Below are 44,207 nucleotides of genomic sequence, written 5' to 3'. Positions count from 1 at the left end.
GGCGGGGGCGGCGCCCCCCGCGGCGGGGGGCGCCGGGCCCCCCCCCCCCCCCCCCCCGCGGGCCCGCCCGCGGGGGGGGGGGGCCCCCCGGGGGCCCCCGGGGGCCCCCGCACCTCCCGGTCGTGGGAAGCGGCGTCATTCACCGACGCGGCGCTGGTCCTCCTCGCTCCAGGCACGGGTGTCCCGGGGCGGGACGTAGGGCTCCTCGCGGTCCGGCAGTCCGCCCGCGATGGCGCGCTGCCGGGCCATCTCGGAGTCGAACTCCAGACCCAGCAGGATCGCGATGTTGCTGATCCACAGCCAGATCAGAAAGATGATGACACCGGCGAGCGTGCCGTAGGTCTTGTTGTACGAGCCGAAATTCGCCACGTAGAACGCGAACCCGGCGGATGCGACCAGCCAGATCAGCAGCGCCAGCACGCTGCCGGGCGTGATCCACTTGAAGCCGCGGCCCTTCACATTCGGTGTCGCCCAGTAGAGCAGCGCGATCATGATGGTGACCAGGACGACCAGCACCGGCCACTTCGCGATCGACCACACCGTCAGGGCCGAGTCGCCGATGCCCAGCGCGCCACCGGCCTGCTCGGCCAGGCCGCCGGTGAACACCACGATCAGCGAGCTGATGACCGCCAGGACGAGGAGGACGACCGTCACGCCCACCCGGATGGGCAGCACCTTCCAGACGGGGCGCCCCTCGGGCATGTCGTAGACGGCGTTGGCGGACCGGATGAAGGCCGCCACGTAACCCGACGCCGACCACACGGCGAGGACGATACTGACCACGGCCATGATCGACCCGATGCCGCCCCGGCCCTGGAGCTGGGTCACCGCGTCACTGATGATGTCCCGGGCCGAACCGGGCGTCAGCTTCTGGAGGTTGTCCAGGACCTCCTGGGTCGCGGACTTCCCGGCGATGCCCAGGAGCGACACGAGGAGCAGCAGCGCCGGAAACAGCGAGAGGACCCCGTAGTACGTGAGGGCCGCGGCGCGGTCGGCGAGTTCGTCGTCCTGGAACTCCTTGACCGTGCCTTTCAGCACGGCCAGCCAGGACTTCTTCGGCAACTGGACAGGAGTGTCCGGCGCCTGCTCGTCGACCTGCTCTGTCGTGACCGGGGTCTGCTGCCGCCCGGTCCCCGACGTCGTGTCGTCGTCGTGATCGGATTTCGATGTCCTTGCCATGGCGGCCGGGTATCCCGACCCGTCCCGCCCATGCGCGGCCGGTCTTTCCGGCCCGAGGTGTGCAAGGCAGTTGTAGTCGGGCGCTGATCGGGTACCCGCCGTGACGAGACAAGATCCACGGGGCGGAAGCAGCGTCACCGTCCGTCCCGTGGCCACTCGGTAGAGAGGAGCAACTCTGATGAGCACGGTCAAGGAATCGGTCGAGGTCGAGGTCCCCGTCAGCATCGCCTACAACCAGTGGACCCAGTTCGAGGAGTTCCCGAACTTCATGGAGGGGGTCGAGGAGATCAGGCAGATCGACGACCGCCACAACCACTGGACCACCAAGATCGGTGGAGTGAAGCGGGAGTTCGACACCGAGATCGTCGACCAGTTCCCGGACGAGCGGATCACCTGGCGCACCACCAGCGGTGACACCCGGCAGAAGGGCACCGTCAGCTTCCAGCGCCTGGACGAGACGCACACCCGGGTCCAGCTCGTGATGGACGTCGAGCCGACCGGGGCCGCGGAGAAGGTCGCCGACCTGACGGGCACGATCGACCGCCGGGTCAAGGGCGACATGCGGCGCTTCAAGGAGTACATCGAGCAGCACGGCGGCGCGTCCGGCTCCTGGCGCGGCCGCATCACGCCCGGCTGACCCGGCCGGGCTGCCCGGGCGGCGCACGGCGCGCCCGGGCCCGCCGGCCAGAGGCGCCCTGAGGGGCGGCCTCCGTCGGACCGCACACGACCGGCGCGACAGGACGAGGACGAGAGGGCGGAGCGATGTTCGAGGGTTTCGCGTGCGAGACGGTCCAGCTCCGGGAGTCGTCCGCCTTCGTCCGCCACGGTGGCGAGGGTCCGCCGGTCGTGTTGCTGCACGGCCACCCCAGGACCTCCGCGACCTGGCACCTGGTCGCTCCCGTGCTGGCCGAGCGGGGCTTCACCGTCGTCTGCCCCGACCTGCGGGGCTACGGCCGCTCCCGCGGCCCGGCGCCCACGGCCGATCACGCGGCCCATTCCAAGCGGGCGGTCGCCGAGGACGTGCTGTCGGTGATGGGCGCCCTCGGCCATGACCGGTTCATGCTCGCCGGACACGACCGCGGGGGCGCCGTCGCGCTGCGGCTGGTTCTCGACCACCCCGAGCGGGTCTCGCGGGTGGCGCTGCTCGACTGTCTGCCCGTCAGTGAGCACCTGTCCCGCATCACCCCGGAGTTCGCCACCCAGTGGTGGCACTGGTTCTTCTTCGCCCAGCCGGACATCCCGGAGCGCGTCATCAACGCCGACCCGGACGGCTGGTACCACGGTGACCCGCACGTCATGGGCCAGGAGAACCACGACGAGTGGCGCGAAGCCGTGCGGAACCCGGACGTCGTGCGGGCGATGCTGGAGGACTACCGGGCGGGTCTGACGATCGACAGGCGTCACGAGGAGGCGGACCGCGCCGCCGGGACACGGATCACGTGTCCCGCGCTGGCGCTGTGGTCACTCCGCGACGACCTGGAGGACCTCTACGGCGACCCGCTGAAGATCTGGTCCGACTGGGCCCCCGGCATACGGGGCCACGGCATCGACTCCGGCCACCACATGGCGGAACAGGCCCCCGGACCCCTGGCCGACGCACTGACCGACTTCTTCGGGTGACCCGCCCGGTCCCGCCCCGATGTGCCGGTTCCGGGGCCGGCCGCCCTTTCGAGGGGGCGCGGGGAACTGCGCGCCCGGCCGCGGACGACCCGCGGTCTCAGAACCGCGGTCCCGACGGCCCGCGCCCGCTCGGACGTCCACGTGGCATCAGACGTCCACGTAACAGCGGATGACCGTCCCGTCGGGCCCGGTGTGCACACGCACCAGATCGGTGAGGAAGTTCACCAGCAGCAGCCCCCGGCCCCCCACCTGCGCGGGCGGAGACGGCCGCCGCCCGGCGAGCGGATCCTTGAGGTACCCCCGGTCGCGGACCTCGCACACCACCTGACCGTCCTCGGCCCACACATGCACCGTGCCCGAACCCCCGCCGTGCACCACGCTGTTGGTGGTCAGCTCGGCCGCGACCAGCGCCAGGTCCTCCAGCCGCACACCGGCCAGACCGAACCCCGCGGCCCGCTCGACCACGAAGTGCCGCGCCATCGGCAGCTCGCCCGCGCCGAAGACGTAACCTTCCGCCGCCTCCGCGGCCGTCAACGGTTCGTTGTACCGCTCGACCACCCGCTCGGGCGCGTAGGACGGACTGCTCTGCTGCCGCCCCCCGGAGATCACCAGGGGATGCGTCGCGTACGCGTCGGTCAGCACCTGCTCGCTGAGCCCCTCGGCGTCGTACGGACACAGGATCGTCGCGTCCCGGCCCTCGAACGCCGAGTTGATCAGCGCCTCGTGCTGGGCGCAGGCCGGGTACTCCACGCCGGAGCGGTCGGGCCAGATGGGCTCGCCGATGATCCGTACCCGCGTCGTCGGGTGGGCGTCGGCGAAGACGCGCAGCACCCTGGGGATGATCCGCCCGGGATTGCGTCCCGCCTGCGTCATGTCGATGAAGCGCACGTCCGCCGCCGCCCCGCCGAGGGCCTCCTGCAGGACGCCCAGCTTCGGGCCGGGCACGGCGACCGCCACCGGCTCGCCGGCCTCCAGGCCGTCACGGATGAACGGCACGGTGCCGTCCACGTACTCGTCCTCGCCCCGGTAGAACAGCGCGGGGTGGACGAAGGGCTCCACGATCGGGGTGGTCATCGCGACACCACCTCGACTCCGCGCAGGCCGGGCCAGAACATGTCCAGCACCCGTCCCAGAGCGGCAGGCGGCTGTTCGAGCATGATGCGATGTCCTTCGGGAAGACCCTGGGCCGCCACCGCGAGGGCGGAGACACCGGCGACGTCGACGAAGGTGACCGCCGAGAGCTCCAAGTGGCACACCTCCGCTTCCTGCTGGGCCAGGCACCCCAGTGCCCGTTCCCAGGCGGGGCGTGTGGTCAGACTGACCTCGCCCACGGCCTGCCAGCCCGTACGGTCCGCCAGCGGGCGCACCTGAAGGGTGCCCCCGGACTGTTCCGGCCACACGTCCGGCGGATCCGCCTCCGACGCTCTGTCCACGCTGACCACCCCTGGAGTGCCGCCTGTTCCCGTCCATTATTGCCCCTCCGGGAACCGCCCACGGAACCAGGGCCGTCGCGGGGCCGCGGCGGCGTGCGGCGCGGGCGGGACCGGAGGGGTCTGCCGAGCTGTCGTGGGCCCCGTGCGGTCCCGGTCAGCCCTGGTAGGGCTGCTGCTGGGGCTGACCGTGCGACTGCCCGCCCGCGGCCTGCACCTGCAACTGCTCTGCCTGCTCCTTGGTGATCTTCTGCTGGGCACCGCAGAACGTGCACTGCGTCACGTACTTCGTCGAGACGGGGAACAGCGGGACGAAGAACAGGGTGAACTTCGTGACGCGCCTGCTGAGTGTGTGGGCGGCGGGATTGCCGCACTGGCCGCACAGCAGCGTCAGTATGGCGATCTGGTAGAGGTAGCCCTTGGTGCCGAAGATGATCATGCGGTTGGTTCCTTTCGGTGCCGGCTGTGCCCGGGGCGCGGTGCCGGAGTGCGGGGGAGTGCGCTCACGGGACACAGTCTCGTGCACGACGGGGTGCCCGGCCTACGGGCCTCCTATGTCACGGACGCCGGTCCTGTGCGGAACGCGCTCCAGGATGCCGCCCGCGAACACGTCGTACAGCGGAAGTGTCTCCAGGTGGACGTACCCGATGTGGCAGTCGCACAGTGCCCGGGGGCAGGCCCGGGGGCGGAGCGCGGCGCGGTACGAGCCGTCGTAGAGGTTGCCCAGCGCGGTGGGCACGAAGTGGCAGCGCCGGACCGTGCCCTCGCCGTCGACCGAGACCACCGACTCACCCGTGCGGCACGGCATGCCCGCGGAGCGGTGCGGGTCCCGGCTGAACGGGAAGAGCGCGTCCAGCGCGGTCCACTCGGCGGCCTGCTCGTCCGTGTAGGTGTGTCCCTCGGCGGCGTTCACCCACAGATAGACGTGCGGCGGCAGCTCCGCGCGCAGCCGCCGCGCATGCTCCAGATGACCGGGAACCCCGACGATCCCGACGCTGAACCGGACACCCAGGCCGGACAGGGCGTGCGTCTTCGCCAGGAAGCGCTCGTACGGTGTCTGCCCCGGGTGGTACGTGCACCACAGCGCGACGGTGTCGAGGTCCGCGTCCCGCAGCCAGTCGGTGCGGCAGCTCAGATTCGTCTGGATGGCGACCCGCCGTACGTGCGGCCGGTGCGAGAGCTCCACGAGGGCGCGCCGGTACCAGGAGCGCACCAGCCCTTCCCCCCACGGGGTGAAGAGCACCGAGAGCCGGTCGTCCCGCTGCTCGTGCGCCCAGCGGGTGAAACGCTCCAACGCCGCACGGTCCGCGCGCAGTTGGGCCGTGGTGTCCCGGCGCTTCGCGAACGGGCAGTAGGGGCAGTCGTAGTCGCAGGAGGCGAGCGGGCCGCGGTACAGCAGCGTCAGGTCCACCGGCCCTCACTTCGTCTCGTAGGCGGCCATGGCGGCGCGCACGGCCGGCGAGAAGAACTCCGGGCCGATCGCGTCCGAGTGGGCGAGCCCTTCGGGGGAGAGACGGAGCAGCCCCGGCCGGGTGCCGTCGAGCCAGCCGCGCGCGGCGAGGGTGTCCAGTTCCGCCGGGAAGTCGTCGTACGGCTCCGCACCGAACCGCAGGCGGTAGTCGGTGACGGGCAGGCCCGCCGCCTGGAGCAGGGACTGCAGCAGGTGCCGGCGCCGGGCCTCGTCCTCGTCGACCCACCTCCCGTGCAGGGCGCGCGAGAAGTCCTCCGTGGCGGTGTAGTCGTCGATGATGCCGCGGATCTCCCGCATCGACACGGCGTAGTCGAAGGAGTAGTGAAGTCGCGAGGTGTACGAGCGGGCACCGCAGCCGAGGCCGATCATGCCGTCGGTCTGGCAGGCGTAGTCGTCCGGGCCCTGCGGCGGCGCGTCCGTCCGCCGGAACATGCGCATCGAAACCTGCTCGTAGCCGTTCGACAGGAGGTGGTCGCGGCCCTCCCGGTAGCGGCGCAGGCGCAGCTCGTCCCACTCCCGGTCGGCGGCGCGCGCGTCGGTGTGGCGGCCGAGACCGGTGAGCGGACGGATGTAGAGGGGATAGAGGTAGATCTCCTCGGGGCGCCAGGCCAGGGCCGCGTCGAGGGAGTACCGCCAGCTGACCGCTGTCTGCCCGTCGATGCCGTAGATCAGGTCGATGTTCAGGACCGGGACGGCGGCCTCGCGGATGCGCGCCAGTGCCGACTCGACCTCGGCCCTGCGCTGCGGGCGTACGGCGGCGCGGGACTCCTCCTCGACGAAGCTCTGCACGCCGAGGCTGAGGCGCGTGGTGCCCCGCTCGGCCAGCACGGCCAGCCGGTCCGCCGTGGCCGTCGACGGTGAAGCCTCCACGGACAGCGGGACGGCGCGCAGGTCCACCCCCGTCTCCCGCTCCGCGATGTCGCACAGCCGCGCCAGCTCCGCGGCCTCCAGATAGGTCGGGGTGCCGCCGCCGAACGCGGCGTTGGCGAAACGCGGCGGCTCCGCGTCACCCAGGGCCTCCCGGACGGCCGCGGCCTGCCGCTGCACGGCGTCCAGGTAGCGGCCCGTGAGACCGTCCGGCGCGCCGATCCGGGTGAAGAGGTTGCAGAACCCGCAGCGGATCTCGCAGAACGGGATGTGCAGGTACAGCGAGAGCGCCTGCCGGGACTCACCGGCCCACAGGTCCGCGAGCCGGGGCTGCGGGGCGAGCGGCCGGTAGGCGGTCTTGTGCGGATACGCGTACGTATAGCTCTGGTACGGGCGCGGCGGAGCGACGGAGGCGTCCGCGCCGGTGCCCGCGGTCGCGGAGGCGCCCGTGGGGGCGCCGGCAGAGGTGACGGTCATGCGGGCGGCTCCAGGAAGAAGTGGCCGTAGGGCACGGTCCACACGGATTCGTGGCCGAGGCGGTGGCCGGTGTGACCGTCGTCACCGTAGGCGGTGCCGTGGTCGGAGCAGACGATCGCGAAGCAGCGGCGGCGCGAGCTCATCGCGTCGAACAGGCGCCCGACGTGCCGGTCGATGTACTCCAGCGCCGCCGCGTGGGTGTGGCGGCTGTCGCCCGCCTCACGGGTCGCGCCGGGCAGGTGGAACCAGTTCGGCTGGTGCAGTGCGGACGCGTTCAGGAAGAGGAACAGCCGCTGCTCGGCGGGCAGTTCGGCGACCGTCCGCTCGGCGTGCGCCACCTGCGCCTCGAAGGAGGTGGGGGAGGCCACGGAGAACTCGGGCTCCCAGTGACTCTCCTGGAAGTAGCCGGGCAGCACACCACCCAGGGCGCCCTGCTTGTTGAAGAAGCCGACACCCCCGATGCACACCGTGCGGTAGCCGCGCGCCGCCAGGGCGGACACGAGGTCGGGCGTCTCGAAGACGAACGTGCCGTCCGCCGTCGTCTCGCTGCCCGCGAACCGGGCCGCGAACAGGCGCGGATGCGGGCCGGGTGCGGCGGGTGTGGGAAGGAAGCCCGCGAACATCGCCTGATGGGAGGCGTAGGTGAAGTTCCCGGGGGCGTGCCGCTTCTCCCAGACGCCGCCGGGGAGACGCGCGGTGAGGTTGGGCAGCCGGCCGGCGGCCGCGAGCTCGACCGCCACGTCGTGGCGGAGCGTGTCCAGGGTGAGGAACAGCAGGTCGTCCCGGCCCACCACCTCGTTCATGTCCGGGGCGTCCGGCGGGACCGGGGCGGCCGGGGGCGGTACGGGGCCGGGGTCAGACTGTGGCATGGGCTGTCCTTGGCAGGTCGTGCGGCGATGCGGGCGGGACGGTCGTGCCGGGCGGCCCGGAGGGCGTGGACCGGCCGGGGCGGTGGTCGCCGTGGCCGCACCGGCCGCCGCGGTCGGGGCAGCCGTGGTCGGGACGGCCGCCGTGGTCGGGCGGGCGGAAGGAGGTGGCCGCGGCGACCTGCGCCGCGTACGTGTCCCGGCGCTCCGCCCCGCTGCCCGGCAGCCCGGTCAGGCGGGGGAGCAGGTCGCCGAACGCGTTGACCTCCCCGACGGCGAAACGGCGCCAGCCGATGGCCGGCAGCAGGTCCACGCCGACGCACAGCGTGCCGGGGAAGCAGGCGGCGGCTCGCTCGGCGGTCTCGACCGCCGTGGCCCACCGGTCACCGGCCAGCGCCCGAACGGCCGCCAGATCACCACGCGTCCCGCCGAGATGGAGATTGGTCAGGGGCGAGCGGCTGGTGCGGACCACGGCATGCGTGGCCCGGCCGCCCACGACCACGACGCGCAGGTCGGCGGAGCGGCCGCCGAGCGATGCCTTCGGCAGCCAGCGCTCGACATGCAGCCCGTCGGGAGCCAGGGTGTCGACGATCGCGGCGATCTCCTCCTCCCGCGTGTAGCGGCGCACCCGCAGCGAGTTGTGCAGCCGGCCGTCCTCGGTGAGCTCCACCGACGTCGTCGCACGGATCCGGCCAGGACCGCCGGTCTCCACGGCCAGGACACCGGAGGCGGACGAACCGTGGGCGAGTTTGACGAAGACGCGCCGCATGCCCGCCTCCGCCATGAGGCCCCGCACGTCCGCCCATCCCGCGACCGGCGTACGAGCGCCGGACGTGGGGGACGGCGGCACCGGCACGTCCGCGCCGGCGAGCCGGCCGTGGCACCGCCGTTTGTCGAAGAGCACGGCCAGGTCCGCCGGATCGTCGAGGCGCCGGCCCCCGCGCAACGAGGCCACGCAGTCGAGGAACCGCGCGTACCAGCGCGCGGAACCCTCCACCCGCGTCGGATCGGCCACATCCCGCAGCAGAGCGTCCACGCCGGCGTTCTCGCCGGGGGAGTCGAGGCGGACGAACTCGTCGTCGGCGAAGTCGTGTCCGCCGTCGCGCAGTACGTCGAGCCACTCGACGACCCGGGGCGTGCCGTGACCGGCGGCCTCGGCCGCGGCGGCGAACAGACCGACCCTGCGGTTGTCCCCGTTGGCGACCACCACCCACTTCGGCGGTGCGTCCGCCGGTCCGTCACGGCGCATGCCGCTCCCCTCCCCTTGTCCGGTCCCCGCCGCGCGCTACTCGCCCACCGCGACGAAACGCCACACCTCGCCGTCGTCGTCCTCGTCGGCCTCGGCGTCGTCCTGGTCGGTGTCGACCTGCACGCCCGCGGGCTCCAACATCTCCAGCAGCCGGGTGCGCAGGGCCGCGCTGAGGTAGTTGTGGTGCAGGTCGAGCTTCTTGAGGTGGGTCAGGGGCTGGCCGGTCAGCAGGGCTGTCGCACCGTCGTCGGTGAGCACGCCCATGGAGACGTCGAGTTCCTCCAGGCGTGCCACCACGGGGGCGGACGCGAGCGCCGCGCAGATGCCGTCCTGGATCTCGCTGTTGCGCAGGGCCAGCCGCTTGAGGGCGGGCAGCCTGGTGCCCGCGAAGAACGGCTCGAGGTCGGCGATGTCGGCGTCACCGCCGTACTCGGACGTGCCCAGCCACAGGTCGAGGTCGACGAGGGCGGGCAGGTCGCAGCCGGCGATGCCGCGCACCACCGCGGCGGGCATGCCGCCGGTCTCGACGGTGAGCCTGCGCAGCCGCTCGTGGCGGACGGCGGGGAAGACCAGTCCGTTGCCGCCGCGGACCGCGAACTCCTCCAGACCGGGGAAGGCTTCGAGGAGCGGGCCCATGTCGCCCTGGGTGATCCAGGAGATCTCGGCCTCCTCCATCACGATGTCGCCGACGAACAGGCCGCGCAGGGCCGGCAGCCGGTCACGGGCCGCCACCAGTGCCCCGATCACCTCGTCCGGAGCGCTCTCGTACACATCGCTCCACGCTCCCACGATCAGCGCCCGCACCTGCGTGGTGTCGACGGCCTCCAGGAACCGGGCGAACGCCTCCTCCCACTGCTCCTCGGCGTCGTAGGAGTCCACCGCGACGCGCCAGGCCACGGAGTCGGGTGCGGGCAGCGAGGACGCGTCGGGCGTCGCGTCGTCGACGCCCGGAAAGTCGAAGGCCGGCAGGCCGTGGAACTCCTTGAGGTGGCTACCGATGGTCATGCGCGCCCGCTCCTTCGTACTGAGGTCGAGGTCCGTGGATCGGCCGTCCGGTCCTGCCCCCCGGCGCGCGCCGACCGCATCCGGGTAACGGAGTTCTACCAAGCCTCACTGACAACGCCGTGAACAGGGGTCGCCCCGCGCCGCCCGACCGCGGCCCGGCGCCCGGACGCGGGTGGTGCCACTCCGTCCGACGAAGGCCGGACGACCTGCGGACGAGGGCGATTGTCAGTGCCCGCCCCTACGGTTTTCCCATGGCACAGGGTGTGCCGCACCGGGAGGAGACCCATGTACCGGCAAGGAGACGTCCTGATCGTGGGACTGGCGGAGAGCGCGGTTCCCGAGCACGCGGTGGGCGCGTCGTCCGAACCGCGCGACGGCCGCGGCAGGCTCGTCCTGGCACTGGGTGAGGTCACCGGCCACGCCCACGCGGTGGTCGGTCCGGGACGGCTGATCCGGGAGGGCGGCCTGTTCGGGCCGATGCTGCTGCACGTGCCCGACGGAGCCCGCGTCGTGCACGAGGAGCACGCGGCGATCTCGCTCCCCAAGGGCTGGTACCGGGTGATCAGGCAGCGGGAGTACGTGCCGGGCTCGGTGCGCGTCGTCGCCGACTGACGAGACCGGGGGCGCCGGGGCACACCGCCTCGGCGGACAGGGACAAGCGCGGTACCGGGCGGCACGGGGGTGCGGCCCGGCATTCAGTGGGGAGAGGAACGACCGTGATGGACCAGGGCAGTTGGCGGGCGGCGGCAGCGGCGACGGGACCGGGGGACCGGGCGGCGGCCGAGGAGGGCGTACGGCTGGCCTACCGGCTGGCCGGCCTCGACGAACCCGACCGCATCGTGTGGACGCACTCACCCCGTGAGGCGGTACGGATGCTCATGGCGGCGGCGCGGCCGGACAGTGCGGAGCCGGCCGGTACGGAGCCGGCCCTCACAGAGGCGGCAGTCACAGAGGCGGACAGTTCGCGATCCGGTGCGTCCGACGCGTCCGACGCGTCCGACGTCTTCGGCGCGAGTGTGCGTGAGGCCGTGCTCGGGGCGCCCTGGGCCGCCGAGCGGGCCCTGCTGCACGGGCGACTGGGCCCGGAGGGGTGGAGCGGCCACTGGCGTGCCACGGGAGCGGGCCTGTGGGAGTCGACCCGTACCCTCGTCGACCGGGTGCGGGCGGGGATCGTCGACGAACTCGCCGCCGACCGGCGGGAGGAGACACAGGTCCGCCTGCTCCTGCTGGACGCGGCACTGGGACAGCACGACGCGGCCTGGCTCTGCGCGTTCGACTCCGGCGCCGCCGGGCCGCTGGCCGGCCTGGCCGCGGTGGCGCGCGAAGCGGGCTGGTGGTGGCCCTACGAGAAGGTCGCGATCGTCAGCGAGCGCCCCCTGACCCTGCACCGCGACGAGGCCGGACGCCTGGACCGCGGCGACGGCCCGGCGCTCGGTTACGCGGACGGGTTCGAGCTGTACGCCTGGCGGGGCATGCCCGTGCCGCGCGACTTCCTCGACGAACTGACCCGGCTGACTCCCGAGCGGATCCGGGGCGAGGAGAACGCCGAACTGCGCCGCGTGATGCTGGAGTACTACGGGTACGACCGGTACCTGGACGAGTCCGGCGCCGTCCCCGTCCACCGGGACGAGACGGGGGTGCTGTGGCGGGTCCAGTTGGTCGGGGACGAGGACGTGGTGATGGTCGAGGTCGTCAACTCCACACCGGAACCTGACGGCACGAGCCGCACGTACTGGCTGAGGGTGCCTCCGTCGACCCGTACCGCCCGCGAGGGCGTGGCCTGGACGTTCGGCGTCAGCGAGGAGGCGTACGAGCCGTTGCGGCAGACCTGACGGTGCCCTGCCCGACGTCAGCGGGCCGCCGGTGAGCCGCCGGGGGCGCGGTCGGCCCTGATGCCGACGGCGAGGTGAGCCGCCGCCCGTCCTGGGCGCGATCTGCCCGTGACGACGCACGACGCGGTGACCGGGTTCCGCACTCCACGACGGCCGGACACCGAAAGGCCCCCGGAGCGGATAGCTCCGGGGGCCTTTCGGCAGGTGCCCTACGGCGTCCTGCCTCAGAGACGGCCGCCGCTGAGACGGGAGAGCGGGCCGCGCTGACGCAGACCGGCACGGCGTCCCACCGCGTAGGAGCAGAGGACCACGGTCGCGGTCCCCGCACCGGCGGCGGCTGCCACGATCTTCCTGGCCTTCAGGAGGGTCCAGACCAGACCGGCCTTGCCGGCCGTCTGCTGGGCAGCAGTGGAAACGGTGCCCTGCACGGTTTTGGCCGTCTCCTTGGCCTTCTGCGACGCGGTACCGCCGAGGTTCACCAGGGCTTCCCTGCTGCCACGGCCTACGGCCCCGGCGGCGTCCCCGGCGTTCTTCACCGCCTCGGTGGCGGCCTTCTGTGACTCCTTAGCCGGCGCTGCGGCACCTTCGGTCACGGTGGTCTTGGCCGCCCGCGCATGCGCGGCAGGCGACTGTCCGTTCGTCGTTTTGTTGTTCGCTCCAGCCATGAACTCCGGGTATCCGGCTCAGCGTTCGGCAAACAGGAATTGTTCGCCTCGTCTTCACACGGGCCTCGGAATGCGCGGTTTGCGTGCAAGTCGGCGGCGCCGTGCGGCGGTTGGGCGGTGTGTCATCGGCGGTCTCCGGAGCTGGTAGGCTTGATCTTGAGAGCGCGGCGGAGAGCTGCTTCTCCTCGCGTCGGTGGTCCAAGTCAAGACGCCCCGCTTCCTGCGGGGAAATGCAGGTGCAAGACCTGCCCGGCGCTCGACAAAGACCCCACCCGGATATTTCTCCGGGTGGGGTCTTCGCGTTGGTTCCTGGTGCCGGTCCTTCGTGTCAGGTCTTCGCGGTGGCAGAAGGCCGACGCGCACGAGGCGGGCCGGCTGGAATCAGCGTCGGCCGCCGCGCAACTTGCCGAACAGGCGCTGCGCCTGGGCGCGGCGCCGCGGATCGGCCGAGGCGCGGCGGGCCTGGTCGATCGTGCGCCGGCCCTGCGGGCTGCCGGCGAACTGCTTGATCTTGTTCAGGATGCCTGCCATGGCTCTTCTCCTTCGATCCTGTGCTGTGGACGGACGCGGTACCGCGGTCCCTGCACAGCTCCGTGTACCCCGCTGCGGCGGGACCACAACGGCGGAACCGGCTTTCGCCACCGTTCGGGCCCCGATTGCCGCCCCGCCCCGGTTCAGGGGGTGAAGGTGTCGGTCAGGTGCACGATGTAGCCGTCGTCCTCCATCAGGAGGACGGTGACACCGAAGGGGGAGGGGTGGTCGAGCTCCAGCGGGGTGAAGGAGTACGTGAGGGCCGCCTGGACCGGCGGGGTGACTTCGCCGCCCGGCCGCGGGCCCGGAGCGGGCAGCCACAGGGGTTCGGCCGTGCCCTCACCGCCGGAGGAGGCGTCCAGCGGCTCGCGGGTGAAGGGGAACTGGTGCAGCACGTGGCCGTCCCGGGTGGCGTGCACCAGGTTCAGGCAGGGCGTCGGGCCGATGGCCGCAAGCCCGCACGCCGTGGCCACCTCGCCGGTCTCCCAGGCGAGGACGACCTCGTCGGCACCCGCCGCGGCGGCGACGTTCGAGAGCTCGACGATCGCGGTCAGGGCGTCTTCGCCGCCCTTGGTGGGGCGCAGCCAGACGAGTCCGACCAGTTCGCCGCGTACCAGCGGCATGATGACGGGGCGGGGTGCCGTTCCCTGCGCCAGATCCGCGGTGTACGCGTTCTTCATCGATGCGACCAGCGCGTCCCACGTCTGCGTGTCCACGGTTTTCCCCTCAGCAACAGCCTGTGCACGAGCGACGCAGAGCCTGTCACGGCGGCCCGGTCCCGCGCCAGCGGCCGAGGGCCGGGGCGCGAGGGACCCCGCACACGGGAAAGCCCCGACTGGACGGGGGAGACCAGCCGGGGCGGTACGAGGTGGGCTGCGGAGGGCGGTCGCCTCTCGGCGGGGGGCTCCATGGGGCTTCAGCCGAACGATCTTCCCCATGGGCTGTAGGTAGGGCCCGGGGACACTGTCCCCTCCGCAGCCACACTCATATGAACGGTCAACCATCCATGCTTGTTCCGCCCGTCGCGCCGTACCAGGTGTGAACTGGGGCACTCCTCGCCCGCGCCCCACCGGGCGCGTCCGGGGCGTACCGGCGGCGTCAGCGGACGACGTCGAAGACATTCTTCTGCAGGCCGTTGGCGTACACCTCGTGCTCGACGAGCCGGAGCTTCTGGGTGTCCTTGTCCGTGTCACTGAACAGCCGCTTGCCCGCGCCCAGCAGGAGCGGGAAGACGAGCAGGTGGTAGCGGTCGATCAGACCCGCGTCCGACAGGCCGTGGTTGAGGGTGGCGCTGCCGTGGACGATGATCGGCCCGCCCTCGGTCTCCTTGAGCGCGGCGATCTCGTCGAGCGACCGCAGGATCGTGGTCGGTCCCCAGTTCGACACCAGGTCGTCCTCGGTGAGGGTGGTGGAGACGACGTACTTCGGCATCGACCTGTAGTCGGTGAACTCCTCCATGTCCGGCCAGACCGGACTGAACGCCTCGTAGCTGGTCCGGCCCAGCAGCAGGGCGGCGGCTTCCTCCTGCTCCCGGCCCTTGATCTCGTATGCCTCCGGGAGGAACTCCACGTCCTTGAAGGTCCAGCCCGAGTTCCGGTAACCGGGCTCGCCGCCCGGTGCCTCCACCACGCCGTCGAGCGAGACGAAGGCGGTGCTGATGAGGGTGCGCATCACAATCTCCATGGTGTCGTGCGAGCCGGCTCCCGGTGGTTCCGGACCGGCGGGTCTTCCCTGACTGACCGCCGGTCCCGGTGAAACTCATCGGTCGGGCGGACCTACGGAGCCGGTCAGGCGAGGTAGTCCGCGACGAGCGCGGCGAACTCGTCGGGTCCGGCCAGGCGGATGCCGAGGGTCTCGGCCTTGGCGCGCTTGGAGCCGGCGCCCTCGCCGGCCACCACCAGCGCGGTCTTCTTGCTGACGCTGGAGGAGGAGCGGCCTCCGGCACGTTCGACGAGTTCGTTCATCTCGTTGCGGCTGAGCTTCTCCAGCGCACCGGTCATCGCGCCCGTCACGACCACCGTCATCCCGGTCAACGGCCCGCCCGCCGGTCGTGGGGAATCCGCCCGGCCCTGCGAGCCCTCTGTGTCCGCCGAGCCTTCGGAGAGGCCCTCAGGGGCGTCGGTGGCCGTCGGGTCCGGCGGGGTGGCGCCGGGCTCGGTCATGTTCACCCCGGCCGCGACGAGTTTGTCGATGAGCGGAGCCAACTCGGCGAGTTCGGCGACGATGGAGGGGGCCTTCTCGGTGCCGATGCCCTCGACACACTGCATCGACGCGGTGTCGGCCGCGCGGACGTGCTCCATCGTGGCGAAGTGACGGGCGATACGGCGGGACATCGAACGGCCCGTGCCCTGGACACCCAGCGCGCACAGGACCCGCGACAGCGGCCGTCCCTTGGCCGTGGCCAGTGCCGCGAGGAGGTTGTCGGTGCTGGTCCCGCCCATCCGGTCCAGGGACAGGAGCTGGTCGCGGGTGAGGGTGAACAGATCCGCCAGATCGGTCACCAGACCCGCCTCGACGAGCTGGACGACGCGGGTGTGGCCGAGGCCCTCGATGTCGAGCTGGTCGCGGCCGGCGGCGTACGACAGGGAGGCGACCAGATGGCAGTTGCGGCCGTTCTCGCAGCGCCAGCGCTGCTCGCCGGTGTCGATGCCGCTCCCGCACCGTGGGCACACCTCGGGGAAGGCGATCGGCTGCTCGGTGCCGGTGCGCAGGTGGGCGACGGGGGCCTCGACACGGGGGATGACGTCGCCGGCGCGGTGCACCATGACATGGTCGCCCAGCCGCAGGTCGCGCCGGGTGATGTCGGCCGGGTTGTGGAGGGTCGCGTAGGTGATGGTGGCCCCGTCGATGACGACCGGTTCGAGTACGGCACGGGGGGCGATGATGCCGGTACGGCCCACGTTCCACTCCACCTCCAGCAGCCGCGTGATCTTCTCCACCGCGGGCAGCTTGTAGGCGATGGCCCAGCGCGGGGCGCGCGAACCGGATCCGGCGGCCTGCTGGTCGGCGGCGAGGTCCGCCTTGACGACGATCCCGTCGATCCCGAACGGCAGCGTGGCGCGCAGCGCGGCGATCTCCCGCACCCGTGCCAGGACCTGCTCGGCCGTGCCGGCGGTGGTGCCGGGGACGGCGGTGCCCGCGGTGGTGTTCACCCCGAGCCCGGCGGTGCGGGCCATCAGCTCGCTGTGGGACAGTTCGCGCAGCCGTGCGGCGAGCTCGGCGTCCGTGTCCGGCAGGGGCAGCAGGCCGTAGCCGAAGAACGTCATCGGCACGGTGTAGGCGCGCTCCCTGGCTCTCAGGGTGCCGGCCGAGGCGCCGCGCGGATTCGCGAACGGCTGGCCGCCGTGCGCGGTGCGCACCTCGTTGGCGTGCTCGAACTGGGCCGTGGTCATCAGGACTTCACCGCGCACCTCCACCGTGACGGGCTCGGTCAGCCTGGCGGGCAGGCCCTCGACGGTACCGATCGCGTGCGAGACGTCCTCCCCGGCCGTCCCGTCGCCGCGGGTGATCAGACGGTCCAGGCGCCCCTCGGTGTAACGGGCGGCGATCGCCAGGCCGTCGAGCTTCGGCTCGACGCTGAACCGCTCCACCTCGTGGCCGACGCGCCGGGTCAGCGACGCCGTCCAGGCGGTGAACTCGTCGGGCGAGAACACGTTGTCCAGGCTGAGCATGGCCACCGTGTGCGGCACATCGCCCTCCACGGCGCCGCCCGCGACCTTCCCGGTCGGCGAGTCGGGCAGCACCTGGTCGGGATGGTCCGTCTCCCACGCGGCGACGGCGCGCACCAGCCGGTCGTAGGTGTCGTCGTCCATCGACGAGGTGCCGCCCGTGTAGTAGGCGGCCGATGCCTTCACGGCGTCCTCGACCGCCTGTGCGTAGGCGGCGGCGTCGGCGATCACTGCAACTGGTGTCGTCATGCCGTCATCCTGCCTGCCACCACTGACAACGGCCCCCGTGGCGGCGGTCCGCGCACCGCCGTCCGACCGATGAGTTCCCGCGCCCGCGGGAGTCCCTCCACGGAGCGCGTCGGCGCTCACGAACGTCACCTACCGTGGGAGCGGCTCAGATGCAGGTCAGCGAATCACCGGCCGGGACCGTGCGCGGCATCATCGACACGAACAGGTACATGGTGCTGGCCACCGCCGACCGCACGGGTCTGCCGTGGAGTTCACCGGTGTACTTCGCCCATCGGGAGTACCGCGAGTTGTTCTGGCTCTCCTCGCCGCGGGCCACCCACTCGCGCAACATCGAGGTGCGTCCGCAGGTGGGCATCGCGGTCTTCGACTCGTCGGTACGGATCGGCACCGGCCAGGGGGTGTACATGTCCGCCGTCGCACGGGCGGTGGCCGGCCCGGACGTGGAGGACACGATCGAGGTCTTCTCCCGTCGCTCCCTGTGGCACGGCGGCATGGCGTGGACGGCCGACGACGTGGGAGACACAGCCGGCCTGCGCCTGTACCGGGCGGTGGCCCACGAACACTGGATCCTCGCCAAGGACGGCAGCCCCGACCACCGCATTCCCGTCCACCTCACCTGAACATGAAAGGGCGCCGCAGGGAACATGTGTCCGTCGGCGTGCCGGTGGCCCGGGGCGGTGGCGCCGCGGGGCCGGTCAGGCGGTCGCCGCGGGCTCGGGCTCGGCGGCGGATCCGGTGGTGGCCGTGTAGAAGACCGAGGTGCCCTGCTTGTTGCGGTGCGCGCTGCTCCTGGCGACCAGGTTCTCCAACGTGGTACGCACCACGGTCGTCTTGATGGTGCGGTCGGGGTGGGCCGCGGTGAGCGCGGTGGTGATCTCGGCGGCCGAACGCGGTTCCTTCTGCTGTTCCAGGTGCGTGCGGATCAGGTCGACGAGGCTCGGCTGAGCGGTCGTATTGGGTGCCTTCGCCGCGGGCTTCCTGGCAGCGGGCTTCTTGGTGACCGGCTTCTTGGCGACCGTCTTCTTCGCCGTCGCGGCGGGGGCCTTCTTGGTGGCCTCCTTGGTCTCCTTGGCCTGCTGCCTGGCCTGCTTGGGCTGCTTGGGCTGCTTCGCCGGGGCGGAAGCCTGACCCGGGACGGAGGGCGCGGTCTTGGTGGTCCCGGCGGCGGGGCGCGCGCCACCGAGCGCGTCCTGCATGGTCACCAGGACGGTGTGGTCGTGCTGCAGGGCGAGCAACTGCTCCTGCAGGGCCGTGATGTCCGCGGCGATACGGTCCTGTTCCTTGGTGTTGCGCTCGAGGTCGCTGGTCACCTGCGCGATGTACTGCGAGGTGAGTTCCGTGGTGGAGGTCTGGTTCTCAGGCATGTCTGGAGCCTTTCTCGATCCGCCGGCACATGTGCGGGAAGGAGGGACATGTCCCTGCACGCGTGGTGAGCGGGATGGTGTCTGTCAGGGCTGGTCCGTCCGAAGGACACAACTGCGCGGTTTGCGCCAGTGTAGAGATAGTACGCACGGGGGGAAGGGGGTGTTGCCTGTGCATGCCCCATCGACTCCGATCACCACCCGCACAAGCCCTCTCCACCCCTCGAACAGCTGTTGCCCCTGCAATCACGCGCAGACGTGCCGGCCGCCACGACATGGGTCATGGCTGCGCTTCCGGTGTACCGCCGCCGGCCTCGGACCAGAGGTTCGTGTGCCACTCCAGGTGTCGGACGAGGGTGTCGTCACCGCGGCGGCCGGGAGCCCCGGGTGACCCCCGGCCGGGGCGGGAGGGTGGTGTGCCGCGGGAGATGTTTCCGCTGACGGTGACGTTCTCCTCCACGCGCGGGCGCCGTAGTGACTCGTAGAGGCGGAGGGCGGTGTCGGTGTCCGGTGCGTCGCGCAGGGACTTCGCGAGGACGACGGCGTCCTCCAGTGCCATCGACGCCCCCTGCCCGGTCGCGGGTGAGGCCGCGTGGGCCGCGTCACCGATGGTCAGGGCGCGGCCCGAACGCCATGGTGTGCCGGTGGGTATCTCGGTGGCGTCGGTGACCAGGATCCGGCCGGCGGTGGCCGCGACGATGTCCGCGGCCGGGGTGGTGTCCTCGCGCAGCAGTGACAGGAGTCGCGCGCGCCACTGGGCCGGTGTGCCCCGGGCGATGTCGTCAGGGGTCAGGGGTTCACCCGGCACACGCGCGAACCAGTACGTCTCCCCGTCCGGAGACACCGTGTAGCCGAAGGCCGCCGCGCTGCCCCGCACCATCGTGATGCGCTCGCTCCCGCCGGTGCCCGCCCCGGCCGGGCTCGCGTCACGGGTGTAGCCGTAGAAGACGCGCTGTCCCGCGTGGCGGGGTGTCACGGCGGGCGCGATCCCCCGCCGTACGACGGAGTTGAGGCCGTCGGCCCCGACGAGCAGGTCACCCGTCGCGGTGCTGCCGTCGGTGAAGTGCGCGGTGACACCGTCCGCCGTGTCCCGGACGGACGCGAGGCGGGCTCCGTGCCGGATGCCGATGCCCCGGCGGGCGGCCTCCGCCTGCAGAGCGGCGGCGAGTTCGCCGCGATGCAGGCAGCGGTACCGCAGGAGCGGGTCGCCGGCCTCGCCGAGCGGCACGTCGGCCACCGCCGCGCCCGTGTCGTCGAGGACCCGCATCGAACGCAGCGGGAAGCCGACCGCCGTGACCGCCGCGGAGGCGTCGATCTGGGCGAGGGCCCGCATGCCGTTGCTCGCGAGGGTGAGGAACGCGCCGATGTCCTCGGCGGAGTCGGGGTGCGCCTCGTACACGGCGACGTCCGACCCTGCCTTGTGCAGGGCCAGCGCGGCCGCCGTACCGGCGATCCCGCCGCCGATGACAAGTATGTGCGCCACGTCGTGTCTCCCCACTCGTGCCGGGTGCTGACAGGCCCCCACGGTCGCACACGTATCCGGGGAACGTCCGGACGGCGGCGGCCGAGGTGCCATGGCAGTGCGCCTCCGGCGGGAAAACGCTTGGACTCCCCGGCCGTCGGCGCGGGACAATCGACGTTCCGGCCCACCCGGACCGGAACTCCGCCGGGGCACCGAGCCAACGGCATCCCCGCGGAAGCGGGCGACGGGCCGCCGTACGACGACGCGGGGTGGGGATGGGATCGCCCGGATCGCGCAGGGCCCAGCCGAGGAAGGGCGCGGTCGTCCTCGCTCTTCGGTACTACGCACGGGAGTTGGCCCGGTTCCGGTGGTTCTCGGTGCCCGCCATGTCGCTTCCGGCGCTGGGCAACATCGGCATCAACTACATCGCGCCGCTGATCGTCGCCAAACTCGTCGGACGGATCGCCGCCGAAGGCGGTGTCACCGTCGCCGCGGCACTGCCCTACGTGCTCGCCTTCACCGGAGTCCTGCTGCTCGCGGAGACGCTGTGGCGCCTGGGCCTGCACTGTCTGAACCGGCTGGACGCCCGGGGCATCGAGAGCCTGTACGTGATCGGCATGGACGAGTTGTTCGCCAAGGACGCCGCCTTCTTCCACGACAACTTCGCCGGATCGCTGACCAAGCGGGTGCTGAGCTTCGCCTCCCGGTTCGAGGAGTTCGTCGACACACTGACGTTCCAGGTACTGGGCCGCCTGGTGCCGCTGGTGTTCGGGTCGGTGGTGCTGTGGCGCTACGAACCGCTGCTCGTGGCCGGCCTGTTGACGATGATCGCGCTGACCGCGTCGTGCGTGGTGCCCCTCATCCGCCGCCGTCAGGTACTGGTCGACGCACGCGAGGAGGCGATCGCCCGGGTGTCGGGCCATGTCGCCGACAGCCTGATGAACATGGACACGGTCCGGGCGTTCGCGGCGGAGGAACGCGAGGCCGCGGAGCACCGCTCCCGCGTCGCCGAGTCGCGGCATCTCATGCTGCGGGCCTGGGACTACGGCAACCTGCGCATCGACACACTCGTCGCACCCATGTCCGTCCTCACCAACGCGCTGGGTCTGCTGCTGGCCGTCGCGCTCGGTGGCGGCGGGAACGGTGTGGAGGCGGTCGTGGTGGCGTTCACCTACTACACGAACGCCACCCGGATCATGTTCGAGTTCAACCAGACCTACCGGCGCCTGGAGAGCTCGATGACGGAGGCCGCGCAGTTCACCGAACTGCTGCTGACACCGCCCACCGTCCTCGACCCGGTGCCGCCGGAGCCCCTGTGTCCCCGGCGGGCCGACATCCGCTTCGAGAAGGTGACCTTCGCCCACGCGGGGGCCGGCCCTCTCTTCGAAGGACTCGACCTGGTGGTGCCCGACGGCACGAAGATCGGTCTCGTCGGCCGGTCCGGCGGAGGCAAGACCACGCTCAGCCGGCTGCTGCTGCGGATGACGGACCTCGACGCCGGCCGCATCCTGATCGGGGGACAGGACATCAGCAGGCTGCGCCAGGCGGACCTGCGCAGCCTCATCGCCTATGTGCCGCAGGACCCGGCGATGTTCCACCGCACGCTGCGGGAGAACATCGCGTTCGCCCGGCCCGACGCCACCGAGGGTGAGATCCGCCGTGCGGCCGGGATCGCGCATGTCACGGAGTTCGCCGACACGTTGCCGGACGGCTTCGACACCATGGTGGGGGAGCGCGGTGTGAAGCTGTCCGGCGGGCAGCGCCAGCGGGTCGCCCTCGCCAGGGCGATCCTGCGCGACGCGCCGATCCTGCTGCTCGACGAGGCCACCAGCGCCCTGGACTCGGAGAGCGAGGTCCTCGTCCAGGAAGCGCTGTGGCGGCTCATGGAGGGGCGGACCGCGCTCGTCGTGGCGCACCGGCTGAGCACGGTCGCCACCATGGACCGGCTCGTCGTCCTGGACCGCGGACGGATCGTCGAGCAGGGCACGCACCAGGAGTTGCTGGCCTCGGCGGGCGCCTACGCGAAGCTCTGGCAGCACCAGTCGGGAGGCTTCCTCGACGACGACCCCGCAGGAGCCGACGTGCGCTGAGGAGGCGGGAGGAGCGGAGCGGCCGGAGGTGACCCGTCGGCGCTCACGACTGGGTGCGGCGTACGCACTCCAGGACCACGTCGCCCAGGCTTCCGGTCTCCTCCAGGATCTCCCGCTGGATCCGGGCGCCGTTGCCGTGGCGCAGCAGTTCCGCGGTGGTCCGGTGCACGAAGTCGGTGTCCTTGCTGTCGTCCAGAGCGGGACCGACGTGCTCCAGGAGCGCGCGAACCACGTCCTCGGCGGGCGCCGGCGTCATGGACACGGGGTGCAGGAGGTCCTCCTCCAGCCCCGACCGGGCGGCCCGCCAGGCGGCCAGCCGCAGCAGGTCCACGGTGTGCGCCGCCGGGGGCAGGCCCGCCCGCCACTCGCGCGCCGCCGTCTCGACGAGTCCACGGGTGAGGGTGGCGAGCAGGGTGGCGGTGCTCGCCTCCAGGCAGACGTCCGAGACGCGGATCTCGACCGTGGGGTACCGCTCGGCGATGCGCGCGTCGAAGTAGACCATGCCCCTGTCCCGCAGCACCCCGGTGGCCACCATGTCGTCGACCCGCCGGTGGTACGCGTCGGCGGAACCGAAGAGTTCGGTGGGTCCGGCCATCGGCCAGCGCACCCACACCCGGCTGCGGTAGCTGCTGTAGAGGCTGTCCTTGCCCTGCCAGAACGGGGAGTTCGCGCCGAGCGCCGTCAGTACGGACAGCCAGGGGCGGATCCGGTCGAGCACCGCGGCGCCCTCTTCGTCGGATTCGACCGACACATGGATGTGGCAGCCGCACACGAGTTGCTCCAGGGCCGGCAGACCGAACTCCTGGGCCATCCACTGGTACCGGGAGTTCATGCTGACCGACGGCCTGACCGGCAGGGGCGAGGTGGCGAGCGCCACGACGGTGGTCCCGATGTCCCCGGCGATGCGCGCCGCCTCCTTGCGGCAGCGGACGATCTCCGCGCCGAGGTCGGCCATGTCCGCCTGCGGATGGGTGGCGAACTCGAGCTGCTGGTTGTGCAGCTCCTTCTCGAACGTCTCCTCCGTCGGCTCGTCCCTGGCGGCACGCGCCAGTACCGCAGCGGACAGGGCCTGGGGCTCCCCGGTCTCGGGATCGACCAGGAGAAGTTCTTCTTCCACTCCCACGGTACGCACGTGATAAAGCCTCTCATACGGGTTCATATGGGAGACGTCGCCCGACGTTCCTGCGCCGCGGCTGTCCTCCCGGAAGTCCGAATGCCCTGGAACGGTGCTCGGACACCCGGTCGACACCACGGGAAAGACCGGGTGTCATCCCCAGGTGGGCGCGTCGAGGTGCAGACAGGACCGCTGCCGGTCCCGGTCCAGGTCTCCCGGGGCCGTCATCCCGCCCGCGCGACCGGGAGCGGTGTCCGGCACCACCTGGTGGTGCGCCGGCCCGCGACAACTGCTTGCGATGTGGGGCGCACGGCGCATGGAGGCGAGCGCGAGGCGGCGCGGCGCGCGCCCCGCCGACTTCTGTGTACGTTACTCCGGTGCACGTGACTCCTGCGCACGCGTCGCGGGGCCGTGGTCCGCGCCGGGGGGCACGGGGCCGCCCGGGTGGCGTCGGCGCCACCCGGGGCGGATCCGGGGGACCTTCTACAACACCCGTCGTCTGCGCCCCAGCCAGGTCTGCGCCACCACCACGACGGCGAGGAAGGCGCCGCTGACGACCTGCTGGTAGGCGGAGTCCAGGGAGCCGATCTGGTTGATGACGTTCTGGATCACCTTCAGCAGCAGCACGCCGACCAGCGCGCCGCTGACGAAGCCGAAGCCGCCGGAGAGCAGCGTGCCGCCGATGACGACCGCCGAGATGGCCTCCAGCTCCATGCCCGACCCGAGGATCGTCACGCCGGACACCAGCCAGGCCGCGTTGAGCGCGCCCGCGAGGCCGGCGCACAGTCCGGACAGGGTGTACACGGCGATCTTCGTCCGTGCCACGGGGGCGCCCATGAGCGCCGCCGCGTCCTCGTTGCCGCCGACCGCGTACACGTACTGCCCGAACCGGGTGCGCCGCAGGACGACGGCACCGGCCACGAACAGCACCACCGTGATCCAGATCGGCACGCCGATGCCGAGCAGCGAACCCTGCCCGAGCGTCGCGAAGAACGAGTCCTTGTCGACCAGGTACGTGCGCGAGCCCTCGTCGGTGACCGCCAGCAGGATGCCGCGGGCACCGAGCATGGCGGCGAGGGTGACGATGAACGGAGCCAGCCCCGACCGTGCGATGAGCAGTCCGTTGACCAGGCCGATCAGCCCGCACACCGCGAGCGGCAGCAGCAGGGCCACCACGGTGCCGTACTGCGAGCCCCAGGCGGCCAGTACGCCGCCGAGGGCGAAGAGCGAACCGACCGACAGGTCGATCCCGCCGGTGACGATGACGAACGTCATGCCGAGCGCGACCACCGCGAGGAAGGCGGAGGACAGCGCCATGTTCTCCAGGTTGTCGCCGGTCAGGAAGGTGTCGAAGCTCAGCGACGCCGCGACCATGGCCACCAGGAGGGTGACGAGGGCGCCGTGCTGCTGGGCCAGGGCGCTGAAGCGCTCGCTCCGCGCCGGTGCGTCCTTCCCGGCGTCCTGCTGGACGGCGGCCGTCTTCATCGCGGCCTCCGTGGTGTCGGTGGTCATCGCTTCCCCCGTTCCCGGGCCGCGTAGACGGCGGCGATGATCACCACGGCCTGGGCCATCTGCGTCCACGACGGCTGCAGGTCGTGCTTGATGAGCGTGGTGGTCAGCAACTGGATCAGGACGGCTCCGGCGACGGTGCCGCCGATGCGTATCCGGCCGCCCGACAGGGGAGTGCCGCCGACGACCACGGCTGTGATCGCCGACAGTTCCATCAGGGTGCCCAGTGAGGTGGGGTCGCTGGCCGTCAGCCGGGCGGTGGCCAGGACGCCCGCGATCGCGGCCAGGGCGCCGGAGGCCGCGTACACGATGACGAGGACCCGGCGGACCGGCAGACCGGCCAGCCGGGCGGCGGGCCGGCTGTCGCCGATGGCGAGCAGCTGCCGTCCGAAGGTGGTACGGCGCACCACGAAGGCCACCAGCAGCGCCAGGCCCGCGGCGATGAGGACGAGGTACGGCACGCCCAGCACGTCGCCGGAGCCGAGCGCCGCCATGCCGGGGTCGCGTACGTCCTCGAGCTGGGGGAGCAGCACCAGGGCGAGCCCGCGTGCGGCGACCATGAGGGCGAGCGTGGCGACGATGGGCTGGACGCCCAGGAAGGCGATCAGCGACCCGTTCGCGAGCCCGACCGCGATGCCGCCCGCCACCGCCATGAGGATGGCCGGCCAGATGCCGTAGCCCAGGTAGAGGGAGAGCAGCGAGGTGGACAGGGCCATCACCGAGCCCACCGCCAGGTCCACGCCCTCGGTGCCGATCGCCAGCGCCATGCCCAGGGCGACGATGAGCACCGGCGCGACCTGGACGGCCTGGGTGCGGAAGTTCTCCGCCGAGACGAAGTGGTCGGTGAAGGCGAAGTTGAAGAGCAGGAGTACGACGACGCCCGCGTAGACGCCGTACTCCTGCAGCAGGCGCAGCAGCCGTTCTCGGTCCACCTGGCCGCGGGTGAGCGTCAGGCTAGTCATGGGTGCTCCCAGCGGATCTCGCGGGTTCTGCGGAGGGTTCGGGTTCGGCGGCGATGGCGCGCATCAGGGCGTCCTCGGTGACGGCGTCACCGGTCAGCTCGTCGACGACCGCGCCGTCCTTGAGGACGACGATCCGGTCGCTGCCCTCGATCAGCTCCTCGGTGTCGGAGGAGATCAGCAGCACGGCGAGCCCGTCCTCGGCGAGTTCGTCGATGAGGGCCTGGACCTCCGCCTTGGCGCCGACGTCGATGCCCCGGGTGGGCTCGTCGAGCAGCAGCACCTTCGGATGCAGGGCGAGCCAGCGGGCCAGCAGCACCTTCTGCTGGTTGCCGCCGGAGAGCTCGCCGACCTTCTGGTGCGGTCCCGCGGACTTGATGCGCAGCCGCTTCACGAAGGTGTCGACGATCCGGTCGACGCGGGCGTTGTCCACCAGACCGAACCGGGACAGTCCCGGAAGGGCGGCGAGCGCGATGTTCTCGCGCACCGAGAGACCGGGTGAGATGCCCTCGGCCTTGCGGTCCTCCGGCAGCAGGCTGATGCCGGCGCGGATCGCGGCCGGGGTGGATCCGGTGCGCACGGGCACACCGCCGACGGAGACCCGGCCCGCGTCCGTCGGCAGCGCTCCGGCGATCGCCTTGGCGGTCTCGCTGCGGCCCGAGCCGAGCAGCCCGCCCAGGCCCACCACCTCGCCCGGACGGATGGCGAGCGACACCCCCCGAAGCTGGTGGCGGATCGTCAGGTCGTCGGCGACCAGCACCGGTTCGGCCGCCGCCCGGTGCGAGCCGCTGAACTTGGTCAGGCCCTCACTGCGGACCTCGCCGATCTCCCGGCCCAGCATCAGCGAGACGAGCCGCAGCCGGTCGAGGTCGGCGAGCCGCCCCGTGTGCACCACACGGCCGTCGCGCAGCACGGTGACGGCGTCGCAGATCTCGTACAGCTCGTCCATGCGGTGGCTCACGTAGACCACGGCGATGCCGCGTTCGCGCAGCATGCCGATCACGTCGAACAGGGTGCGCACCTCGCGCGGTTCGAGTGACGAGGTCGGCTCGTCCATGATGACGACCCGCGCGTCGATGGCGACGGCCCGCGCGAGGGCCACCATCTGCTGGGCGCCGACGCCGAGTTCGCGCAGCGGGCGGCGCACGTCGACGCGGATGCCGAGGCCGTGCAGCGCCTCCCGGGCCTCCTGGTGCATCCGGCGGAAGTCGATCAGACCGAGCCGGTTGCGGGGTTCGCGGCCGAGGAGGAGGTTGCGGGCCACGCTCATCAGCGGGACGAGGTTGACCTCCTGGTAGATGGTGGAGATGCCCGCCTGCTGGGCCTGCAGCGGTGTGCTGAAGCGGACCGGCGTGCCGTCGTGGACGACCTCGCCCGCGTCCGGCTGGTAGACGCCGGTGAGTACTTTGATCAGGGTCGACTTGCCCGCGCCGTTCTCGCCGACGAGGGCGTGCACCTCCCCGGCGCGGGCGGTGAAGTCCACGTCGGACAACGCCTTCACGCCGGGGAAGAGCTTGGACACGCCGGTGACGGAGAGCATCTCAGTACGCCTTGCTGATGTCCGACTTGGCGTTGGACTCGGTGTACTCGGTGTCCTTGATGACGATGTCCTGCGCGACTTCCTCGCCCTTGGTGAAGCTGTCGAGGGTCTGGAAGGCGAGTGGCCCGAAGCGCGGGTTGGACTCGACGACGCCGCTGATCCAGCCGTCCACGATGCCCTGGACGGCGTTGCGCGTGCCGTCGATCGTGACGATCTTGACGTCGCCCGGCTTCTTGCCCGCGCCCTTGAGGGCGTTGACGGCGCCGAGGCCCATCTCGTCGTTCTCGGCGTAGATGCCCTTGATGCCGGGCTTGGACTGGATGAGGTTCTCCGTGACCGACTGGCCCTTCTCGCGGGCGAACTCACCGGTCTGCTGGAACACCACCTTGAGCCCGGGCGCCTCCGCCTTGATCTGGTCCACGAAGCCCTTGGTGCGTTCCGTGGTGACGTTGTTGCCCGCCGCGCCGAGCAGGATGGCGATCTCGCCCTTGCCGCCGGTCGCCTCGATCATCTGGTCGGCGGCCCGCTTGCCCTGCTCCACGAAGTCGGAGCCGATGAAGCTCACGTAGTCCTTGCAGGGCTCCGCGTTGATCTTGCGGTCCACCGTGACGATCGGGATGTGCTTGGCCGCCGCCGTGCGCAGCACGGGCTCCCAGCCGTCAGAGTTGAGCGGGGCGATGACCAGCACGTCGGCGCCCTTGGCGATGAGGTCCTGCACGTCGCTGATCTGCTTGGAGAACTGCGACTGGGCGTTGGCGGTGAGGAGCTTGACGCCGCGCTTCTTCGCCTCCGCCTCGATCGAGGCGGTCTCGGCGATCCGGAAGGGGTTGGCCTCCTTCTCGGACTGGGAGAAGCCGACGGTGGCGTTCTTCAGGTCGAGCTTCTCGCCCCCGTACGTCTCCAGGGTGCAGGCGGGCCCGGAGCCGGCACTCGGGGAGGCGACCTCCTGGCCGGCGTCGGCCTGCTGTTCGGTGGCCTTGTCGTCGGAGGAGTCCTCGGACTTGGTGCATCCGGTCAGGGCCAGGCTCGTGAGGAGGCCGGTGGCGAGAAGGGCGCGTGCGGTGATGCGGCGAGGAGGAGCGATCGGCTTCATGGAGGTCCCCAAACAGCGCGGCCCCGGAGCTGAGAGCGCTCCTGGGGTAGTTCGGCACATGACGGTCAACACGGCGTGCACGTCGTTCAGGGGAGGTTTTTACATCGTTGGAGAGACCGTGTAAACCCCTCCGTCCGAAATCTCGACCCGCCGCTTCGGCCCGTCGTCAGCGGCGACCCAGGGTGCTCTCCCGCTCCACCAGGCGATATTCCGCCGTGAGTTCCCGTCCGCCGGGTTCCTGGCGGCCCGACAGACTGCGCAGCAGGGAGGCCACCGCGAGGCGCGCGATCGCCTGTTTGTCCGGCGCGATGGTGGTCAGTGAGACGGCTCCGAAACGGCTCTCGGCGATGTCGTCGAAACCCACCACGGCGATGTCCCACGGCACCCTGAGTCCCCGCTCGTGCAGCACGCGCATGGCGCCGATCGCGATCAGGTCGTTGAAGGCGAAGACCGCGTCGGGGCGCAGGCCCGCGTCCAGCAGTCCGGCCATGGCGCGGGCGCCGTCGTCGCGGTCCCAGCCGCCGACGGGCACGATCAGCTCCTCGTCGACCGGCAGGCCCGCGGCCGCCAGCTCCGCGCGCCAGCCGTCGAGCCGCAGGTGGGCGGGACGGTTCGCGGAGTCCGTCCGGGTGCCGAGGTAGGCGATCCGGGTCCGTCCGCGGTCGAGCAGGTGGCGCACCGCCGTCCGTGCGGCGGCCACGTTGTCGATCGCGATGTGGTCGAAGGGCAGACCGTACTCCCGCTCGCCGAGGAGCACCAGGGGTACGTCGTCGGCCCGGCCCTGCAGATCCTCGGCCTCCAGCTCCAGCGGACTGAGGATCAGGCCGTCGATCACCCGGGCCCGGAAGCCCTGGCTGACCAGCAGTTCCTGCTCGCGCTCGCCCCTGGTGTGGTCGAGCAGGACCGTGAACTCGTGCTCGGCCGCCGCGTCGATCACCGCGCCGGCCAGTTCGGCGAAGTAGGGGTTCCCGAGCTCGGGGACGGCGAGCGCGATGATGCCCGTACGGCCTTTGCGCAGATGCCGTGCGGTGAGGTTCGGCCGGTAACCGAGTTCGTCGATGGCCTCCTGGACCCGTGCGCGCATCGCCGGTGTGATGTGCGGATAGTTGTTCACGACATTGGAAACGGTCTTGATCGAGACGCCGGCCCGTTCGGCCACATCCTTCAGACTGACCCGCAAGGGATCTCCTCGGCATCGACGGTGGCTCCGCACGACCGGAGCATTGTCATGGACCTGGACAGCGGCCGGGAGCCCGTGCTCTCATGCCAACTGCTGTGTGCTTCCAACGTTGTACAGACTGAAGCTCCGCGTCGCCACCCTTCCTCACCCTAGGGGCTTGTGCTGCATCTCCGTGGGTGAAGGACCGGCGTCCGGTGCTTCCCCACGGCAAGAAGGGCGTGGGGACCCCTGCACAGGCCCTCCAGGAGGATTCGTGCGCATCAGACCACTCAGAGACCGACTCGCCCTGTTAGTCGCGGCGGTGCTGGGCGCCGCGGGACTGGCCGCCGCGCCCGCCGCCACGGCCCTGGACGATCCCCCTGAGGTCCACGGCCTCAAGGGTGAGTACTACACCCAGTCCGCCCCCGGCGCCTTCGACTTCCACGAGCTCAAGGCCACCGCCTTCGACGCGAAGCTCGACTTCGACACCCTGGAGCCGCGCCTGCGCTCCGCGACCGGCAGGTCGGACGACGTCAGCGTCCGCTGGACCGGCCGGATCGTGCCGGAGAAGACCGGCCCCACCACCTTCTCGGTCACCGGGGACAACGGCTTCCGGCTCTGGGTGGACGGAAAGCTCGCCATCGACCACTGGGTCGACGACTGGGACCGCGAACAGAGCGCCGAACCCCTGGAGTTGACCGCCGGGCAGGCGTACGACATCAAGGTCGAGTACTTCGAGCACTGGGGTGGCTCCAACCTCCACGTGCGCTGGACACCGCCTGGCGGCACCAAGACCGCCATCCCGCAGTCGGCGTTCCTGCTGCCCGCGGGCTACGACTACGACGGCGCGATCGCCACCACGGTCCTGCGGGACGGCCGCACCCTGCGCCTCGACTTCGCCCAGCAGCTCAAGGCGCCCCCGGCCGGCCTCCTCGACCACCTGGACGCGGTGATCGGCGGGGCGACCTGGCCGCTCGGGCGGGTGAAGCTCGATCCGGCCGACTCCAGGTCCCTGCTGATCGCGCTCAGGGAACCCGTGGTCGGCAACAAGACCGGCACCGCGCGCGGCACCGCCGATGTGCGCTACGACGGGTCCGGAGGTCTCTCCGGCAAGGACGGCAACGTTGTCAAGTCCTTCTGGAGCAGCGGCACCAACACGTCGACCCACCAGCTGCGCACCCGCTGGGCCGAGGACGTCACCCCGTCCGACGCGCACCGCGAGTACCCGCGGCCCCAGCTCACCCGCGACGACTGGAAGAACCTCAACGGCAGCTGGCAGTTCGCGGCCGCCGAGGAGGGGGAGCAGCCCCCGGTCGGCCGGAAACTCGCCGAGAGGATCCTCGTCCCGTACCCCGTCGAGTCCCAGCTGTCGGGCATCGAGCGGCACGAGGACCGGATGTGGTACCGGCGCACCTTCACCGTGCCCGAGGACTGGAAGATCGGCTCGAAGCAGCGCCTGCGGCTCAACTTCGGCGCGGTCGACTGGCGTTCCGAGGTCTACGTCAACGGCACGAAGGTCACCGAACACCAGGGCGGCTACGACAAGTTCAGCGCCGACGTCACCGACGCGCTGAAGCCCGGCCGCACCCAGGAGCTGATCGTCGGCGTCTACGACCCGACGGACGCGGCGGACGGCGAGAACCCGCCGCTGGGCAAGCAGCGCCTCGACCCGAGCGGCATCTGGTACACCCCGTCCTCCGGCATCTGGCAGACCGTGTGGATGGAGCCCGTCGCCGCCGACCACGTCGACTCGCTCGCCCTCACGCCGGACGTCGACGCGGGCACGCTGACCCTCGCGCCGAAGGGCGTGCGGGACGGGGTGCCGGTCACCGCGACCGCGTACGAGGGCAAGCGCAAGGTGGCCACCGTCTCCGGCCGCACGGGCAGCCCGCTCACCCTCAGGATCCGCGACGCACGCCTGTGGTCGCCGGACGACCCGTTCCTCTACGACCTGAAGGTCACCGTCGGCAAGGACCGCGTCGAGAGCTACTTCGGCATGCGGTCCATCGAGGTGGAGAACGTCGGGGGCACCCCGCGCACCGTCCTCAACGGCGAGCCGGTCTTCATGATGGCCACCCTCGACCAGGGCTTCTGGCCCGACGGCCTGCACACCGCCCCGAGCGACAAGGCGCTCGCGTACGACCTGAGGATGCACAAGGCGATGGGCTTCAACTCGGTCCGCAAACACATCAAGGTCGAGCCCGACCGGTGGTTCTACTGGGCCGACAGGCTCGGCCTGCTCGTGTGGCAGGACATGCCGGCCATGACGGCGGGCGTGAACCCCTCCGCCGCCGCCCGCGCCACCTACGAGCGCGAGATGAAGGAGATGATCGACGAACACATCAGCAGCCCCTCGATCATCATGTGGGTCACCTTCAACGAAGGGTGGGGCCAGTACGACGTGGGCCGCATCGCCGAGCAGGCCAAGGCATGGGACCCGACACGGCTGGTCAACAACCAGTCGGGCCTCAACCTCGGAGCCGACGGCGGCACCGGCGACATCATGGACGAGCACGGCTACCCGAGCCCCGCACTGCCACCTCACCCGGACGGCAGACGGGCCCTGGTCATGGGTGAGTACGGCGGCCTCGGCCTGGCCGTGCCCGGGCACGCCTGGTCGGTCCAGCAGTCCTACGTCGACGTCGACCCGGCCACGTACACCGACGACTACCTCACCAAGCTCGACGAGGTGCGCGCGCTGGCCTGCAAGGGCGGCAACGGCGCGGTGTACACCCAGATCGCGGACGTCGAGGGCGAGCTCAACGGGCTGCTCACGTACGACCGCGCGGTCGTCAAACCCGATGTCCAGCGGGTCAGGGCGGCGCACGAGGCCCTGATCGACGACGTGTCCCGGGCGACCCCCGTGGGCTGCGTCTGACACCGGCCCCGTACGACACCTGGGCCGCCGGCGCGACGCCTCCCCGCCGCGCGCCGGGCGGCCCAGGTGTGCCCCACCGCCCTCCCTCCGCTGCGGATGCCGAAGCGGGCGGGAGGGGTCAGGCTGGAGGTGCAGGGGCCGACCGTCGTCACGGTGCCCCGTGCCCGTCCCCCACCTCTGCTCACTGCCGGACGGGCCCGGCCCTCACCGCCCGGGCCGCCGTCACGGCGGCCCGGGCGGTGGCGCGCGAGGAGGGGTCGTGAACAGTGCCGCGTCCGACCCGTTCGTGCACGTCAGAGGCGCCAGTGAGCAGAACAGGTGGCGACCTCGCGGCGCAGCGTCACGGCGCCGTACCCGCCCTGCTGCCTGCCGCGACCTGAGCGGACGGCGACGCGCCCGGAGCCCGCGCGGCAGGGAGCTTCGAGGTCAGCCCGTCGCCCAGCCCGTGTAGAAGAGGCCCACACCGACGATCACGCAGATGCCCTGGATCGTCCAGAAGCGCACCACGACCAGGACCTCGGACCAGCCCTTGAGCTCGAAGTGGTGCTGCAGCGGGGCCATCCTGAAGACCCGCTTGCCGGTCAGCTTGAACGAGCCGACCTGGATGACCACGGACAGGGTGATCAGGACGAACAGGCCGCCCAGCAGGGCGAGCAGGAGCTGGGTGCGCGAACAGATGGCCAGGCCCGCCAGGGCGCCGCCGAGTGCGAGGGACCCGGTGTCACCCATGAAGATCTTGGCGGGTGAGGTGTTCCACCAGAGGAACCCGATGCAGGACCCCATGAGGGCGGACGCCACGACGGCGAGGTCGAGCGGATCACGTACCTCGATGCACGAACCCGGGTCGGTGAGGTTCATCGCGTTGGCGCACGAGTTCTGGAACTGCCACAGGCCGATGAAGGTGTAGCCGCCGAGGACCATGGCCGAGGCGCCGGTCGCCAGTCCGTCCAGACCGTCGGTCAGGTTCACGCCGTTGGACATGGCCAGGATCATGAACAGGGCCCACACGACGAACAGCACCGGCCCGATGGTCCAGCCGAAGTCGGTGAGGAACGACAGCTTCAGGGACGCCGGTGTCTGACCGCGGTCGTCCGCGAAGCGGATGGCCAGTACCGCGAACAGGCTGCCGACGACCAGTTGGCCGGCCATCTTCGCGCCGGCCCGCAGTCCCAGCGAACGCCGTTTGACGATCTTGATGTAGTCGTCGAGGAAGCCGACGGCGCCCATGCCCGCCATCAGGAACAGCACCAGGACACCGGGGAACGTCGGGCTCTCACCGGTGATGACCTTGGTCAGGACGTACGCGGTGAGGGTGGCCAGGATGAAGGCGATGCCGCCCATGGTGGGTGTGCCGCGCTTGCCGTGGTGGCCGCGGGGGCCGTCGTCACGGATGAACTGGCCGTAGCCCTTGCGGGCCAGCAGCTTGATCAGCAGTGGTGTGCCGCCGAGAGTCAGGAACAGGCCCATGGCCCCGGCAAACAGGATCTGGTTCATCGGACGGCGGTTTTCCCCTCAGCTGCGGTCCCGTGCGCGACCGCTGCCGCGGTGTGGGCGGCAGTCGCAGCCCACACCCTATGCATAAGTCCGATCTTCCTACGCCGCTGGGTAGTTGACCCGGGAGGGCAGTGCCGAGGACCGCCCGGACGCCCCGGCTACCCGGCGGTCGAGTACGTGATGTGCGGCGCGAGCGCGTCGAGGAAGTCGGGGGCGTCGAACGCCGCGCCCGCGAACAGGACACCGACCCCGCTCGCCCGCCCGTCGAGGATCCGGTCGACGGCCTCCACGACCAGTGGCGCGGTGACGGCGTAGATGTCCTGCCCCCGCGCGGTGGCGCGGCGTTCGACGGCGCCGGAGCGCACGACGACATCGACGAGGAAGGTCTGCGCGGACCGCCCGCGCTCGTCGACCGCGGTGGGCGCCGGGGTGTCCGCGGTGGCGAGGTCACTCGCCGCCCCGGCGTCCATGTAGGTGCGCACCTCGGGGATGGACAGGTGACTGGGGACGGTGACGACATCGGCCATCGTGAACTCCCCGATGACGGCCCGGGTGCCCAGCGGGTCGGGGAAGTGCCAGGTGAGGGTGGGCAGTTCGTCCCGGTGGTACTCCAGCCGGCCGTTCCTGAGGCGGACGCGCCGGCCGTCGCGCCGTGCGTGGGAGACACTCCCCGCGGTGCGCGTCCCGGCGGTGGGGTGCCAACTGCTCAGCCCGTAGGCGATGTGTGCTTCGTCGGCCGCGGTCCGGTCACCCATGGCCGCGGTGACCAGCAGGTCGCCCAGGCCGCCGTAGAAGGCCATCGCGGGGACGACCACCGTGCCCGCGGCCCGCGCACGGTCCGCGAAGTGCGCGAGGGTGTCGGCGTTGGCCTCGATCTCGGCGGCCACGTCGACATACGGGATCCCGGCACGCAGGGCGGCCTCGATGACGGGGGCGGCCGTCGTGGCGAAGGGGCCGGCGCAGTTGACGACCGCCGCCGCGCCGGCCAGGGCGCGGTCCAGTGCGGCCGGGTCGTCGACCGACGCGGGCCTGACGTCGAGGCCGGGCCTGGCGGCCGCCAGGCCCCGCAGTCTGCCTTCGTCGCGGCCGCAGAGCACCGGGACCGCCCCGCGTGCCAGCAGCTCCGCCACCACGAACCGCCCGGTGTGCCCGTACGCGCCGTACACCGCCACCGTGTGACCCGGTCTCATGCATGCTCCCCGTGCTCCGACGACCACGTGCCCGTGATCCATTGCGGTCATCGTGCCGCGGCCGGCCGGCCGACCGTGAGTGTCCGGAACGCCATGCCACGTACAATTACGGACATGGGGTCCGTCGCGGTGGTCGCCACCGAGGGAATGCTGCACTTCGAACTGTCGGTGGCCTGCGAGGTGTTCGGCAACGCGCCGCAGGGGGCGCGGGCCGGCTGGTACGACCTGGAGATCTGCGGGTCCGCCGCCGTGCGGGTGGGACGGTTCCTGCTGGAGCCGGACCGCGGGCTCGACCGGCTGCCGCACGCCGACACGGTGGTCGTCCCCGCCTGGGCCGACGTCGACGTGGCCCCTCCCGACGACCTGGTCGACGCGGTGCGGGCCGCACACGAGGCAGGGGCGCGGGTGGCGTCCCTGTGCACGGGCGCGTTCGTGCTGGCCGCCGCCGGCCTGCTGGACGGCAGACGCGCCACCACGCACTGGGCGCACACCGGGGTGCTCGCCGCCCGCCATCCCCGCGTGGAGGTCGATCCGGACGTGCTGTACGTGGACGACGGCAGCGTGCTCACCTCCGCCGGCAAGGCCGCCGCACTCGACCTGTGCCTCCACCTCGTCCGCCTCGACCACGGCTCGTCGGTCGCCAACGCCGCCGCCCGCCGCCTGGTCGTACCGCCCCACCGGGCGGGCGGCCAGGCCCAGTTCGTCACCGCCCCGGTGCCGGCCCGGGACGACCACCCGGTCGCCGCACTGCTGCCCTGGGTGATGGAACGCCTCGACCGGCCACTGACCGTGGAGGACCTGGCACGCCAGGCGCAGGTGAGCTCACGCACCCTCGGACGCCACTTCAGGGCGGCCACCGGCACCACCCCACTGCAATGGCTGCTGGCCCAGCGCATCCGCCGCGCCCAGGAGTTGCTGGAGACCACCGACAGCGGCGTCGACGCCATCGCGCAGGCCGCCGGCATGGGTACCGCCACGACGCTGCGCCGTCACTTCAACCACACGCTGGGCGTGCCGCCGGACGCCTACCGCCGCACCTTCCGCGCCACCCCGCGCCCCGCCCCGTGACCGGCGTCCGGTCCGCGGCGCCCTGCGGCGCCGCGGACCTCGTACGGCGGGTCGGTCAGCTGCCCGGGACGGTGTCCTGGAAGGTGGTGCCCGCGCTGCGGTACGCGTTCAGCCTGGCGGTCACCTGGGCCGGCGTGAGGACCTGGTCCTTGACGTGCAGGACGTAGTCGACCTGCTGGTCGTAGGCCCGCGCGGTGGTGCTGGTCTGGCCCGCGAGGTCGATCAGCCACTGGTTGAAGTTGATCGACATCGGCCGTTCCGGCAGGTAGGCGGCGTCATGGGTGCCGAAGTGCTGTCCGTCGACGTAGTACCTGATGGTGCTGTTGTCGATGGTCAGCACCAGGTCGTGCCAGCCGCTGTAGCTCTGCCGGACCTCGCTGTGCTGGTTGACCGCGACCCACGGGTCGGCCTGGTAGGTCTCCCACGACGTCGTGTAGAGGATGTTGGCCGGCTCGCCCCAGCCGCCGTTGGGCAGGTACTCGAAGTCGTACTCGGCGTAGTCGTCCGCCATCGGCGCCTTGAGGTCGTTGATGGTGAAGAACGTCTGGACGAGGCGGTCGCCGTCGGGGCCGTACTTGGGCGCGTCACTGAACCTGACCCGCGCCGCGTACGTGCCGTTCTTGAACTTCATCGCCCTGGTGAGGATCTCGGTCTGCTTGGTGCTCGCCGCGGTGCCGGCGGTGGAGGTCTCCAGGTTCATGATGGAGTTGCCGCCGGTGCTGGCGAAGGTGACCTTCTCGGGTGCCCAGGTGGCGCCCGGCACGCCGGGACCGCCGGAGTTGGACCGCACGTTCCAGCCGTTCGCCGAGATCCTCGGGTCCGTGTGGCCGCTGTAGTTGAAGTCGTCGAACAGCGTGGCGGCGTCCGCCGGCGGGTCGGTCGGCGGGTCCGTCGGCCCGTTGCCTCCCGGGGCCTGGCCCCACAGGGTGGCACCGGCCAGGTGCGCCGTGACCTTGGACCAGTCGCCGTACGACGTCTGGGCGGCGCCGAAGGAGTAGTCGTCGCTCTGGTTCAGCGACGCCCAGTTCGCCTGGTGGAAGCGCAGTTGCAGGTCGCCGGTGTCGGCGCCGGGCGCGAGCGAACCGGCGCCGGAGGTGAAGCCGATCTCCAGGTAGCGGTCGGCCGTGGCGGTGGGGGTGGCGAGCGTGCCGAAGGTGCCCGTGACGTTGGCGCAGCCCTTGACGGCCCAGGAGCAGGCGAAGCGGTAGTTCGCGCCCGCCGAGTCCGCCTTGAAGTAGTAGCGGACCTTGACCCCGCTCAACTGCACGGCGGCGCCACCGGTGTTCTTCACCTTGAACCAGGGTTCGGCCTGGTCGGCACCGGCTCCGCTGGCGCTCGTACGGTACTGGACGCTCAGTCCGTCGGCGGCCGCGCTCGCGGTGCCCGGGAGAGCGGTGAGTGCGGCGGCGCCCATGGCCACCGCGACGGCGGTGTGTGCGGTGGCGCGCAGCCGGTTCTTGGCGAGTCTCATGAATGTTCCTTCCGGAGTGGGGGGGACGGACGGGTCAGAGGTGGCGGGGGACGCCGAGCGCGTCGAGCCGGGCGGTGTGCCCGTCGAGGCGGGTGCGGAAGTCGGTCCAGTCGGTCGTGCCGCTCCAGCCGCGTTCGGCGAGGGCGCACAGCCGCGGGTAGGTGAGGTACTCGATGTGGGCGGGCGTGGTGACGAACTCGGTCCACAGCTGGGCCTGGGTGCCCAGGACGCGCCCGGCCGTCTCGTCGTCCGCCTTCTCGGGCACGGGGTCGTGGGCGTGGACGGCGCGCAGGCCGACGACGGCGCCGGGCTGGGCGGGCGGCTCGTGCGGGCCGTCGCTTCGGGCGTAGTCGAGATAGGTGGCCCGGTGGTGGGCGTTGATCACGGGGTGTCCGCGACGGGCCGCCGTCAGGGTGTGGGCCGGGTCGCGCCAGGTCATCACGGTGAAGTCGGTGGGCAGTTCCGCGCCGGTCTCGGCCCAGCCGACCGGGCGGCGGCCGTGCCGGACGAGGTGGTCGCCGACCTTGCCGAGGAACCAGCCGTGCAGCGCCTCGGGGCCCGGCAGGCCCTCCGCGGCCGCCCGTTCACGAGCGGCGGCGCTGTGCGTCCACTCGGTGGTGGGGCACTCCTCGCCGCCGACGTGGATGTACGGCGACGGGAAGACGTCCATGACCTCGTCGAGGACGGTGCGGCAGAAGTCGAGGACCTCGTCGTGGACGCCGAGGACGGTGTCGCACACTCCCCAGCGCGTCCAGACGTCGAGGGTGCGTTCCGGGTGGTTGCCCAGGGAGGGACAGGCGGCGAGGGCGGCGCGTACGTGCCCGGGCATCTCGATCTCCGGCATCACGGTGACCCCGCGGTCGGCCGCGTACCGGACCAGGCCGGCGAGTTCGCTCCGCGTGTACGAGCCACCGTGCGGAATGCCGTCGTACGCGCCGCTGCCGTCCGGGCCCCGCTGGGACTCGGCGCGGTGGCCGCCGACCTCGGTGAGCTCGGGGTGGGCGGCCACCGGCATGCGCCAGCCCTGGTCGTCCGTGAGGTGCAGGTGGAACACGCTGATCTTGTGCAGGGCGAGGAGGTCGACGTACCGGCGCAGGTAGGAGACGGGCTGGAAGTGGCGGGCCACATCGAGCATGGCGCCGCGCCAGGGGTGGCGTGGCACGTCGGTGATCTCGGCGCACGGCAGCAGCCACGGTGTGCCGCGCTGCGCGGTGGGCGACAGGGCCTGGGCGGGCAGGAGCTGGCGGATCGACTGGACACCGTGCAGCAGGCCGGTGCGGTGGGCGGCGCGCAGCAGCACGCGGTCCGGGCCGATGACGAGTACGTATCCCTCGTCGCCCAGGTCGCCGCCGAGCCCCGGGTCGAGGGCGAGGGCGAACCGTCCGTCCGGGGACGCCGGCAGGGGCAGCCCGGTGGCGGGGGCCAGCAGCACGCGGAGCAGTTCCGCGGCCGGTCCGGCGCCTTCGCCGATGTGCAGCGTGGTGCCGGCGTCGAGCGTGAAGTGTCCCGGCCGGAGCACGGCCTCGGTGGGGCGGGGGACGAGGGTGAGTACGGATGGCTGTGCGGGCACGGATCGCCTCCGGAACTGCGGTCGCGGGGGAGTACGTGGGGGGTGCGGGCGGTGCGCGAGGAGTCAGCCCTTGACCGCGCCGGCGGCGAAGCCCGAGGTGACGTGGCGTTGGAGCAGCAGGAACACCACGAGGGCGGGGGCGGCGAAGAGGGCCGAGGCGGCCATGGTGGCGCCCCAGTCGGTGCCGAAGACGTTCTGGAAGGAGGACAGCCACACGGGCAGGGTGCGGTTGTCCTGCTGTTTGATGATGAGGAAGTTGGCGTAGGCGAACTCGTTCCAGGCGGTGATGTAGCCGAACAGCGAGGTGGCCATGAGGCCCGGTGCCAGCAGCGGGAACGCGATGTGCCGGAACGCGCCGAGCCGGGTGCAGCCGTCGACCTGGGCGGACTCCTCCAGTTCCGGCGGGATGGTGCCGATGAAGCCGCGCAGGACGATGACGGTGAAGGGCAGCGTCATCATGAAGTAGACGAGGGTCAGGGTCGGCAGCCGGTCGAGCATGTCGGTGTCCCGGGAGATGATGTAGACCGGGATGATCAGCGACTCCCAGGGCGCCATCTGGGCGATGAAGACCATGAGCATGAACTGCCGGCGGCCCCGCCACCTCATCCGGGCCACCGCGTAGGCGGCGCCGAGCGCGATGACGAGGGAGAGCAGTACGGCGCTCAGGGTGACGAGGACGCTGTTGCGCCAGAACAGTCCGAAGCCGTCGGCGCCCACGGCGGTACGGAAGTGGTCGAGCGTCCAGGTGTCCGGGAGGAGACCGGGGTCGTCGGACTGGATGTCACGGGTCGGGGTGAACGCGGTGGCGGCCATCCAGTAGACCGGGAACAGGCACAGCACGACCGTGACGAAGGCGGCGGCGTTCAGCGGTATGCGGCGGATGCGGGGCCGGGTCGTGCTCATGCGAGCTCGTCCTCCTGGCGGAACATCTGGCGGAAGTAGAGGACCAGCACGCCGGACATCAGCACGACGGTGACCATGGAGGCCGCCGATCCGAGGTCGTAGCGCTGGCTCGACAGGGCGGTCTGCACCGCGTACACGGGCAGGATGGTGGTCGCGTCGCCCGGCCCGCCGTTGGTCATCACCCAGATCTGGACGAACGCCTTGAACGTCCAGATCACCTCGAGCGACAGCACCAGCAGGAAGATCGGCCGGATCACGGGGAAGGTGAGGGACCGGAAGATGCGCGGGCCCGACGCCCCGTCGAGCCGCGCCGCCTCGTACAGCTCGGTGGGGACGGTGGTGAGGGCCGAGTAGAGGGTGATCGCTGCGAACGGCACGGACTGCCACACGACGAGAGCGATCAGGATGGCGAAGGCGGCCGGTCCGTGCGCGAACCAGGCGTAGCGCTCGAAGGACGAGAACCCCAGGTCGGTGAGGACCGCGTTGACGATGCCGAACTCCGAGTGGAACAGCCACTGGAAGACGGTGGTCGCCGCGATGACCGGCATGGCCCAGGTGAGCACGAGCGCGCTGAGGACCGCGGTCCGGCCGAACCGGCCGAGCCGCTCGACCATCAGCGCGACCAGGGTGGAGAGCGTCATGATCAGTACGACGTTGACCGCCATGAAGAGGAACGTGCGGCGCACGACCTCCCAGAAGCGGTCGTCGCCGAGGAGCGTCCGGTAGTTCTCGAAGCCGACGAACCGTGCGTCGCCCAGGATGAGCTGGCGCAGACCGAAGTCCTGCAGCGAGATGACCACGGCTCGGCCCAGGGGGTAGACGAGCAGGTAGAGCGTGCCGAGGACGGCGGGCGCGATCAGGACGTACGGCCAGACCCCGCGGCGGCCGTCCCCGGACGCGCGCCGCGGTCCAGAGGTGGCCGGGCGCCGGGTTCGCGGGGTTCGCCGGGCGCTCGGTGCGGGGCGGTGTGGGCTCTGCTCTCGGACGTCCGTCACGGCACTCTCCCTCCGGTGGGTGGGGACGGTGTGCGGCGGACGGTTCAGGAGCCGGTGTTCATGGCCTCGGTGATGGCCTCCGAGGCCGTGCGGGCCTCCTTCCGCATGTCGCCCCCGGTGAGCACGGCGGTCAGGTAGTCCTTGATCGGGTTCTTGGCCTCGACGGCGGCCCAGCCGGGCGTGTTGGGTGTGGCGTGGCCCTCGGCGGCGCCCACCGCCATGGCCGAGGCGCCGGGGTCGGAGGCGACCGCGCCGGCCAGGGTGGTCTTGTTCGGGACGTAGCTCATGGCGACGGCGAGCTTCTTCTGCCAGGTGTCGCCGGTGAGTTCCTTGATGAAGGTGTAGGCCGCGTCCTGCTTGGCGGAGGCCGTGGGGATGACCAGGTCGGAGCCGCCGGTGAAGACCGCGCCGGGGGCGTCGGCGGTCTTGCCCGGGATCGGGAAGAACCCGAGCTTGCCCTTCAGCGCGGGGTTGTTCTCGATGACCGTGCCGGCGCCGCCGGGGGACGAGATGATCTGTGCGACGTTCCCCTTGGCCATGACGTCCGCCTGCGGGGGACTGGCCTCGTCGGAGTCCTTCGGGCCCCTGCCGAGGGCCTGGAGCTTCCGGTAGAACTCCATGCCGCGCAGCGCCTGCGGGGTGTCGAGGCTGCCCTTCCACTTCCCTCCGGACTCGGTGGCGAGGTCGCCGCCCTCGTCCCAGACGAAGCCCGCGAGGGTGTACCAGTTCTGGCCGGGCAGGTAGATGCCCTGCGTACCGCCCGTGTCGAGCTTCCTGGTGGCGGCGATCCACTGGTCGCGGGTCTTCAGGGCGGCCGGGTCGATGCCCGCCTTCTCGAAGAGGTCGGTGCGGTGGATGACGACCCGGTTGGCCGCGTAGTACGGGATGCCGTACTGCTTTCCCTCGTAGGCGCCCGGCTCGGCGAGGCCCTTGAGCCAGTCCTTGCCGCCGAGTTCGCCGACCTTGTCGCTGAGGTCGAGCAGGCCCCCGCTCTGTGCGAACTGGGCGACCTGGGTGTTGCCGGTCTCGATGACGTCCGGCGCGTCGGTGCCGGCGAGGGCCGCCGTCACCTTCTCACCGATGCCGTCCCACTCCTGGATCTGCACCTTGACGTCGATGTCGGGGTGCGCGGCCTCGAAGGCTCCGACGAAGTCCTTCTGGAACTGCTGCGAGACGCTGTCGCGCATCAGCCAGACGTCGATCGTGGTGCTCCCGTCCGACGTGTCGGAGGAACTGCTGCAGGCACTCAGCCCGGCGGTCACGACAAGTGCGGACACACCGGCGAACAAGCGGAGCTTCACGGTTCACCTCTGGAGGACAGGAGCCGACCACCTGACCAGTGAAGCCCACTGGACAGCTCACCTCTCGATGCGGGGATGAAACTGGCATAGACCAATCGGGGACGTCAACCCCCTTGGCGGCAACGGGTTTTGGCGCCTCGATGAGCCAAGACGCGGACGATCACCGCCAGGAAGCGGTTACACTTCGCCCCGACCAGGAGCGTGGCAGCACGTAACCACTGGTCAACTGGTAAAGGGGAAGTCGTGCATGAGGGGGCACAGCATGAAGGACGTCGCACCGGGGGCGGTGCTCAAGCGGGAGCGGGTGCGCGACTTCATCCTCGACCTCGTCGAGTCGCGCAGCCCGGGCGACGCGATCCCCTCCGAACGCTCCCTGTGCGCCCGGCTGGAGGTGTCCCGCCCGACCCTGCGCGCCGCCGTCGACGAACTCGTCGCCGCGGGGCTGCTGGTGCGGGAACACGGCCGCGGCATGTTCGTGGCACCGGAGAAGATCACCCAGGAACTCGTGTCCGGACAGCAGGCCATGACGGCGCCGCAGGCGTCCGGGACCTGGTCGAGCCGCCTGCTGGAGTTCACCACCTTCGCGGCCGGCGCGCGCGTGGGCCGCAAACTGCGCATGTCACCCGCCGCCGACATCGTGTACGTGGCCCGGCTGCGCCTGGTCGACGGCGCCCCGATGGCCATCGAGCACCTGCACATCAGGGCGGACCTGGTCCCCACCCTGTCCGCCGGGGAACTGGAGGCCGGCGACCTGTACGAGCACCTGCGTGAGCAGCACGGCGTGCACGTCCAGGAGGCCGTCCAGGCGATCGAGCCGACCGTCGTCACGCGGGCCGAGGCCGAACTGCTCGACGTCCCCGAACTGTCGCCGGCCCTGCTCTTCGAGCGGCTCACCTCGGACACCACCGGGCAGCCCGTCGAGTACGTGCACTCGATCTACCGCGGGGACCGCTACCGCATCGTCTCCCGGCTCACCCTCGACCCGTCCGCGGCGGCCCCGCCGGCCCGGCTCGGACATCACCCCGGCATCCCCCCGGGCGACTTCGCCCACCGCGAGACCATCGCGTCCTCCACGCGGGGGGACATCCAGTCGGCTCCGTGACGGCCCCTGGCCGGCGGTGCCTTGGGTGCCTTGGGGCATGTGTGGCCCGAGCGAGGCGGGGTTCTGGTGATTCGTGTGGGTCCCGGACTATGTGGTGTGGCTTGCGGGAGGCACACTGCATACAGGCAATCTCACGATCACAAGGAACAGGCATGATCACGCTCACGAAGGAAGACGGCCCGGCGGATCTCGACGGAGTGACCCATCTGTCGATCGGGGTGTCCTGGGACCCGACCGTCGGCGCCAGCGGCGGACTGATCGGCAAGCTGCGCCAGAAGACGGGCACGGACCTCGACCTGATCGCCATCGCGATGCAGGGCTCGGACCCGGTGCGCCTGGCGGGTCTCGACTCGCTGGACCCGCTGGGCAACGGCTCGTTGGTGCACACCGGCGACAACCAGACCGGCAAGGGCGCCGGTGACGACGAGACGGTGACCGTCGAGTTCGCCCGCGTCCCGCAGAACATCACCGCGATCGTCTTCGTCGCCGCGGCCTACAAGAAGAGCAGCTCCTTCCAGAAGGCGCGCAACATCAGCTTCAAGGTGTACGACGCCAGCGGGGGCAGCACGCAGCAGGTCGCGGACATCTGGCCGAGCCTGCTCAGCAACGACAACGGCTGCGCCGTGGCCAAGGCGATCCGGGTCGGCGGGGCCTGGAAGCTGCAGGTCATCAATGAGACCGGCAAGATCAAGCAGGGCGACGAGCAGGCCCTGATGCGCTTCGCCGCGAGCAAGTAGGACACGCGGGGACGCGGGGGGGGGGGGGGGGGGGCCGCCGCCCCCCCCCCCCCCCCCCCCCCCCCCCCCCCCCCGCCGGGGGGGGGCGCGCCCCGCGGCGGG

Annotated in this window: 39 protein-coding genes; 10 read left to right on the top strand and 29 right to left on the bottom strand. The window is 71.4% G+C overall.

All coding sequences use genetic code 11. The features are described from left to right. Positions 1-135: 135 nt before the first annotated feature. A complete protein-coding gene (locus ACFYXC_RS15790) occupies positions 136-1,179 on the bottom strand; it encodes a YihY/virulence factor BrkB family protein (RefSeq protein ID WP_388906632.1) in 1,044 nt (347 codons plus the stop codon). Between the two features lie 178 nt (positions 1,180-1,357). On the opposite strand from ACFYXC_RS15790, the gene ACFYXC_RS15785 reads away from it, so the two are divergent. Together ACFYXC_RS15785 and ACFYXC_RS15780 are read left to right on the top strand one after the other, a co-directional pair. Then, the gene (locus tag ACFYXC_RS15785) at positions 1,358-1,816 is read left to right on the top strand and encodes an SRPBCC family protein (protein WP_388906634.1); all 459 of its coding nucleotides are present in this window, start codon (positions 1,358-1,360) and stop codon (positions 1,814-1,816) included. Between the two features lie 125 nt (positions 1,817-1,941). Then, on the top strand, positions 1,942-2,799 hold the full coding sequence (locus ACFYXC_RS15780; RefSeq protein WP_389551584.1) for an alpha/beta fold hydrolase: 858 nt from the start codon (positions 1,942-1,944) through the stop codon (positions 2,797-2,799). Positions 2,800-2,946: 147 nt separating this feature from the next. On the opposite strand, the gene ACFYXC_RS15775 is transcribed toward ACFYXC_RS15780, so the two are convergent. From ACFYXC_RS15775 to ACFYXC_RS15740, 8 genes are all read right to left on the bottom strand, one after another. After that, positions 2,947-3,873 carry an anti-sigma factor RsbA family regulatory protein gene (locus ACFYXC_RS15775; protein WP_389551581.1) on the bottom strand — a complete coding sequence of 309 codons (927 nt, stop codon included), beginning with the start codon at positions 3,871-3,873 and terminating at the stop codon, positions 2,947-2,949. After that, positions 3,870-4,232: an STAS domain-containing protein gene (locus tag ACFYXC_RS15770; protein WP_388906642.1), complete on the bottom strand. Its 363-nt coding sequence runs from the start codon at positions 4,230-4,232 to the stop codon at positions 3,870-3,872. The genes ACFYXC_RS15775 and ACFYXC_RS15770 overlap by 4 nt, the downstream gene beginning before the upstream one ends. A gap of 154 nt (positions 4,233-4,386) precedes the next feature. Beyond that, positions 4,387-4,668: a zinc-ribbon domain-containing protein gene (locus ACFYXC_RS15765; protein WP_388906644.1), complete on the bottom strand. Its 282-nt coding sequence runs from the start codon at positions 4,666-4,668 to the stop codon at positions 4,387-4,389. Between the two features lie 102 nt (positions 4,669-4,770). Next, on the bottom strand, positions 4,771-5,640 hold the full coding sequence (locus tag ACFYXC_RS15760; RefSeq protein WP_388906646.1) for an STM4011 family radical SAM protein: 870 nt from the start codon (positions 5,638-5,640) through the stop codon (positions 4,771-4,773). Between the two features lie 6 nt (positions 5,641-5,646). Continuing rightward, a complete protein-coding gene (locus ACFYXC_RS15755) occupies positions 5,647-7,044 on the bottom strand; it encodes an STM4012 family radical SAM protein (protein ID WP_389551576.1) in 1,398 nt (465 codons plus the stop codon). Continuing rightward, on the bottom strand, positions 7,041-7,847 hold the full coding sequence (locus ACFYXC_RS15750; protein WP_389551680.1) for an STM4013/SEN3800 family hydrolase: 807 nt from the start codon (positions 7,845-7,847) through the stop codon (positions 7,041-7,043). Before ACFYXC_RS15750 ends, ACFYXC_RS15755 begins: the two co-directional genes overlap by 4 nt. 52 nt (positions 7,848-7,899) lie before the next feature. Continuing rightward, complete coding sequence (locus ACFYXC_RS15745; protein WP_389551573.1) at positions 7,900-9,159, bottom strand: STM4014 family protein; 1,260 nt, start codon at positions 9,157-9,159, stop codon at positions 7,900-7,902. 36 nt (positions 9,160-9,195) lie between these two features. Further along, the gene (locus ACFYXC_RS15740; protein ID WP_388906652.1) at positions 9,196-10,164 is read right to left on the bottom strand and encodes an STM4015 family protein; all 969 of its coding nucleotides are present in this window, start codon (positions 10,162-10,164) and stop codon (positions 9,196-9,198) included. Between the two features lie 285 nt (positions 10,165-10,449). On the opposite strand from ACFYXC_RS15740, the gene ACFYXC_RS15735 reads away from it, so the two are divergent. Both ACFYXC_RS15735 and ACFYXC_RS15730 read left to right on the top strand, forming a co-directional pair. Beyond that, entirely contained in the window at positions 10,450-10,776 is a 327-nt protein-coding gene (locus tag ACFYXC_RS15735; RefSeq protein ID WP_388906654.1) for a hypothetical protein, read from the top strand. A gap of 107 nt (positions 10,777-10,883) precedes the next feature. Beyond that, positions 10,884-11,996 carry a DUF6745 domain-containing protein gene (locus ACFYXC_RS15730; RefSeq protein ID WP_389551569.1) on the top strand — a complete coding sequence of 371 codons (1,113 nt, stop codon included), beginning with the start codon at positions 10,884-10,886 and terminating at the stop codon, positions 11,994-11,996. 224 nt (positions 11,997-12,220) lie between these two features. Here the strand turns inward: ACFYXC_RS15730 and ACFYXC_RS15725 are convergent, their stop codons facing one another. The 5 genes from ACFYXC_RS15725 to ligA all read right to left on the bottom strand — a co-directional run bounded on the left by ACFYXC_RS15725 (position 12,221) and on the right by ligA (position 17,109). Continuing rightward, entirely contained in the window at positions 12,221-12,661 is a 441-nt protein-coding gene (locus tag ACFYXC_RS15725; RefSeq protein ID WP_388906659.1) for a hypothetical protein, read from the bottom strand. Positions 12,662-13,042: 381 nt separating this feature from the next. Continuing rightward, positions 13,043-13,192, bottom strand: coding sequence for a hypothetical protein (locus tag ACFYXC_RS15720; RefSeq protein WP_389551565.1), 150 nt, complete (start codon positions 13,190-13,192; stop codon positions 13,043-13,045). A 143-nt stretch (positions 13,193-13,335) separates the two neighbouring features. After that, positions 13,336-13,908, bottom strand: a complete 573-nt coding sequence (locus tag ACFYXC_RS15715; protein WP_389551562.1) for a hypothetical protein — start codon at positions 13,906-13,908, stop codon at positions 13,336-13,338. Positions 13,909-14,290: 382 nt separating this feature from the next. After that, positions 14,291-14,863, bottom strand: coding sequence for a dihydrofolate reductase family protein (locus tag ACFYXC_RS15710; RefSeq protein WP_389551559.1), 573 nt, complete (start codon positions 14,861-14,863; stop codon positions 14,291-14,293). Between the two features lie 116 nt (positions 14,864-14,979). Then, positions 14,980-17,109 (bottom strand): NAD-dependent DNA ligase LigA, encoded by a 2,130-nt coding sequence (gene ligA, locus ACFYXC_RS15705; protein WP_389551557.1) that lies wholly within the window; start codon positions 17,107-17,109, stop codon positions 14,980-14,982. A 149-nt stretch (positions 17,110-17,258) separates the two neighbouring features. Between ligA and ACFYXC_RS15700 the strand changes: the two genes are divergently transcribed. Continuing rightward, positions 17,259-17,729 (top strand): pyridoxamine 5'-phosphate oxidase family protein, encoded by a 471-nt coding sequence (locus ACFYXC_RS15700; protein WP_389551554.1) that lies wholly within the window; start codon positions 17,259-17,261, stop codon positions 17,727-17,729. Between the two features lie 75 nt (positions 17,730-17,804). Here the strand turns inward: ACFYXC_RS15700 and ACFYXC_RS15695 are convergent, their stop codons facing one another. Then, positions 17,805-18,473 (bottom strand): hypothetical protein, encoded by a 669-nt coding sequence (locus tag ACFYXC_RS15695; protein ID WP_389551551.1) that lies wholly within the window; start codon positions 18,471-18,473, stop codon positions 17,805-17,807. A 277-nt stretch (positions 18,474-18,750) separates the two neighbouring features. Next, positions 18,751-19,953 carry an FAD-dependent oxidoreductase gene (locus tag ACFYXC_RS15690; protein ID WP_389551548.1) on the bottom strand — a complete coding sequence of 401 codons (1,203 nt, stop codon included), beginning with the start codon at positions 19,951-19,953 and terminating at the stop codon, positions 18,751-18,753. A gap of 254 nt (positions 19,954-20,207) precedes the next feature. Here ACFYXC_RS15690 and ACFYXC_RS15685 point away from each other — a divergent pair, with 254 nt between their 5' ends. Further along, a complete protein-coding gene (locus ACFYXC_RS15685) occupies positions 20,208-22,022 on the top strand; it encodes an ABC transporter ATP-binding protein (RefSeq protein WP_389551545.1) in 1,815 nt (604 codons plus the stop codon). 43 nt (positions 22,023-22,065) lie between these two features. Here the strand turns inward: ACFYXC_RS15685 and ACFYXC_RS15680 are convergent, their stop codons facing one another. The 6 genes from ACFYXC_RS15680 to ACFYXC_RS15655 form a co-directional block, all read right to left on the bottom strand. Further along, complete coding sequence (locus tag ACFYXC_RS15680) at positions 22,066-23,154, bottom strand: glutamate--cysteine ligase (RefSeq protein WP_389551542.1); 1,089 nt, start codon at positions 23,152-23,154, stop codon at positions 22,066-22,068. A gap of 465 nt (positions 23,155-23,619) precedes the next feature. Next, on the bottom strand, positions 23,620-24,621 hold the full coding sequence (locus ACFYXC_RS15675; RefSeq protein WP_388907551.1) for an ABC transporter permease: 1,002 nt from the start codon (positions 24,619-24,621) through the stop codon (positions 23,620-23,622). A gap of 23 nt (positions 24,622-24,644) precedes the next feature. Next, positions 24,645-25,607, bottom strand: a complete 963-nt coding sequence (locus ACFYXC_RS15670) for an ABC transporter permease (protein ID WP_389551539.1) — start codon at positions 25,605-25,607, stop codon at positions 24,645-24,647. Further along, entirely contained in the window at positions 25,600-27,144 is a 1,545-nt protein-coding gene (locus tag ACFYXC_RS15665) for a sugar ABC transporter ATP-binding protein (protein ID WP_388906684.1), read from the bottom strand. The genes ACFYXC_RS15670 and ACFYXC_RS15665 overlap by 8 nt, the downstream gene beginning before the upstream one ends. Position 27,145: 1 nt before the next feature. After that, entirely contained in the window at positions 27,146-28,237 is a 1,092-nt protein-coding gene (locus ACFYXC_RS15660; protein WP_388906686.1) for an ABC transporter substrate-binding protein, read from the bottom strand. A gap of 166 nt (positions 28,238-28,403) precedes the next feature. Beyond that, entirely contained in the window at positions 28,404-29,417 is a 1,014-nt protein-coding gene (locus ACFYXC_RS15655; RefSeq protein ID WP_388906688.1) for a LacI family DNA-binding transcriptional regulator, read from the bottom strand. A 253-nt stretch (positions 29,418-29,670) separates the two neighbouring features. Here ACFYXC_RS15655 and ACFYXC_RS15650 point away from each other — a divergent pair, with 253 nt between their 5' ends. Next, positions 29,671-32,274 carry a PA14 domain-containing protein gene (locus tag ACFYXC_RS15650; protein ID WP_389551534.1) on the top strand — a complete coding sequence of 868 codons (2,604 nt, stop codon included), beginning with the start codon at positions 29,671-29,673 and terminating at the stop codon, positions 32,272-32,274. A 426-nt stretch (positions 32,275-32,700) separates the two neighbouring features. Here the strand turns inward: ACFYXC_RS15650 and mraY are convergent, their stop codons facing one another. Beyond that, positions 32,701-33,768, bottom strand: coding sequence for a phospho-N-acetylmuramoyl-pentapeptide-transferase (mraY, locus tag ACFYXC_RS15645; protein WP_388906694.1), 1,068 nt, complete (start codon positions 33,766-33,768; stop codon positions 32,701-32,703). A gap of 158 nt (positions 33,769-33,926) precedes the next feature. After that, on the bottom strand, positions 33,927-34,958 hold the full coding sequence (locus tag ACFYXC_RS15640; protein WP_389551530.1) for a saccharopine dehydrogenase family protein: 1,032 nt from the start codon (positions 34,956-34,958) through the stop codon (positions 33,927-33,929). A 114-nt stretch (positions 34,959-35,072) separates the two neighbouring features. Between ACFYXC_RS15640 and ACFYXC_RS15635 the strand changes: the two genes are divergently transcribed. Then, positions 35,073-36,026, top strand: coding sequence for a helix-turn-helix domain-containing protein (locus ACFYXC_RS15635; protein WP_389551527.1), 954 nt, complete (start codon positions 35,073-35,075; stop codon positions 36,024-36,026). 55 nt (positions 36,027-36,081) lie between these two features. On the opposite strand, the gene ACFYXC_RS15630 is transcribed toward ACFYXC_RS15635, so the two are convergent. The 5 genes from ACFYXC_RS15630 to ACFYXC_RS15610 all read right to left on the bottom strand — a co-directional run bounded on the left by ACFYXC_RS15630 (position 36,082) and on the right by ACFYXC_RS15610 (position 42,266). Further along, a complete protein-coding gene (locus ACFYXC_RS15630; protein ID WP_389551524.1) occupies positions 36,082-37,497 on the bottom strand; it encodes a cellulose binding domain-containing protein in 1,416 nt (471 codons plus the stop codon). Between the two features lie 34 nt (positions 37,498-37,531). Then, complete coding sequence (locus ACFYXC_RS15625) at positions 37,532-39,067, bottom strand: beta-N-acetylhexosaminidase (protein WP_389551521.1); 1,536 nt, start codon at positions 39,065-39,067, stop codon at positions 37,532-37,534. Positions 39,068-39,130: 63 nt separating this feature from the next. After that, complete coding sequence (locus ACFYXC_RS15620; protein WP_389551519.1) at positions 39,131-39,970, bottom strand: carbohydrate ABC transporter permease; 840 nt, start codon at positions 39,968-39,970, stop codon at positions 39,131-39,133. After that, on the bottom strand, positions 39,967-40,965 hold the full coding sequence (locus ACFYXC_RS15615) for a carbohydrate ABC transporter permease (RefSeq protein ID WP_389551516.1): 999 nt from the start codon (positions 40,963-40,965) through the stop codon (positions 39,967-39,969). Before ACFYXC_RS15615 ends, ACFYXC_RS15620 begins: the two co-directional genes overlap by 4 nt. A 44-nt stretch (positions 40,966-41,009) precedes the next feature. Next, positions 41,010-42,266: an extracellular solute-binding protein gene (locus ACFYXC_RS15610; RefSeq protein WP_388906707.1), complete on the bottom strand. Its 1,257-nt coding sequence runs from the start codon at positions 42,264-42,266 to the stop codon at positions 41,010-41,012. Positions 42,267-42,528: 262 nt separating this feature from the next. Between ACFYXC_RS15610 and ACFYXC_RS15605 the strand changes: the two genes are divergently transcribed. Together ACFYXC_RS15605 and ACFYXC_RS15600 are read left to right on the top strand one after the other, a co-directional pair. After that, on the top strand, positions 42,529-43,368 hold the full coding sequence (locus tag ACFYXC_RS15605) for a GntR family transcriptional regulator (protein WP_388906709.1): 840 nt from the start codon (positions 42,529-42,531) through the stop codon (positions 43,366-43,368). 152 nt (positions 43,369-43,520) lie between these two features. Further along, positions 43,521-44,105: a TerD family protein gene (locus ACFYXC_RS15600; RefSeq protein WP_388906711.1), complete on the top strand. Its 585-nt coding sequence runs from the start codon at positions 43,521-43,523 to the stop codon at positions 44,103-44,105. The last annotated feature ends 102 nt before the right edge of the window (positions 44,106-44,207 follow it).

The sequence above is a fragment of the Streptomyces sp. NPDC002701 genome, assembly GCF_042889045.1.
Lineage (GTDB): Bacteria > Actinomycetota > Actinomycetes > Streptomycetales > Streptomycetaceae > Streptomyces.
The sequence above is the reverse complement of the archived record's forward strand: the minus strand, read 5'-3'. Positions and strand labels throughout refer to the sequence as shown.

Coding starts and splice junctions, on each gene's coding strand:
- ACFYXC_RS15635 (WP_389551527.1), top strand. CDS start 35,073: ATGGGGTCCGTCGCGGTGGTCGCCACCGAGGGAATGCTGCACTTCGAA.
- ACFYXC_RS15600 (WP_388906711.1), top strand. CDS start 43,521: ATGATCACGCTCACGAAGGAAGACGGCCCGGCGGATCTCGACGGAGTG.
- ACFYXC_RS15675 (WP_388907551.1), bottom strand. CDS start 24,621: ATGAAGACGGCCGCCGTCCAGCAGGACGCCGGGAAGGACGCACCGGCG.
- ACFYXC_RS15620 (WP_389551519.1), bottom strand. CDS start 39,970: ATGAGCACGACCCGGCCCCGCATCCGCCGCATACCGCTGAACGCCGCC.
- ACFYXC_RS15730 (WP_389551569.1), top strand. CDS start 10,884: ATGGACCAGGGCAGTTGGCGGGCGGCGGCAGCGGCGACGGGACCGGGG.
- ACFYXC_RS15735 (WP_388906654.1), top strand. CDS start 10,450: ATGTACCGGCAAGGAGACGTCCTGATCGTGGGACTGGCGGAGAGCGCG.
- ACFYXC_RS15725 (WP_388906659.1), bottom strand. CDS start 12,661: ATGGCTGGAGCGAACAACAAAACGACGAACGGACAGTCGCCTGCCGCG.
- ACFYXC_RS15630 (WP_389551524.1), bottom strand. CDS start 37,497: ATGAGACTCGCCAAGAACCGGCTGCGCGCCACCGCACACACCGCCGTC.
- ACFYXC_RS15765 (WP_388906644.1), bottom strand. CDS start 4,668: ATGATCATCTTCGGCACCAAGGGCTACCTCTACCAGATCGCCATACTG.
- ACFYXC_RS15780 (WP_389551584.1), top strand. CDS start 1,942: ATGTTCGAGGGTTTCGCGTGCGAGACGGTCCAGCTCCGGGAGTCGTCC.
- ACFYXC_RS15685 (WP_389551545.1), top strand. CDS start 20,208: ATGGGATCGCCCGGATCGCGCAGGGCCCAGCCGAGGAAGGGCGCGGTC.
- ACFYXC_RS15640 (WP_389551530.1), bottom strand. CDS start 34,958: ATGAGACCGGGTCACACGGTGGCGGTGTACGGCGCGTACGGGCACACC.
- ACFYXC_RS15605 (WP_388906709.1), top strand. CDS start 42,529: ATGAAGGACGTCGCACCGGGGGCGGTGCTCAAGCGGGAGCGGGTGCGC.
- ACFYXC_RS15755 (WP_389551576.1), bottom strand. CDS start 7,044: ATGACCGTCACCTCTGCCGGCGCCCCCACGGGCGCCTCCGCGACCGCG.
- ACFYXC_RS15660 (WP_388906686.1), bottom strand. CDS start 28,237: ATGAAGCCGATCGCTCCTCCTCGCCGCATCACCGCACGCGCCCTTCTC.
- ACFYXC_RS15710 (WP_389551559.1), bottom strand. CDS start 14,863: ATGCGCACCCTCATCAGCACCGCCTTCGTCTCGCTCGACGGCGTGGTG.
- ACFYXC_RS15665 (WP_388906684.1), bottom strand. CDS start 27,144: ATGCTCTCCGTCACCGGCGTGTCCAAGCTCTTCCCCGGCGTGAAGGCG.
- ACFYXC_RS15745 (WP_389551573.1), bottom strand. CDS start 9,159: ATGCGCCGTGACGGACCGGCGGACGCACCGCCGAAGTGGGTGGTGGTC.
- mraY (WP_388906694.1), bottom strand. CDS start 33,768: ATGAACCAGATCCTGTTTGCCGGGGCCATGGGCCTGTTCCTGACTCTC.
- ACFYXC_RS15750 (WP_389551680.1), bottom strand. CDS start 7,847: ATGAACGAGGTGGTGGGCCGGGACGACCTGCTGTTCCTCACCCTGGAC.
- ACFYXC_RS15700 (WP_389551554.1), top strand. CDS start 17,259: ATGCAGGTCAGCGAATCACCGGCCGGGACCGTGCGCGGCATCATCGAC.
- ACFYXC_RS15775 (WP_389551581.1), bottom strand. CDS start 3,873: ATGACCACCCCGATCGTGGAGCCCTTCGTCCACCCCGCGCTGTTCTAC.
- ACFYXC_RS15720 (WP_389551565.1), bottom strand. CDS start 13,192: ATGGCAGGCATCCTGAACAAGATCAAGCAGTTCGCCGGCAGCCCGCAG.
- ACFYXC_RS15785 (WP_388906634.1), top strand. CDS start 1,358: ATGAGCACGGTCAAGGAATCGGTCGAGGTCGAGGTCCCCGTCAGCATC.
- ACFYXC_RS15740 (WP_388906652.1), bottom strand. CDS start 10,164: ATGACCATCGGTAGCCACCTCAAGGAGTTCCACGGCCTGCCGGCCTTC.
- ACFYXC_RS15790 (WP_388906632.1), bottom strand. CDS start 1,179: ATGGCAAGGACATCGAAATCCGATCACGACGACGACACGACGTCGGGG.
- ligA (WP_389551557.1), bottom strand. CDS start 17,109: ATGACGACACCAGTTGCAGTGATCGCCGACGCCGCCGCCTACGCACAG.
- ACFYXC_RS15670 (WP_389551539.1), bottom strand. CDS start 25,607: ATGACTAGCCTGACGCTCACCCGCGGCCAGGTGGACCGAGAACGGCTG.
- ACFYXC_RS15695 (WP_389551551.1), bottom strand. CDS start 18,473: ATGCCTGAGAACCAGACCTCCACCACGGAACTCACCTCGCAGTACATC.